This window comes from Aeromonas sp. ANP5 (assembly GCF_963870295.1).
Classification (GTDB): domain Bacteria; phylum Pseudomonadota; class Gammaproteobacteria; order Enterobacterales; family Aeromonadaceae; genus Aeromonas; species Aeromonas veronii.
In genome coordinates this window covers 1-47,747 of record NZ_CAWMRY010000039.1, presented here as the reverse complement: position 1 = coordinate 47,747, position 47,747 = coordinate 1, and the positions used below count along the sequence as shown (strand labels likewise).

The 47,747-nt window shown below is 52.4% G+C and carries 38 protein-coding genes and 3 pseudogenes; 19 read left to right on the top strand and 22 right to left on the bottom strand.

The genetic code is table 11. The annotated features are described in order from the left end of the window. Nucleotides 1-13: 13 nt before the first annotated feature. A pseudogene (locus tag AACT07_RS18630) lies at nt 14-283 on the top strand (DUF932 domain-containing protein); the annotation flags it as partial. A 172-nt stretch (nt 284-455) separates the two neighbouring features. On the opposite strand, the gene AACT07_RS18625 reads toward AACT07_RS18630, so the two are convergent. From AACT07_RS18625 to AACT07_RS18590, 8 genes are all read right to left on the bottom strand, one after another. Further along, nucleotides 456-1,328, bottom strand: coding sequence for an ROK family protein (locus AACT07_RS18625; RefSeq protein ID WP_069529433.1), 873 nt, complete (start codon nt 1,326-1,328; stop codon nt 456-458). 74 nt (nt 1,329-1,402) lie between these two features. Then, nucleotides 1,403-2,749 carry a 6-phospho-beta-glucosidase gene (locus tag AACT07_RS18620; protein WP_069529432.1) on the bottom strand — a complete coding sequence of 449 codons (1,347 nt, stop codon included), beginning with the start codon at nt 2,747-2,749 and terminating at the stop codon, nt 1,403-1,405. Nucleotides 2,750-3,028: 279 nt separating this feature from the next. Next, nucleotides 3,029-4,339: a carbohydrate porin gene (locus AACT07_RS18615; RefSeq protein ID WP_069529430.1), complete on the bottom strand. Its 1,311-nt coding sequence runs from the start codon at nt 4,337-4,339 to the stop codon at nt 3,029-3,031. 201 nt (nt 4,340-4,540) lie between these two features. Next, nucleotides 4,541-5,884 (bottom strand): PTS sugar transporter subunit IIC, encoded by a 1,344-nt coding sequence (locus AACT07_RS18610; protein ID WP_069529428.1) that lies wholly within the window; start codon nt 5,882-5,884, stop codon nt 4,541-4,543. Further along, complete coding sequence (locus AACT07_RS18605) at nt 5,884-7,293, bottom strand: glycoside hydrolase family 1 protein (protein WP_069529426.1); 1,410 nt, start codon at nt 7,291-7,293, stop codon at nt 5,884-5,886. Before AACT07_RS18605 ends, AACT07_RS18610 begins: the two co-directional genes overlap by 1 nt. Before the next feature lie 14 nt (nt 7,294-7,307). Next, nucleotides 7,308-7,676, bottom strand: coding sequence for a PTS N,N'-diacetylchitobiose transporter subunit IIA (gene chbA, locus AACT07_RS18600; protein WP_083250008.1), 369 nt, complete (start codon nt 7,674-7,676; stop codon nt 7,308-7,310). A 186-nt stretch (nt 7,677-7,862) separates the two neighbouring features. Further along, nucleotides 7,863-8,183, bottom strand: a complete 321-nt coding sequence (locus AACT07_RS18595; RefSeq protein WP_069529424.1) for a PTS sugar transporter subunit IIB — start codon at nt 8,181-8,183, stop codon at nt 7,863-7,865. A 325-nt stretch (nt 8,184-8,508) separates the two neighbouring features. After that, nucleotides 8,509-9,522, bottom strand: coding sequence for a LacI family DNA-binding transcriptional regulator (locus AACT07_RS18590; protein ID WP_069529422.1), 1,014 nt, complete (start codon nt 9,520-9,522; stop codon nt 8,509-8,511). Nucleotides 9,523-9,861: 339 nt separating this feature from the next. Here AACT07_RS18590 and AACT07_RS22395 point away from each other — a divergent pair, with 339 nt between their 5' ends. Next, nucleotides 9,862-9,942, top strand: coding sequence for an SEC-C metal-binding domain-containing protein (locus tag AACT07_RS22395; protein ID WP_083250009.1), 81 nt, complete (start codon nt 9,862-9,864; stop codon nt 9,940-9,942). Between the two features lie 104 nt (nt 9,943-10,046). On the opposite strand, the gene AACT07_RS18585 is transcribed toward AACT07_RS22395, so the two are convergent. Continuing rightward, complete coding sequence (locus AACT07_RS18585; RefSeq protein WP_139123882.1) at nt 10,047-10,340, bottom strand: hypothetical protein; 294 nt, start codon at nt 10,338-10,340, stop codon at nt 10,047-10,049. Nucleotides 10,341-10,588: 248 nt separating this feature from the next. Between AACT07_RS18585 and AACT07_RS18580 the strand changes: the two genes are divergently transcribed. The 3 genes from AACT07_RS18580 (at nt 10,589) to AACT07_RS18570 (ending at nt 13,594) form a co-directional block, all read left to right on the top strand. Beyond that, on the top strand, nt 10,589-11,539 hold the full coding sequence (locus AACT07_RS18580; RefSeq protein WP_069529421.1) for a DUF932 domain-containing protein: 951 nt from the start codon (nt 10,589-10,591) through the stop codon (nt 11,537-11,539). Nucleotides 11,540-11,633: 94 nt separating this feature from the next. Continuing rightward, a complete protein-coding gene (locus AACT07_RS18575) occupies nt 11,634-12,617 on the top strand; it encodes a YqaJ viral recombinase family nuclease (protein ID WP_069529419.1) in 984 nt (327 codons plus the stop codon). Then, complete coding sequence (locus tag AACT07_RS18570) at nt 12,614-13,594, top strand: recombination directionality factor (protein ID WP_069529417.1); 981 nt, start codon at nt 12,614-12,616, stop codon at nt 13,592-13,594. The genes AACT07_RS18575 and AACT07_RS18570 overlap by 4 nt, the downstream gene beginning before the upstream one ends. Before the next feature lie 11 nt (nt 13,595-13,605). Here the strand turns inward: AACT07_RS18570 and AACT07_RS18565 are convergent, their stop codons facing one another. Then, on the bottom strand, nt 13,606-13,956 hold the full coding sequence (locus AACT07_RS18565) for a helix-turn-helix domain-containing protein (RefSeq protein WP_069529416.1): 351 nt from the start codon (nt 13,954-13,956) through the stop codon (nt 13,606-13,608). Nucleotides 13,957-14,117: 161 nt separating this feature from the next. Between AACT07_RS18565 and AACT07_RS18560 the strand changes: the two genes are divergently transcribed. The 7 genes from AACT07_RS18560 to radC all read left to right on the top strand — a co-directional run bounded on the left by AACT07_RS18560 (nt 14,118) and on the right by radC (nt 17,844). Continuing rightward, nucleotides 14,118-14,951, top strand: a complete 834-nt coding sequence (locus AACT07_RS18560; protein ID WP_069529414.1) for a hypothetical protein — start codon at nt 14,118-14,120, stop codon at nt 14,949-14,951. A 3-nt stretch (nt 14,952-14,954) separates the two neighbouring features. Then, complete coding sequence (locus tag AACT07_RS18555) at nt 14,955-15,410, top strand: IrmA family protein (protein WP_069529413.1); 456 nt, start codon at nt 14,955-14,957, stop codon at nt 15,408-15,410. Between the two features lie 87 nt (nt 15,411-15,497). Next, a complete protein-coding gene (locus AACT07_RS18550) occupies nt 15,498-16,076 on the top strand; it encodes a lecithin retinol acyltransferase family protein (protein ID WP_069529411.1) in 579 nt (192 codons plus the stop codon). 61 nt (nt 16,077-16,137) lie between these two features. Beyond that, nucleotides 16,138-16,563, top strand: a complete 426-nt coding sequence (locus AACT07_RS18545) for a DUF2787 domain-containing protein (RefSeq protein ID WP_069529409.1) — start codon at nt 16,138-16,140, stop codon at nt 16,561-16,563. Between the two features lie 9 nt (nt 16,564-16,572). Next, on the top strand, nt 16,573-16,983 hold the full coding sequence (locus tag AACT07_RS18540) for a hypothetical protein (protein WP_069529408.1): 411 nt from the start codon (nt 16,573-16,575) through the stop codon (nt 16,981-16,983). Continuing rightward, nucleotides 16,976-17,233: a hypothetical protein gene (locus AACT07_RS18535; RefSeq protein WP_069529406.1), complete on the top strand. Its 258-nt coding sequence runs from the start codon at nt 16,976-16,978 to the stop codon at nt 17,231-17,233. Before AACT07_RS18540 ends, AACT07_RS18535 begins: the two co-directional genes overlap by 8 nt. Before the next feature lie 110 nt (nt 17,234-17,343). Next, nucleotides 17,344-17,844, top strand: coding sequence for a RadC family protein (gene radC, locus AACT07_RS18530; protein WP_069529404.1), 501 nt, complete (start codon nt 17,344-17,346; stop codon nt 17,842-17,844). A gap of 128 nt (nt 17,845-17,972) precedes the next feature. Here the strand turns inward: radC and mads8 are convergent, their stop codons facing one another. The 7 genes and pseudogenes from mads8 to AACT07_RS22390 all read right to left on the bottom strand — a co-directional run. Continuing rightward, on the bottom strand, nt 17,973-23,564 hold the full coding sequence (gene mads8 / locus AACT07_RS18525) for a methylation-associated defense system ATP-binding protein MAD8 (protein ID WP_069529402.1): 5,592 nt from the start codon (nt 23,562-23,564) through the stop codon (nt 17,973-17,975). Beyond that, the gene (mads7, locus tag AACT07_RS18520; protein ID WP_069529401.1) at nt 23,561-25,228 is read right to left on the bottom strand and encodes a methylation-associated defense system protein MAD7; all 1,668 of its coding nucleotides are present in this window, start codon (nt 25,226-25,228) and stop codon (nt 23,561-23,563) included. Before mads7 ends, mads8 begins: the two co-directional genes overlap by 4 nt. Then, nucleotides 25,228-29,391: a methylation-associated defense system protein kinase MAD6 gene (mads6, locus tag AACT07_RS18515; RefSeq protein WP_069529399.1), complete on the bottom strand. Its 4,164-nt coding sequence runs from the start codon at nt 29,389-29,391 to the stop codon at nt 25,228-25,230. The genes mads7 and mads6 overlap by 1 nt, the downstream gene beginning before the upstream one ends. Continuing rightward, nucleotides 29,391-30,794, bottom strand: coding sequence for a methylation-associated defense system restriction endonuclease subunit S MAD5 (gene mads5 / locus AACT07_RS18510; RefSeq protein ID WP_069529397.1), 1,404 nt, complete (start codon nt 30,792-30,794; stop codon nt 29,391-29,393). The genes mads6 and mads5 overlap by 1 nt, the downstream gene beginning before the upstream one ends. A 169-nt stretch (nt 30,795-30,963) precedes the next feature. Further along, on the bottom strand, nt 30,964-32,970 hold the full coding sequence (mads2, locus tag AACT07_RS18505; protein WP_069529395.1) for a methylation-associated defense system DNA methyltransferase MAD2: 2,007 nt from the start codon (nt 32,968-32,970) through the stop codon (nt 30,964-30,966). A gap of 386 nt (nt 32,971-33,356) precedes the next feature. Next, the gene (locus tag AACT07_RS18500) at nt 33,357-33,755 is read right to left on the bottom strand and encodes a winged helix-turn-helix domain-containing protein (protein ID WP_253182279.1); all 399 of its coding nucleotides are present in this window, start codon (nt 33,753-33,755) and stop codon (nt 33,357-33,359) included. A gap of 234 nt (nt 33,756-33,989) precedes the next feature. Beyond that, nucleotides 33,990-34,448, bottom strand: a pseudogene (locus AACT07_RS22390) (oxamate carbamoyltransferase subunit AllH family protein); the annotation flags it as partial. A 573-nt stretch (nt 34,449-35,021) separates the two neighbouring features. Between AACT07_RS22390 and AACT07_RS18490 the strand changes: the two are divergent. The 6 genes from AACT07_RS18490 (at nt 35,022) to AACT07_RS18465 (ending at nt 41,429) form a co-directional block, all read left to right on the top strand. Continuing rightward, the gene (locus AACT07_RS18490; protein WP_042011368.1) at nt 35,022-35,687 is read left to right on the top strand and encodes a cysteine hydrolase family protein; all 666 of its coding nucleotides are present in this window, start codon (nt 35,022-35,024) and stop codon (nt 35,685-35,687) included. A 95-nt stretch (nt 35,688-35,782) separates the two neighbouring features. Then, on the top strand, nt 35,783-37,330 hold the full coding sequence (gene fdrA / locus AACT07_RS18485) for an acyl-CoA synthetase FdrA (protein WP_069529391.1): 1,548 nt from the start codon (nt 35,783-35,785) through the stop codon (nt 37,328-37,330). Nucleotides 37,331-37,338: 8 nt separating this feature from the next. Then, nucleotides 37,339-38,751: a YlbE family protein gene (locus AACT07_RS18480; RefSeq protein ID WP_069529390.1), complete on the top strand. Its 1,413-nt coding sequence runs from the start codon at nt 37,339-37,341 to the stop codon at nt 38,749-38,751. Nucleotides 38,752-38,753: 2 nt separating this feature from the next. Continuing rightward, entirely contained in the window at nt 38,754-39,710 is a 957-nt protein-coding gene (locus AACT07_RS18475; protein WP_069529388.1) for a carbamate kinase, read from the top strand. Between the two features lie 63 nt (nt 39,711-39,773). Beyond that, on the top strand, nt 39,774-40,169 hold the full coding sequence (locus AACT07_RS18470; protein ID WP_042011372.1) for an allophanate hydrolase-related protein: 396 nt from the start codon (nt 39,774-39,776) through the stop codon (nt 40,167-40,169). A 15-nt stretch (nt 40,170-40,184) separates the two neighbouring features. After that, nucleotides 40,185-41,429 carry a cytosine permease gene (locus AACT07_RS18465; RefSeq protein WP_069529386.1) on the top strand — a complete coding sequence of 415 codons (1,245 nt, stop codon included), beginning with the start codon at nt 40,185-40,187 and terminating at the stop codon, nt 41,427-41,429. A gap of 55 nt (nt 41,430-41,484) precedes the next feature. Here the strand turns inward: AACT07_RS18465 and AACT07_RS18460 are convergent, their stop codons facing one another. The 3 genes from AACT07_RS18460 to AACT07_RS18450 form a co-directional block, all read right to left on the bottom strand. After that, nucleotides 41,485-42,396, bottom strand: a complete 912-nt coding sequence (locus tag AACT07_RS18460; protein WP_069529385.1) for a LysR substrate-binding domain-containing protein — start codon at nt 42,394-42,396, stop codon at nt 41,485-41,487. A gap of 389 nt (nt 42,397-42,785) precedes the next feature. Beyond that, nucleotides 42,786-43,454, bottom strand: coding sequence for a YagK/YfjJ domain-containing protein (locus tag AACT07_RS18455; RefSeq protein WP_069529383.1), 669 nt, complete (start codon nt 43,452-43,454; stop codon nt 42,786-42,788). A 374-nt stretch (nt 43,455-43,828) separates the two neighbouring features. After that, nucleotides 43,829-44,005 carry a helix-turn-helix transcriptional regulator gene (locus tag AACT07_RS18450; protein WP_068982116.1) on the bottom strand — a complete coding sequence of 59 codons (177 nt, stop codon included), beginning with the start codon at nt 44,003-44,005 and terminating at the stop codon, nt 43,829-43,831. Between the two features lie 799 nt (nt 44,006-44,804). On the opposite strand from AACT07_RS18450, the gene AACT07_RS18445 reads away from it, so the two are divergent. Next, nucleotides 44,805-45,779 carry a hypothetical protein gene (locus AACT07_RS18445; RefSeq protein WP_139123881.1) on the top strand — a complete coding sequence of 325 codons (975 nt, stop codon included), beginning with the start codon at nt 44,805-44,807 and terminating at the stop codon, nt 45,777-45,779. A gap of 9 nt (nt 45,780-45,788) precedes the next feature. Here AACT07_RS18445 and AACT07_RS18440 read toward each other — a convergent pair whose 3' ends face one another. Both AACT07_RS18440 and AACT07_RS18435 read right to left on the bottom strand, forming a co-directional pair. Then, nucleotides 45,789-47,123 (bottom strand): tyrosine-type recombinase/integrase, encoded by a 1,335-nt coding sequence (locus AACT07_RS18440; protein WP_069529382.1) that lies wholly within the window; start codon nt 47,121-47,123, stop codon nt 45,789-45,791. Between the two features lie 371 nt (nt 47,124-47,494). Further along, nucleotides 47,495-47,747 (bottom strand): annotated as a pseudogene (locus tag AACT07_RS18435) (SEL1-like repeat protein); the annotation flags it as partial.

Genomic DNA, 47,747 nt, shown 5'->3' with positions numbered 1-47,747 from the left:
ACAGAGATTTCTCATGGCTCACCTGATCGATACGATGGCCTACACTGGCCAAACCCCTTGGCATGGCCTTGGCAATGTCTTACCCCCGCAACAATCTCTCGATATCTGGCTGCAGGCAGCCGGGATGAATTGGACCATCGAGCAGAGCGACGTGATGTTTAACGTCGCCTCCGATGCACTACATATCCGCCGCTACAACGTGGTACAGCCTCACGAGGTGCTGCACTTCTATCTAGACTTGGCGGAAGCCGGTGGCTTTGAGCTGGAGAAAGCAGGTGAACTGAACTGCATAGCAGCTTGAGGAAAGGCTTCTCCTTTTCATATTTATTCAACAACGCCTTTCTTATCGTGAACATTTACCTTTGCATATGCCAAGCAACCTCAATCTAATTGAATTTTCAGCTACTAAACCATAGGGACTAAAAATAAACCCTACAAATTTCGGTTATAAAAAACTAATCTTTAAGTAGCATGTTATAAACTGCGCCAATTAAATTAGCATCATTTCGATGATGGCATGCAACAATCTCAAACTCCATGTTCCCACCACGACTCAATAATATTTTCAATTGATTATTAATGCCCTCAATAACTTTAGGTTGGCAGCTAATTCCACCACCGACCAAGATGAGATCCGGATCTATTGCGTGCTTGATGTTATAAATGCCCAATGCATTGATAAAGCAAAATTCATCAAGTAAAGAAATCATCAATGGATTCCCATTTGCTACCAAGGCAAAAAAAGCCTCGCCATCAATAGTATCAACTCCCAACGCCCATGCCGCTTTGCGCAATAAGATTCGTGTTGAGCCAAGATCACTCCAGTTGGTCCGACTAAATGGATCCATAATCCAGTAGCCAAACTCACCACCATGCTGAGTCGCGCCACTCACTAAATGATCATTGACCACCACGCCCCCCCCCACGCCGGTGCCAATCACAACACAGGCATATGATTTAACGTCCTTCGCTGCACCAATCCAACCTTCCGATAGCACGGCACAGTTAGCATCATTGGCCATTCCAACGGGCAAACCAAAGACCTCTGAGAACTTAGCCTTAATATTAAATCCATGGATATATCTCAGTGCTGTAATACCGCCAATAAAACCAGAAGCTTCATTAACTGCTCCAGGAATACTTAGCGCGATAGCAACCGGTGAATATTTATGCTGATAGGTCGACAAGACCATCTTCATTGCATCTAGTAACCCATGGAAATTATCAGGGGTCGAGAATGAACCCTTTTCATAAATAACTCCAGCATCATCTATTACACCATATTTAACGGCGGTGCCGCCGATATCAAAAGAGATATAATTAGACATGATCGTCCCCTATAAAATAACAACTGGTTGCCGTTCTCGCAGCAACCAGTTAATGCTAAGTGAGATTGGCAGTCTTATTCCAGTTCAGAAATAGTCTCTGCAAATTGTGGCAAATGTTTTTTGTGTGCCAATAGCAACTCGGTTGCCACCTTTCTTGCATCATCATCAGAATGTACCAGCGGATTGATATTCATGGCAACCAGCAAATCATTGAGGCTACCACTCACTGCTGCATTGGCTGCAGCAATTTCAAATGCTTTAATGCCATGGATTAAACCTAGTACTTTTTCGTCAAACTGACTAAAACGTGGATCAGGTTTAGCACCATCACGGCCGACCCGGCAGGTCATCTCGACTGTCCAGTCAGCTGGAATGTTTTTGATCTGACCATGATGGGGGACAATCACATAGTGTTCGCTGTGACTGTCATTATAAATGGCGCTGATCACTTCACAGGCTGCATCTGAATAATATGCGCCACCACGCATTTCAAGTTCTTTTGGCTTATAATTTAGATTAGGGTCTTGATACAGCTTGAACAAGTCTTTTTCTACCCGTTGCACTACCTGTGCCCTGGTTTCACCTTTGTAATACTCGCCCATCTCAATACTTAGCATTTCTTTTTCTTTAAAGTAATAACGATGATAAGGACAAGGTAATAACCGTAATCCGCGCAAAAAATCAGCCTCAAAGGGAATGCTAAATATGTTTTTTACTGAAGCGGATTCCTTTTGTGCGCCATCGATTACATATTCAAATAGCTCATTAAAACGGGACTCACCATTAACAAAAGCATCTTTTATAAAAACGAAGTGATTCAACCCGAACAGCTCAAGAGATAATTCATCAGCATCTGTTAACTGTAGCGATTTTTGCACAAACATTTTCATGCCAATGGGGACATTGCATACCCCAATGAATTTTTGGAAATTGGTATGACGGGCGACAGCTTCAGTGACCATCCCAGCCGGATTAGTGAAGTTAATAATCCATGCGTCTGGACAAATTTCTTCAACATCCTTGATTATATCAAAAATGATCGGAATGGTTCGTAGCCCCTTAAATAAACCACCCGCGCCGTTTGTTTCCTGACCAAGCAAACCGTGGCTTAATGGAATGCGCTCATCTTTTTCTCGAGCTTTGAGCAGACCGACTCGTAACTGAGTGGTGACAAAATCTGCACCAGTCAAGGCCTCACGGCGATTGAGAGTCTTATGAATGGTAATCGGCAAGCCTGACTTGGCAATCATTCGTTGGCACAGATCAAATATTATATTCTGTTTTTTTTCACCGTCAGGAATATCGACCAACCAGAGCTCACCAATAGGGAGTTCTGCATACCTTTTAATGAATCCCTCAACCAGCTCAGGAGTATAGCTACTGCCACCACCAATGGTGACTACTTTGAGTTTTTTATTCATAAAAGTACCGTTAATCCTTCACGCTGCTCTTGCAGCATATTTTAAATAAGGATGCCGCTTACATTTTTCCATCTAATTGAGAACAAATATGCTTTTGATAAGTTCATCATGAAATTTTTGATGGAACCTAAACATTATTTATTGTAACGGCAGTATGGCGTCAAAGGCATGTCACTATTTACGCCACCTCGACTACTATATGTGGGTACAAAGGGTAAGCACACCTGTAATGCGAAAAGCATGACGGCCTTATGGCCGTCATGAAACACGAGCATCACTTTACCACCATGCTTCAAACATGGCGCCGAAGGTCACTGTGTCATCATCAGATGTTGTCAACACTCCTTTGTCATCACGACCGGTATATTCATTATCTGCATTCCCGACGGTGGCGTAGAAGCGTAACATCGGGCGAGACCAGGTTTCCCCACCGATAGCGATATTTTGTGATAGAGTAGTTTTCCAAGAGGTGTTAGTCGCATCGATATCATCATAATCAACGATGCTATAACCACCCTCTAACCAGGTAGAATGTACATCGTTCCACTGGTAAGTCGGGCGCAGGATAAAGCTGTAGTTTTTGCGGCTCTCGTCACTCTTGTCTAAATCAAGTTTTTGATAAGAGGTCAAATATTGAATTTTTGCCCGCTCAGTCAAGGGGATGGCACCATCTAGGCTGAACAGCAAGGCATCTTGATTGTCAGCCAAATCGAACACACTGTTTAGCGCATTGTGTGAATAACGAATAACAAACTTTTGGCCCGCCCATACCGCTTCACTTGCTAACTGATAAGCAGAGTTTGCTAGATCTTTTTTGTCATCTTCAGTCAATTTTTCGGATGTAGTGCCGTAGTTTGCATAAAGGCTAAGATCCACGTCACCCAGCTTGATACCATGTAGTTTACTGGTCAGCGCGTAACGACCGTTGTCTTCTACCATGTCATCATTAACTTGTCCGACACCGGCAAAATCAAATTTGATCCCACCTAAGGTCAAATTTTTGAAACCGGCACCTTGGCTATCATGAGTCATCCAGAAATAGTCATTCAGATCGGTCTGAGGTCTCTGATGAAAATCTCGGCCAGCCCACAGATACAGGTCTGGTTGCGACTCAAAAACATTAGCAACACCGGCGTACATTTTCTTGACGTTGAGACCACCGTCGTCGGCCCAGGAACCTTCAGACCAATGATCCAGCATCAAGACTAAATCCCAGATGGCACCACTGTCGTTTTTAAAAACTTTGGCAAGCTGAAACTCTCCACCATTACCTTCATTGCCCAAGCGACCCGTAGCATTACCACTCAAGCTACCAAAGCTGCTCACCCGCTCTTTATCAGAGTTTTGATAATGCGCGCCATAACGGGCATAACCAGAAAATACAAGTCCATCCGGCACTTTTGTCTCACTGGTCAATGTTGCTGGCTGCTGGTCATCTTTATATTTAGTTTCTGTGTTGACCTTGGTTTCCAACTCCTGAAGGCGAAGTTTTAGCGCTTCAATATCATCGTTGCTATTCGCAAAAACAGACGCGGAGCTTATTACCGTAGCCACAGCTGCGGCGGTATATAGTAAGCTAAATTTTTTCATTATAACTCCATGTTAATTTACTTAGTATTTCTGAGAATGAAAAAACAACAGGTAAAGTATTGCCATTCAATCCATGAAATGAGCTGAATAGAACTCTATGAAAATATCAATATCTGTACTGGTTGGGATGTTTGTTAATTCAATATTTGTTTCTGCTTATAGCTGGGTGTTTTTCAACATCAACACCCTGCCATCATATCGTCACAGTTGCAGTGACAAAGCATCATCTTCTTCAAACGTCTCTTTTGACACATCTTCATTTTTGCAGGCGATATTGTCCTGCGCTTTCATAAATGGGTAGTACACAAAGATAGTCATCAAGAATACTGATACTTGCAGCAACGCGGCCTTCCAACCACCCACAATGAAGCCACTGATGATCATCGGAGTGGTCCAAGGAACGGTAATCGCAGTGAACGGCTCGACCAGGCCTGCAGAGATGGAAAAATAAACCATCAGTACAGAAATAATCGGTGCGCACAAGAACGGGATCAACATCAGTGGGTTAAATACGATGGGGAAAGCAAAGATCACCGGCTCGTTAATATTGAACAACCCTGGCATGATCGCTATTTTACCCAAATCTTTATATTGCGTGGACTTTGCAAACATCAACATACATACAACCAAACCAAGGGTCAGGCCTGCACCACCAAACGTTACATATTGATCGATGAACTGGTTAGTAACAATCTTGGCGTTTTCCCCGGCAATCAACTGCTCTCCTTTGATGAGCAATTCTTGGTTTTGCAGCGCGTTCGCCGTCACGATCGGCCCCATGATCCCCATTACAATGGCGGAGCCATGCACACCACACCACCACAATAAAGAAATCAGCAGGGCAACAACGATGACCCCCCCCAGAGAGTCAGACAAACCTTGCAATGGTATCTGCAGCAGATCGTACAACACCACGACCACTGTCTTGTCGAACGCGAACTTAAAGAAAATCCAGGTGAAGCAGGCTGTCAGGATGATCAAGGCCCCCGGGATCAGGGCGGTAAACGCATTAGCAACCCCCTGCGGCACGCCATCCGGCATCTTGATGGTCAGGTTCTTCTTCATGCACCAGCTATAAATCCAACCTACTGTGATGCCGACAAAGATGGCCACGATCATTCCCTTACCGCCCATATAGGCTTTAGGAATCACCCCACCCAAGGTGGCACCATCCGCAGCCAGAATGAAGTTATCGTTGAGGATCAGCATGGTTACGATTGCAAAAATGCCTGCACTAACCCCCTGATAGCCTTCATTTTGAACCCAGCTATAAGCGATACCGAACACACCGATGAGTGCCAGAATATCAAAGGTGGCACCTACTACTTGCCACAATGGCCCCTGCCAATTGTCACCAAAGATACTGGCCATCAATTCGCCATACCCAGGGACAGGAATAAATGCCAGCAGCAGGAAGACCGAACCAATAATGGTCAATGGCATGGTGTAAAGAAAGCCATCCTTGATTGCCTTGACCGGCTTGGAGTTAACAAACCCCATGACATAGGGCATCACGGCTTGTATTTTTTGGTTAAAATTACTCATTAGAGATCTTCCCCACGATTTTTAATCACCGAACTAAACCAGTGGAAAGACATTTTTTTCTTTCGCTGATAGTTATTTTTGTGATCGACATAAATAAAGCCATACTGTTTTTTATATCCATTGAGCCAGCTCAACAGGTCAATAACAGACCAAGCAAAGTATCCTTTGACGTTCACACCATCACTGATTGCTTGTTTCAGCGCAGTTAAATGCTCGCTGATATATTTGATGCGTGGGACATCACAAATTTCATCTTCCACAATCGGATCTTCATCACCAAGACCATTCTCAGTAATATAAATCTTGACTTGACCATAACGATCTTTGAGCATGTTTAAACCAGCAACAAAGCCCTCTGGCGAAATCTCCCAATCCCATTTGGTATAACGTTTATCATCCATCTTCACGGTGCGGAAGAAACCATCGAAACTTGGATTTCCCGGTGCACCAGTTGAGTTTTCACGGGTAGCTTCACGCTGCTCTAGAGAACCTTTGATCAATTCAACCCGACTCGGCTGATAATAATTGAGCCCCATAAAGTCATTCAAACTAGCAGCCAACTTGATAGTTTCTAACTCTTCTGCTGTCTGCTCTGGATGGAAGCCGCTGACTTTCAGTGCGTCCATGACATAAGCTGGATACTCACCCTTCAAAATCGGGTCGAAGTAGAGATGGGTCGCATACGCATTAGCATGATATGCCGCTTTTTGGCTATCTTCACTATCATCAACGCCAAAAGCTGGACTAAATACGTTACTGATACCAATTTCACCATATAGATTCATGGATTTATATAGCAGTACCACCTTGGCATGAGCATAAAAAACATTGTGAACAGCCTGGAAGTACTTCTTCGGATCATTCTTGATTCCTGGTGGGTGAGCGCCAGCCATATAACCTAGAGAACAAAATACAATCGTCTCATTGATGGTGATGAAGTGTTTTACACGATCACCAAAGGCTTCGAAGCACACTCTTGCATAGTTAACAAATGCATCGATGGTACGCTGGCTCAACCATCCCCCCTCTTTTTCTAGGGGCAGTGGCAGATCCCAGTGATAAAGTGTGATAAATGGCACAATGCCATATTTCAGACACTCGTCGATTAAGTTGTTGTAAAATTCAATCCCTTTTGGATTAATCTCGCCATCACCATTTGGGAAAATACGAGCCCATGAAATGGAGAAGCGATAGGACTCCAGACCCATCTCAGCCATCAAGGCAACATCTTCTTTATAGCGATGATAGTGGTCAACCGCGATATCACCATTGGTGCCTTCGAAGGTTTTCCCTGGGATCTTGGTAAATTCATCCCAGTTAGTCATGCCTTTGCCATCTTCATTCCAAGCACCTTCTACTTGGTAAGATGCGCTGGCTGCGCCCATAAGAAAGTCATGTGCAAACTTCATTGATAATGCTCCGCTTAATTGGAAATTTTCTTGTGAAGATCGATCAACTCTTTGATCAACTCACGGGCCAACATCGATGTCATCAGGTGATCTTGGGCATGGACCATGATGAGTGTCATCGGGGTCTTACCCTCTCCCATATCAGCTTCAATCAACTGTGTCTGCACCAAATGGGCGGCATTCGCTGCGTTACGAGCCTCTTCCATTTTCGCATCGGCCTGAGCAAAATCCCCTTGCTTTGCAAATGCCAAGGCTTTGTAAGAACAGCTACGAGCTTCACCAGAATTGATAATGATGCCCATTACCTGCTCTTCAAGATCCATTTGCTGAATCTCTGAACCGTCTTCTTTTATATCGTCTAGGTTTAGATCGTCGAAATTCATAGGTGCCTCTGATTATTTAAATATAAATAAAATTTGTTAAATAATTGCCAGGTTAGTTTATAAGAATTATCCTTGTCACCTTAATAAAAACGGTGGTGCGCACCAATGAACGCCGCCTAATTATATTTGGCAGGTTCATTGATAAAATAATTTGGTATGGCTTTGTTGAAGCCTAAGTACTATAGGTTAGGCTGGCTTGGCTGCTTTTTTTATTTCAGCTATAGCAACTTTCAATACGCTTAGACCATCTACACGGCCATACATACCAGTGTCAATCACCGCTACTGGCTTATGAGGGAAACGCGCTGAGATATCTTGACACATATATCCGACCTGAGGGCCCAGTAGAATAACGTCAGCTTCGATACCTTTTTCATTGGATTGAGATTCAGGAAAAGCTTCAATATCAACCGGCACAGAATGCTTGGCGGCCTGCTCACGCATTTTATTGACTAGTAAAGATGTAGACATGCCTGCGGCACAAAACAGATAGATTTTTTTATTCATTACATAGTCCTCAACATACTTAAGTTAGAATGTGGTGTTTAATCACCTTGATGATGACTATAAAGAAAAATGAAACCGGTTACAGAAACCGGTTCCATTTTTGTGCTGCAACTCACAAGAAATAACAGTTCACTGCATTCGCAGAACGTGTCAGAAGCTAGGCAAAAGTTCGCCTGAGGGCCGAGTATTATTGGCTCTAGCGCCGAAAGACTCCGGTCTACTGCGGCCATAGATAAGCGAGGGATTGGGTGGGCTCATACGAGGCTTTTAGGCATTGAAGGCACACATAAAGACCCAATGGGGTCTTTATGTGGTATGATTCGAATCACGATGAAGTGATGCAAGTCATCCCGGATGACCTGATCTTTAATTCCCCCCGAAACACTTTAGACTCGAAAGGTACTTCTTGCCCATCCATCAACTTGAGTGCTATCGCCATGGCATGATGAACCATCTCAGTGAGCGGGAACCGATAAGTGGTCAACGATGGCGATAGATAGGCCGAGATCTCTTCATCGTCGATACTGGCGATGGACATGTCGTTAGGTAGCAATAGCCCTGCCTCGCGAAATGCCTGCATCGCCCCGAATGCAATCGAGTCACTCGCGGCAAAGAGGGCACTACATCCACCCCCTTTTGTGAGATATTGCTTTGCCGCACGATAACCATCCGCGATGTTAAAGCTACTGCATTGGTACCAGTGTTCTTGATACTCAATACCCCATTCCAATAACATCTTCCGATATGTGTCCATACGAGCAATGCCTGTTGGCGTGATCGCTGGTGGACCAAAATAGGCAATCCTAGTGTGGCCTAGGGAGAGCAGGTGACTCACTGCTTGTTTGGTGGCGTGTTCATTATCAAAGTAAATCGAATAACCACAATGGGAAGGTAGTGAGCGTCCGATAAAGATGATTGGCAGCCCAATTTCTTGCTGAATGGACAACATATCAATTTCAGTCATATGCCGGGTATACACAATCAACACGCTGCAGCGACGATCTACCAGTGAATAAATAGCCTGCTTTTCTCGTTCTGGTTCATTATGGCCATCGGTCACAATCAACTGCTTATTTGTTTGGTCTGCAACCAAGGCTGCATTCTTTAATAAATGCCCAAAGTGAGCACCGTCAAAATCCGATACAACCAGACCAATACTATTGCCACTCTTATTTGCTAACGCCTGTGCTACCAAATTAGGACGAAAGTTGAGTTGTTGCATGGCAGCATGAATCACTTTTCGGGTTGACTCTTTAACCGGACCTGTTTCATTAATGGCGCGTGATACGGTTGCCTTGGAAAATCCAGTAATTCTGCAGATGTCATTAATAGTTGCCATCAGAGTGTACGTTCCTGTCAATTCGATTAGTATGAATTATCAATGGAGTCAGCATATCAATTTTTTGGCATATATAATATTTTGTTTAGCGTCCAGCCCAACACTGGATGATTTTTGAACGGAAACGCACTATGACCCGCAGCTCAACATGCCGAGCAGCTAGCGCCTTGCGATTTGGTGTGGGGGGCAGGGTCAACCAGAGTAGCACAATACGAGTAGTACAGCCTTACTGTCATTGGCGTTGCTCTGCCATGCCTATAATAGCAAGAGGCCCAAGCCCACTTTGAAGCCAGTATCCTATATGCTTATTTTATGGCGTAACTTTGCCAACAACCTGAAATTAGCACCGTCAACGCTGACCGTAACAATCCGTGCCCCTGTGGTAGCGGCAAGAAGTACAAACAGTGTTGTTTACACTGACCAGCAAAATTGATAGCAAGAGACAATGGAGCTACCGTTTATCAGCAATACCTCCCACCGCCCACTTTTACGTAGTCCGACAGCGCGAAGTCGTCCCGCGTTGCTTAACCTAGCAACAGCACGTTCCACCGTGTGGTGTATTTCCCAACTTGCTCCGCGACTTGTTTAAGCATAAGAGTTGGGTCTTCAGCCAACACAACCAACAAGATCTGCTCTGGCGTTTTCACCCGCATTTCTACCGGATTTTTAACCCGCGTTTTTCCTGCGATGCGGGTTGAGTGATGATCGCCTAGGTTAAGGCAACAGCAGATGGTGTTTGAGACGTAACTCAAAGCGGCCTGATTTTTGAGCGGGTGTTGCACTTCAGAGTTGAATTCGTCGTAGAGTTCCTGTCGCAATTTGATCTCCGCCTATAGTACATAATTGTTCAACTCCAGCCTGTATCACCATATAAAACAATGTGTTGGCATCTTCACTGAGCCAACACATTGTTCGTTTTTGGCCTGGGCTACCACAGCACACATCCCATAGCTAGAAATTAGAGGAGCAAATGAGACTCATTTCAATTAATTTCAGATATATATTATCTCCATGAACCTACCCAAGGGACTGCTCTGTGCAGTCCCTTTTTCATTGGAGATTTCTCATGGCTCACCTGATCGATACGATGGCCTACACCGGTCAAACGCCCTGGCATGGCCTTGGCAATGTTTTACCCCCGCAACAATCTCTCGATATCTGGCTGCAGGCAGCCGGGATGAATTGGACCATCGAGCAGAGCGACGTGATGTTTAACGTCGCCTCCGATGCACTGCATATCCGTCCCTACAGCGACAGCAAGGTGCTTTATCGCTCCGATACCCTCACCCCTCTGTCGGTGGTCTCAAGCCGCTACAACGTGGTACAGCCTCACGAGGTGCTGCATTTCTATCAAGACCTGGTGGAAGCCGGTGGCTTTGAGCTAGAAACAGCAGGCTCGCTCAAAGGTGGCCGCAAGCTGTGGGCACTGGCTAAGACCGGCCAGGATCTAAAACTCAAAGGCAATGACTTGGTAAAGTCCTATCTACTGCTGGCAACCAGCTGCGACGGCACGCTCTGCACCACGGCACAGTTCACCTCGCTGCGAGTGGTCTGCAACAACACCCTGCAGATGGCACTGCGTGGCGCTACCGGAGCCATCAAGGTGCCCCACTCCACTCAGTTCGATGCCGCTGCCGTCAAAGAGTCGCTTGGGCTCGGGCTGTCTCATTGGGATGAGTTCAAGACGCAGACCAAGGCGTTGGCACAACGGCCCGTAGCCCCTGAAGAGGCACTGCGCTTTTTCAGCGACCTGTTGGCGCAACCGCTGGATGAGGAGAGCATCATTCTCACCAAGCCGGTACAACGGCTGCATGAGCTCTATCAGGGCGCGGGTATGGGCTCAGAGCTTGCCAGCTCCCGTAATACCGCCTGGGGGCTGGTCAATGCGGTCACCGAATACGTGGATCACCACCGGCGTGCCCGCAGCCAAGATCACCGGCTTGATTCCGCCTGGTTTGGTCAGGGCGCCCAACTCAAATCCCAAGCCCTGAATCAGGCACTCACTCTGCTGCAGTAATTCCGCTTCCCCATTCAAACCGCATAACGACCTCACCCGGACTGGCGCAAGCCAATCCGGGCGTCGCCATTTATGCCGTCAACAAGGAGTCGTCATGAAAGCAAAATATGGCCAAGCCTTGCGGCTGGCCTCCACTACCCAATTAACCCGCGAGCAGTGGCTCGCTATCCGCAAACTTGGCATTGGCTCCTCCGATGCCGCCGTGGCAGTGGGACTATCCCCCTACAAATGCCCGCTCAGCCTGTGGCTGGAGAAGACCGGCCGCAAGGAGCCGGAGGATATCTCCCATAAGGAAGCTGTGCTGTGGGGCATTGAGCTGGAACCTGTGCTGGCGCAGGTCTACGCCAAACGCACCGGCTTTCGTGTACGCCGAGTCAATGCAGTACTGCAACATCCCGAGCAACCCTTCATGCTCGCCAACCTCGACCGGGAGGTAGTCGGCCATCCCGATGGGCCGGGCATTCTGGAGATCAAGACCGCCAGCTATCACAGCGCCCCCCAGTGGGAGGAAGGGGTGCCGGTGGCTTACCAGTGTCAGGTACTCCATCAACTGGCCGTCACCGGCCATGCCTGGGCCGAAGTGGCTGTGCTGATCGGTGGCCAGGATTTTCGGATTTACCGCATCGAGCGTGATGAGGAGAAGATCCAAGATCTCACCGAGCGGGAAGCGCAGTTCTGGCAGATGGTGCAACAAGATCAGCAGCCAGAGCCTGACGGCTCGAGTGATGCTGCCAATGCTCTGAGCTGGCTGTTTCCACGTGATGATGGCCAGACGCTGGATCTCTCCGATTCCCCCGAGTTCAACCAGCTGTTTGGCGAACTGCTGCGCTTGCGACAGCAAAAGGAAGCCGTCGAGCTGCAGGAGTCACAACTCAAACAGCGGCTGCAAACGACCTTGGGTGAAGCGACAGCCGGGCTGTTTGCCGATGGCAAGATCACCTGGAAGCGCAGCAAAGACCGGCTGGCGCCGGATCTGGATAAGCTCGGTCAGGATCATCCCGACCTGCTCACCCGTTACGTCAAACCGGTGCCCGGCGTGCGCCGTTTCACCATTCAACCCTTGAGGCAAACTCCATGATCAAAGGACTGGCGATCACCCCGCCCGTGATCGGGCGGATCTGCATCGGCAAGCTGGTGCAAAAACAGGATAAATGGGTACCGGAGAAGGATGATAGCTTCACCCTCACCACCCAGATACAGCAAAAGGGGGGATGGTTGCTCCATCCCCTGCATCAACACTACTCATCGCAAAAGAGTGGCCAAGGTCAGGAACAAACCAAGATCCGCGCCATTCCGGTGCGAGTGTTATTCAACGACAGCGACCTGAACCTGCGGGCGGAATACAGCGCGTTTGACCGGCAAACCGGCAGGCCGCTCTGTGTCGGGAATGGGGAGGTGGCAAGACGCGTGGGGGCACAAGGCATGGAGGAGGTCTGCTGCCCTGGACCCGAGCGCTGCGCCTTTGGCGGGCAACAGGGCTGCAAGCTGTACGGACGACTGAACCTGTTTGTAGAGGGGCAAGGGGATGAGCTGGGCAGCTTTATCTTCCGCACCACCGGCTACAACTCGGTGCGCACTCTGGCGGCTCGGCTTAAGTACCTGGAGGCAGTGAGCGGTGGCCATACTCGCTACCTGCCGCTCACCCTGCGGCTACGGGCCAAAAGCACGACCCAGTCCTACCGCACACCGGTCTACTACGTGGATCTGACCTTGCGGGAAGAGACCAACCTGACTGAGGCAGTCAGGTTAGCACGGGAGGCCGCCCAGCGAGACCAAGAGGCGGGGCTTGCCATCGACCAGATGGAACAGGCCGCTCGTGAGTTGCTGCGCAATGGCCAGTTTGAAGACATCGATGAAGAGGTGCCAATGCTGCTGGAAGAGTTCTATCCCGAAGCCAACAGCGACGAGACGACGAATGGTATCAATGGTTCCGAGGTGACAACCTCACCTCACGTCCCGCAAGTCAAAGCAACCAGAACGCCACAAAGACCACAACCAAGAAGGAGTCCGCTCACCAATAAATTGGGGAAAGGGAACCCATCCCCTCCCCAGTGAATGACGGATGATCAGCGAGGACGTGCCAACCGCTCCACCAACCGTTCCACCATTTCCAGCAACAGGATTCGGTCGGCATCATCGAGCCGTGCCAGTTGCTTACTCAACACAATGCTCTGCTCAGTCGGACGGTTACTGGTCTCGCGCAGGAAATCTGCCAGCTCACAGCCGAACAGTTGAGCGAGCTCCGCCAGCCGCACCACGGTCGGCACCACAATCCCTCGCTCCATTCGAGAGACGGCCTCCATCCCGATATTGAGGTGTTCAGCCACCTGCTCTTGGGTAAACCCTGCTTGGTTACGCTGACGCCCAATGGCCTTGCCCACGTTCTTGGCTAACTGCTCAAAGTTGATATCTGTCATAAGTCCTCCAACCAACCCCTATGGTTGGGTGTGGACTCGTTGACATGAAGAACCACAAAAGGCGAGGATCAACCCAAAAGGTTGTTATTGGGCATTTTTTGCCTATCTAACCGGACTAGGGTTATCCCCTTCTCTACGACTTACTACCAATAGGAGTTCTCATGAAACAGCTCATTCCATTGCTCACCCTGGCAGTCACTGCACCGAGCATCATGGCCAGCAACACCAATGACATCTGGTCCTATCAAGACAGTACCGGCACCACCTTGGCTCAAGCGTGTAATAACAAACGTACCTGTGATCTGATCTACAAAAACAGCCACTACCTTGCCTTGGTCAACAACCGCTCCCAAACGGGCTGCGCCATCGGTGACCTGCTGGTTGTCGAACACGCCAGTCGCAGCTTTAAGAAACTGGATACCGGCACCTGCAGCACCTCGGCCAGTATCGAGGTCAATACCTACAATCGACTGAACAACGTCGATGTCATGATCGGTGACCGACTCATCAAGCGTTATCCGCTAGATGCCTGGATGTATCACGAAGAACGTAAGGCGGGTAAAGGGGCGTCCTGGAGCAAGGCAGAAGAGAATGCCAAGAAGCCTCAGATGCTGGATGCACCGAAAGGTCCCCCTACACAGTGGGTGGCCGAAGAGGGGCGTTATGGCCCTCGCTATACCCTGACACAGGGCCAGGGTTACTCACGATACGTACTGGAAATCAAATGCGCCTATCAGATGCCGGGGGCAACCTGGCCACTGCACTCTGAGCTCAGATACACCAGAGCCTACGATGCTTCAAGCAGCGTTGAGGAGATCGAGGTCGATGGTCAACGTCTGTCCGGTAAAGCCAAAAGCCAGGCCGAATGGACTCAGCTCATCAACGCGATCCTCTCCGCCTCAACCCTGAACATCTATCGTGGGCAGGATCAAAAAGCCACATGGACGGTCAAGCCCACGAAGTTGACCTCCACTTGCGACTATTACAACGGGTGAGTCATGAACATCACTTCAACCAAATGCTCGATAGCTGCCCTGATGACTTGTGGACTGCTCTGGAGCCACCCAAGCCATACGGAAGAACAGCACTACCTCGCTATCCAGCACACCGACACCGTCTACGCCAACCAAGGCGTCTGCGCGTACCATTTCTCCCTTGATAGTGGGGGAGCCGATGAGGTTGGGCGGTTGTATATCACGCTGCAGTTTAATGACAAAAAGGGCAAATTGCTGGCCGAGTCAACGCTGGAGGTTGAGCCATTCGGCGGGAGCGACGCTACCCGCTATGGCGGTGGCTTTACAGAAGTGGATTGCGCCCAGGTAGAGCAGGCCAAGTCCATCGCCATTATTCAGGCAACCGAGGTGCTCGCTCACAACCGAGTCACTCGCCTACCTGTATCCACCTTCACCCCCCAGTTTCATCAACCACTGAAGATAACCTTGGGCGGCAATTAACCCGCTGAGGAAAAACAAAGCCAAAGGGCGTCACCATAACGGTGACGCCCTTTTTCATTTCCAACCTTTGATGAGGATCATCACCCCATGACACGACATTTCATTATTGGCGATCACTTGGTTGCACCACAACCTGAAGGCCGCCATCACGGGATCTTTGTTGGCCATGACCAGGTCATTCAGTGTCTACCACCCGCTCCAGGAAAGCATTCAGGCCAACTGGCGCTGACCTCGTTGGCTCAATTCAGTCAGCACTGCGTTATTGAGGTCAAACCCCATGCTCAACGCCTGTTCAGTCGAGAGGAAAGCCTGACACGGGCTTACGCCCGACTCAGTGAAGGAGAGCAGGGTCAGCCGTTTGCTAACAGTGAGCTGTTTGTCACTTGGTGTATTGAAGGGATTCAGCATCCCCCCAAGCTGCTGCAGACCGCTGTAGCAACGGTGGTGGCTGCCGAAGTCGCTCGTCACACGTTAAGCAAGGCGGCCACCAGTGCAACGGCAGGACTTGCTGCCAGCACCCTAGCCACAGCAGCTGGAGGTAGTGGCGCTGCTGCAACGGTAGTATCGGTGACCGGTATTGCCACAGCCCCGTTGTTAGCTCCTCTTGCCGTGGGCGCCATCGCAGCCTATGGCGTCAGCAAACTGTGGGATTGGTTAAACGACTGACCCATCACTTCAAAGCAAAACGCAGGGGTGCTCTCCTGCTGGAACTCAATGAGGAAACACCATGACCATTCCCTTTTTCCGGGACGGCTTTGCCCTGCCCGTTGACCAAGCATTGCTGGTTCTGCTCAACCAAGAAATCGCTAAAACCGAGCTCAATATCGAACGCTTAACCCAACTGACCTTCAACTTTCGCAACCCCGGCTACAGTGCTGAGCAAGGCGGCGTGCACCCGGTCGAGATCCGCCTGATCCGTGGGCTTGATGGCTGGCTGTTCGATTACGTCACCGACTTCAGCTACCAGGGGCAGGGCCAAGATGCTGAGCTCTGCAAGGAGCTCGATTTCAACTTCCTCGATGGGGAACACACCATGTTGGGCTGGGGACCGCTGCGGCTGGCCGAAGCGCGGGAGTTGTTCGATATCTGGCAGAGCAACTTCATGGCCTATTGCTGGTTGGAGTGTTTCAGCGTCACGGTCGCAGGAGATTAGGAGGACACGATGAGCCAAGAATTAGCGCTCTCCCACTACTCACGTCAGTGGTTGGGACAAGTTGCCGCCAACGCCAAGCTAACCCCCACTCGTAGTGGTCAGCGTTGGCTGCTTCACCTGACACCGGATAGCCCACCAGCCCGTACAGTCACCTTACAAGTGCGCTGGTCTGGTGTGCAGTGGCAACTGCTCTCCATCACCAATGCCGATGACTGGCGCACCATGAGCCAAATGGTGGATGAGATCTGCATTGACCCCAAACGTCGCTGTTTCTGGCGCAGTCAAGCAGGCCCCGTGCCACTCACCGAGCAACCCCGCGTGCTAGCAAGCTTTCTGGCTGACCTGCAGCGTACCTGCATTAATCGCTGCTATGCCGTGGAGAGTGACCACATCCCCGACAAGGAGATTGAAGATGATTAATGCTGTGCTCGCCATCGAGCTAGAGGCTTACCTTGAACGTAATGGCCTGGTTGAAGCAGTGCATGACCAAGGCCAGCCGGTGGACGGTTACGCCCTCTACCTACGCTATGAAAATGAACGGTGTGACGCACTGGCGCAATGGCTGTGCGACCACCCGGATCACCGCTGGCTAAGCCAGTTCGGCACCCTACTAGCCACCAGTTACCGCGTTCCGTTGCACGACTACACCCCGCACACCTTGGCGGCCTGAACACAGCCAACCAAGCCTGCGGTCCCCCCCATTCAGTAACCCATTAACCAACTACTTCGCCTACCCTGCCGCACCCCACGTGGTGGGGCGATGGCGTATGGAGCACCATCATGTTGCATCACAAACTGATCGCCGGGGAGATCCCCGGCACCTATCGGGTAACCGACCTTGTCACCGACGACGACCTGCTCACCATCGCCCAAGCAGTTGCCCGTCAGAAACTGGCCAAGGGAGAAGCTATTACCGATAAACACGTGGCCCATCAGGCCCTGCAAGGGCTGCTGCAAACACGGGATCGCGAAGTGTTTGCGGCACTTTTCCTCGATAACCAACACAGGGTCCTGGCCTACGAGGAGCTGTTCCTTGGCACCCTGTCCGCTGCGACCGTCTACCCCCGCGATGTCGTCAAGCAGGCACTACACTACAATGCTGCCGCCCTAATGCTGGTGCATAACCACCCATCGGGATACCCGGAACCCAGCCGGGCAGATATAAAAATAACCCAGCGTCTACAGGATGCCCTGGCACTGGTGGATATCCGCACTCTAGATCATCTGGTCATCGGTACTGAGGGAGTGGTATCGCTGGCTGAACGAGGGCATTTACAATGAATCCTCACCTTTAGGTTGTCATGCAATTAAGGCCCACCAACTATGGTGGGCCTTAATTGTGGTTTTATTTTTTGGCGTTGAACGCAACAAGCTGGTGCAGTATCACCAGATATATTTCAACCATGCATTTAGCTTAATGTTGTTAGCTCCTCAACTGCGACTCTTGTTGCACCACCATGTTGTGTAACTCGGGCCCGACACTTTATCTTGATTGCACCTCGTGAGAATGAATCATCCGAGGCCTTACTTGACCACACATAAGCTTCCCCTGCTTTAAGAAGAGACATACGTTCTGGAGTCAAGTTACCAAGAGCAGCATTGGCTTTTTGAATATGTTTCAGCCAAGCAGGAGAGTTAAACTTATGCATGATTATCTGGCTTGAAAGCTCAATAAGACTAACAGGAACAGATGGCGGGTCCTGGCTCGCCACCATGATACTAACCCCCTTGTGCCGCATTTCTCGTACAACCTCGATGAGCCCAGCAACCAGATCGGGACTTTCGATATATTTGTGAGCCTCATCGAACACCACCAGTTTGTTGAAGCTGCGCCCATCTATCCGGGCATCAGCGAACAACTGCAGGAGCACAACAAACAGTCCGAGTGCCTCGTCCTTCTCAATGAACTCGTCTCGTAGATCGACAATGATCAGTCGACCAGGTCTCACAACCTCGGTAAGAGATGTGCCGTCATTGATATACTCAGCGGCTAAATCGAGACGCATCCGAGCCAACTCCTTGAGGTGTTCTGGAACAGATGATGCGTCGATGCCCGTACGTAAGCCCTCAAGGGTGATGTCATCACGCATCGCTTTCATGATGCGCATGATCTGGCGGATATAGGTGGCTTGATTGCCTACGGCACCCATCAAAAACTTCCAGTGCGAAGCCTTCAGCTCGGATGCCGAGAACTGCAAAGGCCGTACTTCGATGTCTGGGTACTCAGCCTGACGCTCTTCGATCTTGTCTGTTGGAACAAGAAGCAAGACATCTGCGAGTGCTTTTGGCTCCGCACCATAGATCTCCTTCAGCGCACGAACCTGCTCTTCCACAGAATTCGCCCCCACCATCGACGTAAACTCAGGCTTGTAGTCCATCGTCGGGCTGTAGTGGAAAATCACCGTAGATAGTGGCTCGGGCAAACAGTTGATACCAGGGATCTGCAGCGAAGCCATCTCTGCCACGCAGCCCAAGGTGTAGCTCTTCCCGCCCCCCTGAACGCCAAACAAGCTGATGGTGTGGGTCTGATTGAGGTCAAGTGCAACCTTGCGTCCAGATACTTCACCAATCAGGCCGTACTGAGGTGTTGCTCCTGTGGTGCCGAGCATGATGTCGTAGGCCACTAGGCTATCGGTAGCCTCGCCGTCTTGAGACTGCGACCGTGTAGCGAATGCATTCTGGGGAGCCACCTCCTCCGTAACAAGAACTGGTGAGGGCACTTGTTCCGTGGTCGTATCTGAACCCGACGCGTCTATAGACGGTAGTGATGTATCAGGGCTTGCAGCCTGTACGGCGTCAATTGAAGAAGGCGTCGTTTGCACCAAGGTGGTTAGTTCAAGCTTCCGCACGGGCACGCTGGAAGCCACCTCATGTTGCGTTAATCTCCCCCTCGGGCGATCGTCCCAAGCGAGCGTTCGATCCCGTGGTGGGCTTAGGAAGGCTGCCGTTTCAAATGTAGGGACAGCCGGTGCCAACTCCCTGCGACGAAGCAGTTCCAGCGTGGCCTCTCTCACGGTGTCGGTAGAGCGTGAGTACTGGATACTGGCCACAGTCTCGGTGTCAGTAACGGCCGACTCAACCAACTGTCGGATCAAATCACTACCGATCCGATAGAACTCGATGCCATTTTCATGCTCGGCGGGTTCAGTACCTGGCTTGCTGAAGTCAAACACCACTGCACTTCGCGTGAATTGCAGGGTGTAAGGGTGTTCATCGAGACGTCGCAGGAAGTAGTGGGCTTCTTCAGCTGCCTCTGGCAAGACCACGCCGTAGCGTTCAGAGCGATCTAGGTAAAAGCCTAACAGCGCAGCAAGATCTCGATTCTTTATAGGGCGGTCAGGACGATCTACATCAGCCATCTTGGGGTCGAAGTGATAGGCCAATACGTGTTCGGACTGAGCGATCTGATCAGCGATTGACGCCTTCAACTGCGCGTATGCAGCTACATCGCCCACCTGACTGTAGCACTTCACTTCGACCAACCGGCACGTCACTACACGGCTTGATGGATCGAGATCGAACAGGGCAAGGTCAGTCCGCCGGAAGCTGACTTCATCGCCCATTTCCTCAGCGCTTTGTTTCAACGCCTTGTACAGCTCCAAGTGTGCGTCTAACGGCACGACGACTTGGTTCTGGAAAACGCCCTGGTGTTCGAGGAACAAGCGCGAAAGCGCCAAACCCATAGCCTCAGCCCGCTGGGAAGATGAGGACAGTAGCTTCAAAGCCAGCCGTCCAGACAACGAGCGAAGCTGATCCAGCATTACCAAGGCATGTCGACCCGTGTTGGGCAATCCGTATTCGCTCAAGATCGGGATCAGCAAAGACTCAAGCTCTGCAACAGATCTCGATGTAATAGCCAAACGATGGCTCATCGCGTTCGCCATGTCAGGCGAGTGGTCGATCAAGTAGTCTGGCCGAGTGGCATGTCTGCGATGGTCAAAGAACTCGATTCCCAAGTTCCGATCAATCGTGAGCACCCAGTCACTGACCTCATGTACCTGATGAAGCATGGCGCGCTCATCTGCGGACAAGCTCAACGCAACCACTGGACGTGCATGTGGTAGGTATTGACTGCGAGCAAGCGTCGCCACAGCGACCGAAACCGCACGGGACACGCCCCCCATGAGGTCGGATAACGCCTCTGCCCCCTCTAGCGGCTGTGCGACACCATGAAGCGGACGACGTAACCAAGTGATGGACTGCTCGTCCTCCAGATAATCCACTTCGAAGGGCTGAACCAGTCCATGGACAAACGACGAATCATCACTGCCTTGAACATCAACTGCTCGAATTTCCTCTGCAGGGAACAGATCGAACAAGAATGAGAGGTGCGCAGCATGCAAGTCCGGGTCCTCACGGAACTCCTTGATCGCACGAATAGCCAGTCGCAGCTTGGGGTGCAGATGGCTGTTGGTCGGTGTCGAAAAAGCATCAGCCTCCTTTGCACTGGTTCCCGAGTCCGGCGACAAGAGTTCCAGCAAAGCTTCCCCAGTCGAGGGCGCTCCCGGATCAAGCACGAAGAGCCGGATGTCGTAACGCAGATCGGCGAACTCAGGATGTCGCTGAAGTGCCAGCAACACCTCGGCCAACGCACCGGCGCGCCCCGCATTGAAAGCGTTGATCGTCAGCGTCTCAACATACGGGTGCTGGACCAGATAACGCTGCACGCGCGCGGCAAGATAAGCACTATCAATGCTCGAACCACCGATGGCTGGCTCTGGTAGGCCAAGAGCAGCGCACACCTCCCCAATCAGTCCACGAGGATCTTTCTCATCGGTCGCTGCGTACAAAGACCAGAACGGGTTGATGTTGTCCACAGCCAGAGCTGTCCGCCCCAACTCCTCACCAAAAGGGACGACTGGAGGAAAAGCAGCTGGCGCCAGCTGCTTAATCACCGCGTCACGTGTGGGGACAACGAACTCCTTGTTGCTAGACCGGCTCTGCTCCATCCAAGCCTGCCCGAGATGGCTCCACGTGACGTGCCAATTGGCACGCAACGGATGTGTTGGCCCCAGCAGTACAGCATCTCGGCGCCTGCCTTGATAGTCTTCCAACACGAGGGCCACTGAATCGATGGTGAGCGCATAGCGAAGCTCATCCATAGCTTGCCGCACAACGGCCGTCTCTGTGGAGCTGGCACGAGCAAGCACAGCGTCGATCCAAGCCAGATAGGCGGAGGCATAGTTCTGCGCCGGTTCCTTAAGAGACAGAAGATCGCTGGCCTGCATGATCAGCCGTTGATCACCCTTCAATACAGCGGAGAACAATGTCTCCCGCGCCTCTCGAAAGCGAGTAACCTCGTCTGAGACTGGCCACTGAAACGACGTCGTGGATCGTGTGGCAACACCCGAAGCACTGATCGAAAACCTTAAACGGTTGAGACCTTCGGGGTCTTCTAAAAATGCTCGCTCCAAGTTTGCCAATCGGCTGGACACCAAGACGTTCGCCTTCCCCTCCTTACCCAGGCGAATCTCCAAGGTCTCTCCACTGGCCGTGGCTTTGCTACTGCGTTCAACCCAACCGCAACCGGTAACAGTAACGGTATCAGGATCGCGATCCTGGGCTACGGCCGCAAAACGTGCACGCAGCAATGCATGCATCAAGCTCGCCTCACGCGGAACTGCACGCTGTGGTGGTTCAACCTCGACCTCATCGTCAGTGACCACATAGAAGAGATCACTCTCGTTAGAGCTGGCATACACCTCAGATGAATCACCATTGAATTGAATAGGATTGCCTTCTCCGTCCGCGAGAGGAATGCGTTCACCGTCTTCGGTCTCTGCATACACCCGCACGTAGTGCCAGCCTTCTTCCCAGTCGATCTTGCCAATCGAAGAAAAAGCAATCGTGCCGGAGTCGGTTCCTTTGGTCCAAGCTGCTTTACGCCTACGCAAACCTGTCGGCCCGTTGTCTCGCGACACAACCTCCGCTACAAACCGTGATAACCCTTCGACCTTGGAAGGCACTGGGTCAACACGGAAAGAGACACTGAACTTTTTGAGCCCGGTCTTTGAGATGGGCAGCACTTTATGCCCGATCAACTCGGTCAAGCGGGGATCTTCATTATCATCCTTCACCACAGGCAGGTCAGGCAGCGCGACATCGCCTATGTAGATCGCGTCCGGATTGACTCCTCCGTCCTCGAACAACCATTTATTGAAAGCAAGTCGCCAATTCACACGATCGCGAACGATAGCTTGCGTCCACGCCTTGGGATTGGATACGCCGATACGGAAAAAGAATTCACCCAGTTGCTTGCAGAACATGGGGTCCAGCAAGCCCAGCTCAAGTGCTCGAACACGTTCCGTCTTTGTCGACCATGTCACGCGCTCCACGCACTCCCGGTTGCGAGCCACCCGTATTGGCGCGCTCTCTGCATGCAGGAACAATTCAAAGTCTGGCACCAGAGCAAGCTCAAACAGCGCAGCCCCCATGGCGTCCGGATCAAACTCATTAACCTGACAGGTGAGCAGGTACCTCGCTACGGCAGCGTCATCGGCATACCGCCACCGGGATTCACACCGCCGTAACTCGCTCAAGCAAGCCTCTACGGCCATGCGCAAGTTGGCAGGAACTTGGGCAAGCAACTGCCCGCTAAGCTCTGCATAAGCGCCATTAATGGGAATCTCTTCAAACGTGGCAACACCAAATGAATCTTCCGCTGAGGCGCGTAGGTCATTCGGCACGAACACCAACAACGGAGGTCTAAGCTCATCGTTTGGAAGCGGATTCCGCAACTCAACCAGTTTGGTGCTGCTGACAGCCATGTCCGGCGCCATCACTCGCAAGCTCTCATCTGCCAACACTACGACGTTCGCTGACGGCACAGCAGCCCGCAAGCCACCAGCCAAACGGATCATCAGCTCCCGATCCAAGTCGGTGACCCGCATGCAATGACCAAGCTCGCGGGCAGCAAGCAGATGAGATAGCTTTGGAAGCAGAACAGATTCCAGTGCAGCGTTCAATTCTTGACTCGTGAGTTCACGTAGTCCCTGGCTCATGAGCACGCTCCTTCATTTCGTTCTGCAATCGTGTAGCGCGGCACCACAGTCTGGGTCACGTAGGCATCAGACAAATCTCGATAGAAGCCAATCTCGCGCAGGCGTCCGGTAAATGCCTGCACATTGCTGCGCAGGGCTTTCCGTTCGTCAATAGTCGGTGAGCCCTCACCGGGTGGTAGCTGATCGATGTACAGCCCATAGCGTTCGCGCAAGAATGACAGTAGGTCATCGATCCGCATCTCGCCGGTGAAGTAACCCAGGTCTCCACCTGGCCTCAACACTGCGATCTGCAGCAACACCTCCAGCAGGCGGCTCTCCAAAGTAAATCGCCGAGGCGCATTTCGCGCGCGGGTCTGAGCAAGCAACGCCCCCGACTTGTTCTTCAGCATCGTCGCGTCCAACGACTCGATGATGTACTTCCGGTGGAAGGCACCACGCAGAGCAACCAGAATCTCGATGTAGGTCTCAAAGTCCGATAATCCCATCTTTGTTATTGCCTCGACCTCTGTATCCAGGCCTGCATCACCTTCGGACAAAGATTCAAGCAACCCAGCCAAGCGCTCACCGAAGAACTTGTCGCGTTCTTCCTCAAACGGTTCTCCTTGAAGGCTATACAACTCTCTCACCGAGAACACGGAATTCAAGGGCCGGATCAGCTTGCCTCGCCGAACGAGGTGTTCAGAAAATTCGTCCAACTTCTTGGCAACGAAGTACGCTCGTACAAATCCAGGAATGCGCCGGTAATAACCATCTGCGCTGCGCTCAGCCAGTGCTGCGCTTGCGGACTCTGCGCTACCTGACAAATCAACAAACAGTCCCAGTTTGTAGGGGCAGTCCCCCTGAGGCTCGCGCTGCTCACGTGGCTTCATGGGGCACGCAGATTCGGCGCACAGCGAGTTGGCTCCCTCAAGCTTCTGCCAGGCAGGCAGTAGCTTCAGCAAGCGAAGGTGGTACAACGCCAAGTGGAACGACAAGAGCACCTTCAGATACTCCACCATCACCGAGCGGGGCATGAAAGGCTTGTAGAACAACAGTCGCTGAATGTCTTCGGCCATCAGATCGGCTAAGCCGATGCACACTGGCGCGAACCGATCTCCGCCAGCGCGCGTGTCTGCAGTGTCCTTTCTCTGCGACAAGAAGTGCAGTAGCGTCGCCGTTTCTATGTCTGTCAGCGCTTTGTCGTTTAGCTCTCGCGTGAGCTTGTCGAACCCATCGAAGAAAAAGCCCTTGAGATGCTCGATGGCCTTGTGGCCCGCGAGGTGTCGGGCGTGATGAAGCATCTGGTAGAGATGCTGTGCAGCCCCGTAGTCACGCGAGTGCTTCGGATTGCGAAAGCGATAGGTGTAGCCGTGCAGAGGGCGTGGCCCCGCCACAGCGGCGTTCTTCTTGCCGCGGTTCACGATGTCCATCAGGTGGGTTTCCACCCAACGCTCGACTATGTCTCGATGCTGCGTAAAGCCCAAGAACTTGTCGCGGGCATCGAGGATGTCATCGACGAACTTGTCCACAGTCAGTTCTCGTTTGTCGCGGAAAACGCTCGGGTAGCCGCCATGCTCCAAGCGCTCGAAAAGACCCGTGAGCACCCGATCCATTTCAATCGTCTTGAAGTCGAGATAGCTGATTTTCGGGAGCCGAAACTCCCTGTCCTTTTTCTGCAATGCCATCAGTTCCCCCTGGAGCCGCTCTCTGCTACTTCTTCTTGGCGCGCACCAGCCACCGGTCCGTGCAGTAATCGCATCTCCACCCGCCCATCGTCATGGCGGGCCAAGCGGTAAAAGTCGTGCCCCGTGGTGGTCAGCAAAATTTCGCGGTACGGTTGTGCGTTGAGGCTGTTCTTGAACACACCGAGACAGAGATAAAAACCCTGCATCTCTTCAACACTAGGCCGATAGCCTTGATTCAGGCGCACCAGCATCTCAAACACATCGAGGTTGATGATCAGTTCGCTGCTGATGGCACCTGCGCCCTGGCCTTGGTACTTCAGCAGTAGACCGGTCGGCAGGTGTTCAACGAAGCGAGCCTTGGCTGCAAAGTCTTGTACCTGAAGCCCAAAACCCTCCACAGGGAAGAGCCGGTAGCTGCGTACCGTACCGTGTTCGACCTGCCGCAACTGCAAGGCTAGGCTGGCTCCAAGTCGCTCCGGACGCAACAGCCCTTCCCCTCTGTTGATGGCATGCAGGATTTCACTCGTGAGCTCATCGATGGGCATTTCACCTCGAACAATCTCCACCATGCGCTTGGCGGAGCGATAGGGCAGCATTTTTTCCCAGCTGGCGTCACGCCGCTCAAAGAAGTGCTTGCGGCGTGCCATAGCCACATACTCACGATGTTTACGTGCCCGTTGGCGGACTGACAAGTCAGAAACGCCACGCGGCAGATCACTAAACAGGCGCCTCAACACCTCGAAGTCAAACTGCCCTCGGCGCTCGAAGCGGAACAGAGCACGATCATCTGGTTGAACAAAGTCCAGCCCTCGGTCGAAGCGGGGATCTTCCTGCTGGCCTATATCCAGATCGCTCAGCAGCGTCAAGAGCCGGTCTGATGTGGCTTGCCCACCCCCCATCCAGCTGTTGAAGTAGAAACTGCGCACCAAGTCATCGTGCTTGCCCGAGGTGTAAAGAGCATGAATTTCACTACAGTCACGGTTGCCAATCAGCATGAACGACAGAGCTGAACGTAGGTCGCGCATGGTGATGTGCAAACGCCCGCGCAAGTGCGCCATCGTGTAAAGCGTCTTGAGGCGTTCTAACAAGCGCGGCCCGGCGATCTCATCCTGGAAGCTGCGCGCGTTATGCAAGGCGTAGCAGTTGCCCTTCAAGTCACACTGCTCGCATGCGGACCAGTTCTCAGGACGAACGATGCTTCGCAGCGTGCGCTCCAGAATCGATCCGCCTTCCGCATCGGCCACAACACTGCGCAAGTTCAGGTTCACTACCGCCACGCCTAATTCAGCTTCCCCGGTAGAAGATGCACGTCGAACAAGGGCTGTGAGTGCCAAGAAGTCCCGCTCATGTGCGGCCAAGAAGTCCACCAAGCGGCCTTCGTTGATCGCTATCAGTCGCGTCTCTTGTGGCCTCCAGGACTCTGGGTCGTTGCCCTTGAACGGGGCTAGGAAATCCAGCAGCACCTGGTTGTTGTCTTTGTTGCCCTCGTCTTGGCTACCGTCGTAGTTGATCAGGTAACGATTCCCCTCCAGGCTCAGTTCGCTGCCGTTTGCCAAACCACGATTGGCAACCCCGCCTCGGGCTTCGACCTCTTTCTCCAGCCGTTGCAAGAAGGCGGTCTTGCCATCGCCTGCATTGCCCGAAATCAGCACAAGCCGGAACTCACCCTGCAGCACAGCAGGCAATAAGGCCCGGTCCAGAGCGGTGTCCACATAAGCAGAGAAACCAAGTGCGTCCATGCCCCGCGTTCCGGCATTGCTGCGGCGGCTTTGGCTGTAAAGTGTCAGCAGGTGTGAAACGAATGCGTTGGAGTTAGGTGCCGATTTAGCCAAGGCAGGCTGCCCGTTGCTCACACCCGTCACCATGGTTGCCAGGCTAACAGTCTGCACTCGACGAGCATGGCGCACATCTGCCAACGCATCGCGAAATTCAACAGCTGCGCGGAAACGCTCTGACCTGCGAGGCGCGATGGCCTTAAGTAGCACGTTAACCAGCTCCGGCGCTAGGTCGGCAAAGCCCGACAGTTCACGCGGGTCGGGCGCAGGCTTATTGATGGGGGGCTCTGTCGTATCCCACGGGTAGCGTGCCGTCAATGCCTCATACAAGGTCAGGCCCAGCGCATACAGGTCTCGGTCCGCGCGCTCACTGTTGTGCGGAATGACCTCCGGGTCAAAGTCCGGCGGTAGATAACGTCGCGAGCCCCCTCCACGTGACTCCTTGTCGTCAGCTCGTACCGACACATTGAAGTCGATGATCTTGGCGCCCTTTTGCGTCCACAAGATGTTGCGCGGCTTAATGTCACAGTGATGGAAGCCCTGCGCATGCAGGTGCACCAGGCCCTCAATCACCTGCTTGCCCAACTCCAACACATCCTCGGGGGACAACAGGCGGTCGTAGATCATGTCGCCGACATCGGCCCCTTCCACGAACTCAAACACCAGAAAGGGGATGTCACGCCCAGGAATAACGTCAGCATCCAGAACACGCACCACATGAGGGTGCTCGGGGATATGCACCAGGTGGCGGTATTCCTTCTTCAGGCGCTCCAAGGTAGAGTGCCGGTCACTGACGATAAGCTTCACCGTACGCGCCACGTCACCCAAGGTGTCGATCACCTTGTAGACTACTCCGAAGCTACCGCGCCCGAGCTTCTTCTCCACGATGAACTTGTGGGTTAGGCGATGGCCTGCCGTCAAGTTCAGGTAGTCGGTTTGGGCATCATCGACTTCAACGACCTCGGGCTTCGATGCCTCTGCAGCTTGGCTGACTGCTTGCGCCACGGGTTGCAGCAAACCATTCAAAGCAGCCAGCGCTGCCGATGCGGTCAGCCGCTGGCGCTCATCAAAAGCGCACAGGTTCTGCAGCCAAGCGTCAAAGGCCTCGTTCAATTCCGGCCGCAGTGCTGAGGGTTTGTGGAGGAACTCCCCGGCCCGATCCCACACTGTGGTGGGCTCACCGGCAAATGGTCGCTCTCCGGTGAAGAGTTCGTAAAGGATAACCCCTGCGGAGAAGATGTCCGATGCGGTCGATGCGGCACCCGGCTCCCGGAACGCCTCGGGCGCTACATAGGCCTTCTCCACCAAATCAACAATGTCCGTCGCAATCGTCCGGCTGCGGTCCACGCCAAGCTTGGCGAAATCAAAATCGGTGATGCGTGTCGTGCCATCTTGGCCAATCAAGATCGCCCCTGGAGTCAGGTTGCGATGCACCACTCCGTGATGGTGTGCATGAACCAAGGCCTCCAACAAGTCTTTGGCAACACGCCACTTCTGGTCCAGCGTGAGCGCTAACTGGGGCCGAGCCATGTGCACCGTCAAGGCCTGGCCCGGTGCATCGTCTAGGATCAGTATGAAGGACTTGTCGTCATCGGTCGGGAAGAAATCCCGCGCGGCCACGATGTTGGGATGCAAAGGCAACTTGGACAGCGCCCGGTAGGCATTGGCTATGCGGTTGACCTGCGCCTTGCGCACGTCTTCGGGCTGGTAGGGATCAGCCTGGTACACCCTCAGCCGAGCCGTGCCACCCGCGAACGCATTCTCAGCACGGAACTCGGTGTAAGCCTCCGCCGCCCCGAGCTTTTCTTTCACCTGCCAGTGCCCAAAACTCTGCATGCTCGATGCTGGCTTCACCACCTTCAAGGCATGTAGGATCAACCCCTGCTGTTGGAGGATATTCCTCGAGAAGCGTGAAGGGATGCGCGTGGTGTCTTTGAAGTAACGCTCGGCGTCCTTCAGATTCGCCACCCGATCTGCGTCAAGCTGCTCGCGGTCGCTCAGGTATGCATCGGGCGCGGTGAGCAGGATAGCGGCATCCACATAGATGCCGTCCAGTTCATTCCGACCGGGATTGGCCTGAGTCACCAACCCCTTCACCGTACGAGCATGGCCACGTAGTTTGCCTAGTGGCGATGGATAGGGTGCCCGCCCCTCGGGGTACCACTTGTTGCCGTACACATCGATGTTGCCACGCGTGCCCTTCACGTCGATCAAGTACAAGGCATGGGGCGTCAACAACGCGATGTCGATCTCGAAGCGCTCGCCTTGGCGTTCAATCTCAAAGTTGTGTAACAAGATAAAGTTGTCTGGCAAGCGATCCCGCAAGTAAGCGATGGCGCTGCGCTCTGCATCATTGACCGGCTGGCCTACTGGGATCACTTTTGCCATCAGCTTTCCTTCCTGATCTTTTCTTCTAGCAACACAACCGCTGCAGCCTCCAGTTCGTTGCCCTTGTTCTGCGCTGTCACAGCCTTCCTCGCGAGTGTTGAGATTTCATTGCGCTCCGCCTCGGGTAGCCACGGCACCACAAGCTCGCTGATCAACGAGGAGTCTAGGCTCGGAATTGACGATCCGAATGCTGTGCCGACCAAAGCCCAGTAGCCAGGCTCTGACGCCAAAACGGCCCACAGGTAAGCCGCATCCGATGAGGAATGACACCGAACGCGGACCAAGTGTTCACTGCCAGCCTGGCCAAGGTTCATCGGCAAAGGCAGCACTGCGCGGCCGATGATTCCCCCTAGCTGGCCACTACGAGGAATTAGTACGTCGCAGTCCGATAGAAGAAGCCCTTCCAAATTCGGCGTCAGTGATCGCGAAACCAGATACTCCGCGCGAGGGGTCAGCTCGAATACAGATGAAGACGACAGGAACGGCACCCCGAAGGCGGGATCCATGACCTTAAGTCGTGATCCCCGGTTCGGCTCAAATACTCGTTCCACTTGATCTCCCAGACGAACTCCGCTGTGGATGGCTAGCGAGGCTCGACCAGCTTCAACTCGCGGAGAGTAGTGAAATGCATCCATTCGCCCGAGCAGTGAGGACGCCATTGGGGCAACACTACCTAGGCTAAATCGGTCATTCCATTCAATCTTGGCCTGGAGCAACTCTAGTGCTGCGCGGCGGTAACTGGATGCAGCGACGCGCTGAGCTGCGGCAGCGTCAATTGCCTGAGCAACGTCTTGTTCAAAGGCAGGCCCGAACCTCGGCACAGGCAAGTCAGAGATATGAACCGGCTCAATGTGCTGGATGATCGCACCATAGGTTCCCGAGACCACGAGAGGCATGCCATAGCGGCTCGATAGGAACGCGTAGAGGTAGCCGGGAGGAATTAGCTCCGGATTCGGCACTACCTTTAGAACGTCCTGCGAAGACCACACTCCATCCATGTCTGGGCGAACGTAGGCCATACGTCCAATCGTGCCTGAACACGAGATCATCATCATCCCAGGGCGCAAACGCAGGTATGAAAGACGCCCAGATTCGGCATCCAAGCGCCGTAGCCGAGGTAGTGTGGTTAGGTCTGCCAGCAGCATCGAACCGCTGCTTACGAACGGTACGCCGTGCTCATCAGAGTCCACGTAGTTGCGTTTGAACATCGGCCCGTTGTAGATGCCGCCCGCATGCCCCTTGGTCAATGTGCTCAGCGCATCCTTGCGCATTTTCAGTTGCTTCAGGGTGTCGCGTGCTTCTAGCGCACCCGACATATAAGGGTTGCAGTCCAGCCGACGACCGCCTTCGTCTAGCCATCCTGAACGAACGATGCGTGCATTCTTGAAACTAGCGAAGGTCATACTGCGACCTCCAGAGGGAACCAAGTCAGAAACGCAGAGCGCATCTCGGCGAAAGCCGCATCTTTGCAACCATTGTTCAATATGTGCTCGGCCAGCTTCTGGTTGATCGCTAAAGAGCAAGATTGCCGAGTCGATTGCTCCACCCATTCACCAGATCCCAGTCGAGTGATCATTTGCAGGGCTCCGGGTGTTTGGCGCGAAATTCGGCATACGCCTTAGCGATTTCTGGAAGATCGTCGTCGAGGATGCGCTCCTTACGATGAAGCGTACGCACGTGCATGTCACCGCCGATGCGGACCTTCTCTTCGTGGCTGACATTCACCAGGATTTCCTCACCATCAGGGTGACGCTTGTAGAGTGTGTTACCACGACGGTCGAAGCCCACCTTTTCGGCGACCGCCATAAAGACGGGGTAATCCTTCTTCTGGCCCAGATCTTCTGCCTTGATCACCTCTTCAGGCTTGCGCTTCAGGAAGAGCAAGCTGGTCAAGATGTTGACGTTGGCCTCGACGATGAAGGATTCCACCGGCAGATCGACGCTGGCCAGCACCCAACAATGACGAAGAATCCAATAGCGGATGTACTCGTCACCAGGGTTACCCAAGATACCATCGGGTAAGACTATGCCCGCCCGGCCTCCCGGCTTTAGCCACTTAACGCAGCGCTCGATGAACAGCACCTCAGGTGATACAGCAGGCTTTAAGGCGTTGGTCATTACGAAACCATCGCCTTGACGTTCCCAGCGTCGAGCCAACTCGTACTGCTCCAAAATAGTCTTTTCAGTGATCGGAATATCAGAACCAAACGGTGGGTTGGTCATCAGAACATCGATTGACCCTAACGGCATGTTGACCTTAGCCGGCGCAACTCCCGGCAAGTCTCCACGCGGAAACTCTAGCGAGTTCATGTGATAGAGGTGGCCCAATGAATTACCCGCCATCATCACGTTCATCTGCGCAGCGCGAACTAGGAAGGGATCAAAATCCGCACCAAACAAGTTATTAGCTGCAAAATCGGCCAGCCGCTCTCGTATGGATACAAACTCCTCGGTGTTCTCGTCGCCAGTTTTGATGCGCTTCTCTTCGTGGAAGACTTTATTCAGGTAGTTCAGGGTTTCTACCAAGAAACCGCCCGTGCCGCAGGATGAATCCAGCACACGCTCGTGTTCCTTAGGGGCCAACATCTTGACAACTAGGCTAATAGCACCACGTGGCGTGAAATACTGGCCACGATCACCACGCAGGTTAGTACCCACGATTTCTTGGTAGGCTGCCCCCTTGGCATCCACATCGGTGCGGCCAAAGTCATAGCGAGCCAATTCAGAAACGATAAATGCGAGCGCCCTGTCAGACAGAGTGATTTCTTCATTCCCCTTAAAGAGAGCGCTGTACTCTTTCTTGACCTTTTCAAAGAGTGGCTTGATGCGTTGACGAATAGCCTTCTGGCCTACAGGTTCAAAGGGTTCGAAGGGGCCGACATAGAAGCCACGAGCTTCATTCGGCTGTTGCTCGTCATACATTTTGCAAAAAATGAGGAAGAGGAACTGCCAGAAGGCGGCGTCTTTCGGCATACCTTCATTGCCGTGTATGTAGTTGTGGCACCGCCGAAAAGCGATGCGCAACATTTCCGGGTCAGCTCGGCGCAAGCGGCCCATGGAGCGGCCTTCAACGCTGAAGGTGTCATCTCCCATGGGCCAGTCACCGATCGGATTAAGCCAAGTGTCGAATCGGGAGACCTCTTTCTGGAAGAAGAAGAATTCAAGGCCGTTGGTCCAGAGGCCATAGTGACAGCTTTCGGCTTCGGTCATTACAGCTTCTAACAGCTCAAATTCTTTACGAGCTTCCTCGGGATCACGCATTCGGTAAGCACCTTTGGTTCCTACCTTTGGCTCTTTATCAACCGTGACTGCACGGTAGAGGTTGTCAATTATGTGCGGCTGACCAGGCTTGAAGATGGCGATATCAAGCTTACGGTTTTTACCCAGCACCTTGACCTTGAAGTCAGGCTCCATGTCCTCAGCTGCGATACCATATTCATGGATGATGGCTCGTGCGACCCGCTGCCTAACCTTTTCTCTGTCAGTGTTCTTTACTTGAGCGCCGGTGATGTAATCGAAAATCTTTCCTTCTTCGAGCACATCAGCAGTGATTTTTGACTCTCGACTGAGGTCCGCCATGATAATTTTCCTACATAGAGCAAGGAGTACACAATCTGTACTCCTTGTCCTTTGGTTACCAAGATATTGAAATTGAGGATATTGTTCCACCAGCACTCTCAAACGGCAACACCTTAGGCGCGAAACCGTTCCGCTAGAGAATTCGTGGTTCAGTTGAAAGTGGGAGTGAGATGGAAAGCTATTCTGTTGTTAAGAAAGCTACCTACATATCCAGACACCATAATCCGGATCATTCTTATCCATTCTAAAGCAAAAAAATCTTCAAAAATGCGATAGCCTGCATGCATTGTACGGCAATCATGCCTGAGACAGTAGGCCCCAAGAGCCTCGGTTATACCAACCGTTTGTAAGGCAGTTCTGGGTCGGTTAGTTGCGGGGCTAGGTGGTTACACATCAGGATCCAATACCTCCCAACGTCCGCTCTTACGCGGCCCAACAAAACGTAATCGCCCGTCTTTGACCAGCATGGCAACAGCTCTCTCCACTGTACTGGTCGATTTGCCAATCCGCTCTGCAACTTGCTTGAGCGTTATGGTCGGCTCAGCAGCCAATTCCGCCAAGATGGCCTGCGGTGTTTTGATCCGTCTGTCTACCTGCGTTTCAACCTTCATTTCTACCCGCATTTTCTCCTGATGAGGTGATACTGCTGCTGGTTGAATCGCAATCGCTTGAGCCAGCGCATCGCGCTGCGCTTCCAGTAAAAAGAGGATGAACTCGGTACAATCACTGCGACTATCAGCCTGACTTAGCTGCCGATAATAGTGCTCCTTCCGTGCCTTGATCACCGTCTACCATAAGCCCCCTATCCGATGGAGGATCTGGATAGCGGGAGATAATCGAATAACGAGACCTGATTGTCCCAGTTACCAGGCTAGGAAAGCTCTATCTACGGGTACTGGCTATCCCAGCGCTTACCAAAGGCCGCTTGCTGAGTCTCACGTTCCGTCGCAGGCTGGCAAATCTGTTTCAGATCTGCCGCTACTGCTTTGTAGCCCTTCCAAGAATACAAACCTAATCCCGCATAACATGTCATGACCTGACGAGTGTCCATAATCCGCAATATTCTTAATTGCGCTGACAACATCTTGTTCTCGGGCTGTCACCAGTTGCAGTAAACGCTCGCCATAATGGCCTGCTCCCCCCATTTTAAGCATCACGGCACTGATCTCCGTTGTACGTGTTAGCAGAGGTAACAAAGCAGCAACAAACTCATCCCTACCTTGAAATGCCGTCCACTCCAAAGCAAACAGAATCCCAAGCAGAAAGTCATCACCGGAGGGCGTCAGGCCATGCCCATAACCAAGCAAAGGGGTGAGAACAGGACCCAGCTCCACCTTGGCGCCACCCAACCAATTTTGCAGGGCAGTTAATGGTGGAAGCAGATAGTCATGATCTTCCCCATGCCATTGGGACCAGAAACCACCAACAGGAGGGGCAAATGACAAGAAGTGATCCAGCGAAGGTAACAGACATGGCATGAGCCCCTGACCCGCGGTGAGGCGGGTCGACTGCCACTGACAATCGACAAGCCGGATCTTACTGTGAGGCCCCACCAGTGTATTCTCGTGCCAAAGCCAGCGACTCCCCGGTTGCATGTCATCAGGTAAAAATTCTGTCGCCAGTTCCATCCCAGCAGGGGGCAAAGCCACGCCGTTTATCACAAAAGTCAGCCATTCACCTTGGTCCGATATAAAATTGCAGCTGCGCTGAAAACGAGAGTGAACGATCAACACATCCTGCTTTGGCATCGCCAGGACACGCTCGCAACCACGAATGACCGAGAGAGAACGCTGTGACAAAAGGGGCTCCTTGAACATGGATTGGCGAGAGGGATCACAGTTCTATGATTTGCTTCACTGCCTGCTGAACCGACGGTCATGTGATACCGATATGGTGCAATCCCAGCAATAACCGGACTCTTAGCCATTGTGCCATCAGCATGAATTACCATCCCTCAAATCTTTTGTCGGTTGTGCTCAATTTCTTTCTGCGCACCCCCTCAACGCCCTCCATAGACTGGCCATGAATCATCCACCTCGTAGGAGAACACAATGAACAAGCGTATCAGTGCACAGCCCTTCGATTTCACCTTCGACCCGGCAACCACCGCCCTCATCGTGATCGACATGCAGCGTGATTTCGTCGAACCGAATGGATTTGGTCATGCCCTCGGTAACGATGTTTCCCTCGTGCGCCGGGCCATCGAACCCTGCCGCAAGGTGCTGGATGCGGCTCGAGCCAAAGGCATGTTGGTCATTCATACACGTGAAGGTCATCGTCCGGATCTGACCGACTGTCTGCCGGCCAAGCTGGTCCGCGGCGGCAAGCGTTTCATCGGGGAGCAAGGCGCCATGGGCCGGATCCTGGTGCAAGGTGAAGCGGGCCACGACATCATCCCCGAGCTCTATCCCATCGCTGGCGAACCGGTGATCGACAAGCCTGGCAAGGGGGCTTTTTACTCCACCGACCTGCACCTGATCTTGCAAGCCCGCGGCATTCGCTCCCTCATCATCTGCGGCGTTACCACCGAGGTCTGCGTGCAGACCACCGCTCGTGAAGCCAACGACCGTGGCTATGAGTTGGTGATCCCGGCAGATTGTTGCGCGTCCTACTTCCCCGAATTCCACCGGGTCACCCTCGAGATGATCCAGGCCCAGGGCGCTATTGTCGGCTGGGTTAGCGACGCCGAACAACTGGTCGCAGCCCTAAAAGACTGATTCTTGGGGCCTATCGCCCCAACCTTCAACTGACTGACAGAAGGCCCGTGATCGGGTCAGGGTCTTCTGCACCCGTTTACTACGGAAACGCTGACATGTTGCACTACAAAATCTATTCAAATCTCTACAAGGACTCTGTCTCGCTGATGCAAGTATCCTCCCGCCTGAGCGGGCTGGAGGGTGTGCGTCAAGCCTCCGTCGCCATGGCGACCGATGCCAATCTTGATCGGATGCGCGATGCGGGAATGGCGATTTCCGTGGCGGCCAAACCCAGCGATCTGCTGATCGCCTTGCTGGCCGATGAAGATGTTGGCGAAAAGGCGCTGGCACTGGCCGACGAGCTGCTGCGCCCGGCAGCGGTTGACGACACCCCTGGCGCGGTCGGCCAGCAACCTGCCACCTCTCTGGCCATGGGTAAGGAGCGTGACAACGATGCCAACCTCGCCCTCATCTCGGTACCCGGTCGTTACGCTGCCGCCGAAGCCCTCAAGGCACTACACCTTGGCATGAACGTCATGCTGTTTTCCGACAACGTACCCGAGGCCCAAGAGCTTGCCATCAAGGAGTTTGCCTCCCGGCAAGACCTGCTGGTGATGGGGCCCGATTGTGGCACCGCTATCGTCAATGGCATGCCGCTGGGGTTTGCCAATGTGGTACGCCGCGGCACCATCGGCCTGGTAGCCGCGTCCGGTACAGGCCTGCAAGAAGTGAGCTGCCGCATTCATCATCTGGGCGAAGGTGTCTCCCAGGCGCTCGGCACCGGCGGGCGCGACCTGCATGAAGAGATCGGCGGCCTGAGCATGCAACAAGCGCTCCGGATGCTGGCAGCCGATCCAGGCACCCGCCTTATCGTCCTGATCTCCAAGCCGCCCTCAGAAGCCGTGAGCCAACAGATACTGACCCTGGCCCGTGAGTGCGGCAAGCCGGTTGTGGTGCATTTCCTTGGCGCCGACTGCGCCGCTCTGGCAGCACAAGGCGTCCTCCCCGCCACCAGCCTGCAACATGCAGCAGATATGGCTGTGGCGACCCTGCGTGGTGAGGAACTGCCCCCATCGGCCTGCCTTGATGATGTGGCCCTTGAGAAAGCGCAAAGAGCCCTTGGTGCCATGGCGCAAGGTCAGCGAGATATTCGCGGCATCTTTGCCGGCGGCACCTTCTGCTACGAAGCACAGCTTGCCCTCATCGCTGCCGGTCTCGAGTGCGAATCCAACACGCCGGTTAAAGGCGCAAGCGCACTGCAAGACCCCGCCCGTGGTTATGGCCACAGCTTGGTGGACATGGGTGATGACGAATTCACTCAAGGCCGCCCTCACCCCATGATCGACCCAACCCTGCGCAACGCACGTCTGTTGCAGGAGGCCGCCGATCCCGCTACAGCCATCTTGCTCTTTGATGTGGTACTGGGCTATGGCGCGAGCCTCGATCCCACTGGCGAGCTACTCACCACGCTGGCGCATGCGCGCCACAAGGCCGGGCAGGCTGGACGCCAATTTATCGCTATCGCCCACGTCTGCGGCACTGAGCTCGATCCCCAGCCGCGCCAACCGCAGATCGATCGTCTGCGCGATGCGGGTGTGCTGATCGCCCAAAGCAACATGCAAGCCGCCCAGCTTGCCGCCCGACTGGCCCTGCAACTGAAGTGAGAACCAAGATGAGCATTCAATCCGCCAACTCCCTGTTTCAACAACCGCTCCGGGTTCTGGGTCTGGGCCTGCAGAGCTTTTCCGACAACCTGACCGACGCCGGCGGTCAAGTGTTGCATCTGGCCTGGCAACCTGTCGCCGAAGGAGATGATGCCGCCAACTGGACGCTAGCCACCCTGCTGGAAGATCCGCGCATTAAGGCTGCCAACGAGCAGGCAATACAACGCTACCTCGAAGCCCAACCCACACTGGTCGGTGTGAGCGTCGCCAGCCGCGAAATATCAGCCCTGAATGGCAAGCGCCGCATTCTGCACGCAGGCCCTCCCATCGACTGGAGCAGCATGTGCGGCCCAATGCAGGGCGCCATCGCAGGTGCCATTGTGTTCGAAGGCTGGGCCAGGGATGTCGATAGCGCCATGGACATGGCAGCTCGGGGTGATATAGCACTCGAGCCCTGCCACCACTATCAGGCAGTCGGCCCCATGTCCGGCATCATCAGTCCTTCTATGCCCCTCTGGGTGGTAGAAAATCGTGCTCACGGCAACCGTGCGTTTTGCAACTTCAACGAAGGGCTCGGCAAGGTCCTGCGTTTTGGGGCAAACAGTGATGAGGTGCTGAACCGCCTGCGTTGGATGGGAGACGTACTGGCCCCGACCCTGGCCGCTGCACTCGAGCAATGCGGCGAAATTGAACTCAAGCCTCTAATCGCCCAAGCCTTGCATATGGGGGACGAGTGCCATAACCGTAATGCGGCAGCCAGCGGCCTGCTGTTCAAGCGCCTTGCACCGCCCCTCGCCAGACTTGATCGTGGACCGGAGGTGCTGGAGTTCATCGCTGCTAACGATCACTTCTTCCTCAACCTCTCGATGGCCGCCTGCAAGGTGATGCTTGATGCGGCGCATGGCGTGCCTCACAGCACCATGGTGACCGTGATGGCCCGTAACGGCGTCAACTTCGGCATCCGCCTCTCCGGCACTGGCGATCGCTGGTTCCAGGCTCCAGCCAACCCGGTAAACGGCCTATTCTTCCCCGGCTACGGCGTCGATGACGCGGCCGCCGACCTCGGCGATTCCGCCATTACCGAAACGGCAGGGATCGGCGGGTTCGCCATGGCCGCTTCACCTGCCATCGTCAAGTTTGTCGGCGGTACCCCGGCTGATGCCATCGGTCACAGCATGGCGATGCAGCAAATCACGCTGACCCAGCATCCAGCCTTTACCCTGCCTGCACTCAACTTTGCCGGTTCAGCAACCTGTATCGATGCCCGCAAGGTCGTAGATCGCAACATCCTGCCTGTCATCAACACCGGCATCGCTCACAAGCAGGCTGGCGTTGGCCAGATTGGTGCGGGGATCACTACTGCCCCGCTCGCCTGCTTTGTCAGCGCTCTCTCGGCCATCGCCGGCAATCTGGAGGAATAAGCATGCAGAAGAAGAAACTTGCGGTCGTTGCTGTTGGCGGCAATGCCCTGATCCGAAGCAATGACGAAGTGTCACTCGACCAGCAATACGATGCGGTAGTCGAAACAGCACGCCATGTGGCGGACCTGATTGCTGCGGGCTGGCAGGTGGTGTTGACCCACGGCAATGGGCCACAGGTGGGCTTTATCCTGCGCCGAAGCGAGCTGGCCAGTGCGCAAGTGCCGACCGTGCCGCTCGAGTTCGCCGTTGGCGATACCCAGGGCGCTATTGGTTTTATGTTCCAAAACGCACTCGGTAACGAGCTGCAGCGCCGCGGACTGGCACACACCAAGGTCATAGCGCTAGTCACCCAAACCCTGATCGATCGTTGTGACCCGGCCTTTGCTCATCCCGACAAACCCATCGGGGCGCACATGAGCCAACCGATCGCCGAACAGCTAGCCGCAGAACAGGGCTGGCAGATTGCCGAAGATGCCGGGCGCGGCTGGCGACGAGTGGTCGCCTCCCCGGCACCACTTGGCATCGTCGAGACTTCCACCATACGAGCCCTACTCGAGCAAGATGCGCTTGTCATTGCCTGTGGCGGTGGCGGCATTCCTGTCGTTAGGGAAAAAGACGGTTCCCTGCAGGCTGCACAAGCGGTCATCGACAAAGACCGCGCCTCTGCCCTGCTCGCTATCGAGCTGCAAGCCGACATGCTGTTAATCCCGACCGGTGTCGAACAGGTTGCCATCCATTTCGGAACACCAGAACAACGTTGGCTCGAGACCCTGAACCTTGCAGAGGCAACTCAACTGCTGGCCGACGGCCACTTCGGTGCCGGCAGCATGGGGCCCAAGGTAGAAGCCATGTTGAGCTACCTCAAGGGATGTCCTGATGGGGTGGGTCTTATCACTAATCCGCCTTCCATGGGCAAGGCTGTGCTTGGCCAAGCCGGAACCCGTTTTCTGGGTCACTGATGACAAGCGGAGCTGGGTGCCCCGCTGCAAGAAACACATCACCACGTTATTTAAGGAGTACTCATGTCTGACAACAAGGTTCTGCTCGCAGTCAACGGCACGCTGATGCGCGGCCTTGAACTGAATCCCAACATGCTGGCCGTCGACGCCGAGTTTGTCGCCGAGTCAACCACTACCGCGGATTACCGCTGCTGGAGCATCGGCGATCGCCACCCCGGCATGATCCGCTTCCCTGGTGAAGGAGCCGAGATTGCACTGGAGCTTTGGGCCGTACCGCCCGCAGGGCTTGGCAGCATCCTGCAAAAAGAGCCAGCGGGCCTCTCGATTGGCAAAGTCACCCTCAAGGACGGTCAGGAAGTGCTGGGTGTGCTGGCTGAGCCTTGGCTAGTTGAAGGCGAACGGGAGATCACCGAAACCGGCGGCTGGCGCAATTACACAGGTCACCACCACATCAACTAAGCAAGGAAGAGCATCATGCGCAAAACCGAAACGAGCCCGGGAACGGCATCCGGCCTGCATATCACCATGATCCTGCTGGGTATCGCCATGACCCCAGTGCTACTCTCGTCATCCAGCTTGGGTAACCAGTTGCTGGAGGGGCAGCTGATCAGCGTCGTTGCATTGGGGGGAGCTATCCTGGCCATCCTCTCTGCCATCACCATCAGCGTGGGAGAAAAGGCCCGACTACCAACCTATGGCATAGTCAAATTCTCTTTTGGCAATAAGGGCGCCATTGCCATCAACATTCTGATGGCAATCAGTCTGTTTGGCTGGATCTCGGTCACAGCCAACATGTTTGGGCACACGGTACAGGATCTGTTCGCACAGCAAGGCGTATCCGTCCCGGCGCCCCTACTGGTGGCAATTGGCTGCGTGATTTTCACCATATCGACAGCTTTCGGTTTTGCCGTGCTTGGCAAGGTGGCTCAGTTGGCCGTGCCAGTGATTGGTCTGATGCTCTGTTATATCCTGAGCGTGGTACTCGATACCCAGCCCGCTCCTGTCACCGAAGCCTTGAACGGAATGGAGACTGGCGTCGCGGTGTCCAGTGTGGTCGGTACCATCATCGTCCTAGTAGCAACCTTGCCCGATTTTGGCAGCTTCGTGCATAACCGAAAGCATGCTCTTATCGCCGCAGTGCTGACTTTTATGGTTGCCTACCCTCTCCTGTTCTGGGCCGGCGCAACCCCAAGCAACATCACGGGGCAAGGCTCCCTGTTGGGGGCGATGGTACCGCTCGGTGCAGCACTACCCGCGGCCCTGTTGCTAGTCTTTGCCTGCGTCACCGGTAATGCCGGCAACATGTTTCAAGGCACGCTGGTGGTTTCGACCTTGCTCGAGCGCATACCGAAATGGCAGATCACCATCGCGCTTGGCGTGTTGGCGACCGTGGTGGGCAGCATGGACATCATGAGCTGGTTTATCCCCTTCCTGCTCTTCTTGGGTATCGCAACGCCGCCGGTGGCCGGCATCTACATCGCTGACTTCCTGCGCTATCGCAGCCAAGGGTATGACGAGCAACTACTGGCTCAGGAACCAGCAATTAAGTGGAGCACATTTGTGGTCTGGGTCCTCGGTTCACTGGTTGGCTTCTTGACCGCCAACGGCGTCATCACCCTGACCATGATCCCGTCGCTGGACTCCATTCTGGTCGCTAGCCTCGGTTATCTAGCCCTAAGCCGCCGTCCGGCTCTTATCGCCAATGAGCGGGCCAACTGATTATCCGTATAACCAAAAGGCCGCAGATGCGGCCTTTTTTACGGACAAACCGGCGCTAGCCGAGTGCCCCCAGCAACCCTTGTTGTAAGGCTGGATCACGCAGTTGCTGCAACCACCAGCTAAAACAGGGACGCGTATGCTGGCGCTGCCAGGCCAGAAACAGTGGGGTCGACTGTTTCGGCGACTCTATTGTCATCACCTGAAGACGACCGTCGTCAATCAGTGGCTGGCCAAAGTGACGCGGCACAAAACCGATACCGACCCCTTCAGCCTGAAGCGAGAGCTTGCTGTGAAAATCGGGTACTTGTAGCGCCTTCTGACCACGCAACAACCAAGCTTCCTTGGGCTTGAGCTGTACAGAGGTATCTCGAATGCAAATCGCCGGATAACGTCGCAGGGCGCGTTCAGTAAGGGGCTGGGGTAACTTGGCTACCGGATGGTTCGGGCTTACGGCAAAGACCCAGTCCACCATTCCCATCGGTTCTGCACCTATTTCACTGTTGGCAATCACCTGGTTGGGCGCACCTACAGCAATATCGGCACGTTTGCCCAACAGGGCATCCCACACCCCATCGTGAACATCAATGGCGAGCTGAATTTCAGTTTGGGGGAAAAGCCGCTCGCATTCATGTAGCAAAGGGGTGAGAGGCGCCAGCGAAAGGATGTTGTTAAAAGAGAGGCGGATCGAGGGCTCCACTCCCATGGCAATCAGGCGAGTCGAGTCCTCCAGACTGTTAAGCTCTCCCAAGATCAGCTCACCGCGCTTGATAAAGTGGTAGCCAGCCTCGGTAAGCACCAGCTGCTTTCCCTGACGCTCGAACAGACTGACACCGAGAGAGTCTTCAAGTTTGTGAAGAGTGTAACTGAGCGCACTCGGTACCTTGTGCAACTCTTGGGAGGCGGCAGCAAAACTGCCACAGCGGGCAATGACAATAACAACTTTGATAGCGTCAGCGGTGATAACCATGCAAAGCAACTCCTTTCCCTACCATCACCATAGCATCACTACTCACTGTATTAATTGACCACTATCATCAAGTGCTTCAATGCCCATCACAAAACGGTAGATCGCATTAATGTAGCCAACTGTGATGGATAGGTCAGTCCATCATATCACTACACCCAGCGCAGCATTGGAACCAGAGAGCTCTGAACGGACCGTCACTCATCGATTACCGCCACCCGGCTTTGCATAGAGTAGGTCGGGGTGAAAGGCGGAAATGGGCGACCATGGGTTACTCCAATTGACGCGGCAACAAATGAGGGTTGGCTTAACAGATCCAGGAGCGGAAACTCCTGGATCAGATGCCGCCTATACAGTCGCAGTAAAAGTAATTTATCAACTCCAATAAACCTTCAACGGTTACTCCCCCCGAAACACTGATACCCCTCTCCACGGCGCTTCGATTCCCTTTTGGCAAGATAGGCTGCATGGAGCAGCACTTTTTTTATAGCCACAGGATCGTCTGAGAAAACTTCGTGCTGTCCCTCCTCTGAAAGTTGAACCAACCCTCGCCTCCTACAAAAATCAATTGATACATCCGCTTCAAAGACGGCTCGATGCCAAGCTACTCTAAGCTTGTTTGCCAGATTCATATTCTCAGACTTAAAGTTCCCCAGAGAGTAATAGGCATCCCCATTTAAGAAAAACATCAAGTGATAGTGAGGAACGACAGCCTCTGCTGTTTGCTCCCTAGCCCAAACATATCTGATTGCTGTTTTGCGAACTCTTTTCCCATTTGTAGCTTGGCGTATCTGATCCATAACAAATAGTTTTTCAATCTCCGTAAAGAATGCTTTCAGCACAGCGCCATGATAACGTGAACTATCTTCTGATAGCATCCTAGTAAACAAATTATCAGGAAAGCGAAGGTCAACTCTAAAAGCAAATACCCTAGAGTATTGAGCAAAAGCATGATTCATCACAGCAACAATTTTACTGAGGTTATCCTTATCGAAAGTATATCCATTTTTCTGATAGTGGCGTTCAGCCGCCACTCGATATTCATTAAGAGTGTCGAACATATTAAACTCCATAAATAAAAGCATGGCCACATGCAGCGAATGTATGCCTGCATTAAAATTAAGGTAGCAGTTTGCAAGTGTGCACTAGCACACTTTCATTGAAGGTTTGAAACGGTGCTATCAACTTAGCGATATAATGGGTTATGGATTTCGGTATGTTGATGGTTACGACATCCACATGTTTGTACTGTCGATCTGCATACTGTGTATGCAGTTTTATTCGGTATTTATTTTTACTCCTTATTTATATATTACTATTGCCGACACCAAAGCATTGAATATCAAACCAACCAAATAACTCTGGTCCCTGATAGGACAAGACTTCTAGCCTGAGCAACGAGCTAATTTATTTAAATTACTCGCCAGAAATTACCCTAACGAAGATTTCTTTTCTCTTCAATCCATGACTCTATTTCAGAGCTAACCCAAGCAACAGATCTTGGACCGATCTTCACTGATGCTGGAAATTTCCCGTCATTCATCTGACGGTAAACTGATGCCTTAGAGAGTGATGTCATTGCGATGACATCTTTCAACTTAAGTAGTTTCATGATGAGCTCCTTTGTCGTCCATAGGACGTGGTGCTCGTGTAAAAATATAGCGGAACAGAAAACGTAAACCCCATATCTCTTGATCAAATTCCGTTACCAAAGAGAGAATTTAAAAAGCACAGGTCTACGTCTCATTAGCAAATCTGAGGCACCAACTTGAGGAGCTAAGCTAAATAACTGCTCCTAATAGTGCTACACCTCACTGTTTCATAGCTATACCCAAGGAAAGGATACATGGTATCCATGAAGTGTTTCACTCTAGCCAACAGGTTGCCATTGCTCTGCATTGGTGATTGCGTGTGATGGCTTCATGTAACTTATGCCATGTATTCAACGTTAGCGATCCAGATATCATTACCCAACATTCACCAGCTGAAGGCATCTCTTTGTGATCTTCCCACAGAGGATCAAGTGACCCAATTATTGGCATAGACATTCGAGTGCCTATCGGTTGTATTTTGGCAAGCCCAGTGCGCCTATCATTCATTAGCATCCGATTCAAATCATGCCGCCCCCTCTACCAAGCCACAGTGATGACCAAAGAGCGCCTCTCAACTTATCCGTTGAGAGAGATTACATGCAACTCCCACACACAGTGGGCCTTCACGACCTTCAACGAAACCCAAAGAAGTAGGCTGGTGATGTGCAAAAACACGGCAATTGATCACTAAACCATGAAACAAAAAGATTCATAAAAACATTGCAAATCACTATAAAACAGGTTAGAAATCAACCACAAAAAAGCATAAATACATAATTAAATTACTTAGTAATCATCATTTTCGGAGCTGGTAGTATTATGAAAAGAGCCTATGATGAGAATGGCCAGGAAATACCGCCCCCTATGTCTTTATCTAAAAGAGAAAGGGAGCTGGCCCTTAGATTATTAAAAGCTGACATATCTTTATCTGTAAGTGATGAGGATATAGTTAGTCACTTATCGAATAACAGCAGCGTCCTTATAAAAAGAGCTAACTGTGGACTAGACTCCCCCCTTAACAGTTTGATGGGTCAACCAGCCTCTCATGAACTAGTAATAAAAAGCATTAAATCTGAGTGTATAAACGAAACAAATTTCAGTTGGATAGATACAAAAAACGATCGTTTGTGTAGTTACGTATGGGCATACATACGCTCTTTAACTAAATATCCTGATGCGTCACCTTTAACTATGGACGTTGGGATCCGAATAGACGGCGCATTTGAAGCATCCCAGACATTTCATGTATATAACAACTGGAGTCTAGACCTTTCACCAACTAACAATATCAGCAAAAAAAACTGCATCATTTCTTTTTTTGATATAATCAACGTGACAAATGAACAAAAAATAAAGGATGTAGAGTTTTTAAAATTGAGATGGCAAAGTGCTGGCCAAAAAATGGATGTGAAGACATGGATAGAAAATTGTGATAGCAAATGGGCATGGAGTTATTTATTTGAAAATCCAAAAACAGGAAATAATAATCCTCCAATATGGTTTATCAACAGAGATAATTCTTCGGCAACCAAAGACTGCATTGTTACACTCTTTGACCTGCTAAATGAAGTTCCACCTGCCAGAGAACTGATGCTTAGAAAAATGAAGTCAGCCTGGTCACAAAAATCATTTCGTGACAAGAACAATGGGAAAAAATCAGTTAGTGTTGTCTTGCCAGAAAAAATAATTAGCATGCTAGATGAAATTTGCATTAAAACTGACAGAAGAAAGAATGAAGTAATAACTAGATTAATACAAGCAGAATATGAAAAAATAAAAAAAGGCGGACACTAGTCCGCCTTTTTATTTTGATTTTCTTACAAACTCGACAACATTTCCATGAAGATTAGTTTTTTGCGGCTCATTTGCCACCTCAAGTTCAATCAATTCTCCCCAGCGTTGCCATAGCATTTTTTTCTTATCATCATGTCGTGAACGATGATAGGTTCTAACCAACTTATTGAGTGGGAGATGATTCAAACACACTTCGATCACTCTCTCTTCTGCATCTAATCTCTCAGCCCAATTGGTTGCAGCACTACGTCGTAAGTCATGTACAGTAAATGGCTCCATATCAGATAGTGAACGAGAAATGAAACGCCTTAAAGCTCTAGTTATCGAGTCAACTAAAATTGGCTCAATAACATCACTTTTAGGTCTGTCTGATTCAAAAACAAAGTCACCGTTTACATATAGTGCCTGTTCATCAATCAACGCTTTCGCCTGTCGAGATAAGAATACCGAATGTGGCCTCCCATTCTTGGTATCAGGGATCGTCCACATATCGTCTCTAATATGTGAAAAACGCATATTGGCGACTTCACCTCTACGACATCCGGTCAGTATTAATAGCTTGATCGCATTCGCTGCTGGTAGAGAAATAGTGGCATGGCGAGAAACGCCACGCCCTCCAGCCGCCAAGCTACCACCACTTCCCAGATCCTCATCAATCGCCTTCCATAGCCTGCGCAATTCGGGGACTGTCAGCCATCTCTCTCTTGGCGAACCAGCACTGGCACCAAAATCCTTGGGTCGCAACAGTCTCGCAGGGTTGGCCTCGATCAGGCAGTGAACCACCGCATAATCCAGCATCTGGTTCAGCGTTCCCAGCCCCTTACGGGTTTCGTCTTTTGTTGCACGCCGGGTTATCTCTAACGCTTGCGCCAGGTGTGCACGAGTCAGATCGATTAAACGAATATTGCCGAGGGTCTTCTTGAGATGACGATTCCAACGATCCTGATGACATTGGAGGGTCTTGGGTTTGACGACCTGAGCAATACGTTGTGCATCGAGCCATCGCCCAAGTAACTCATCCATCGTCAGGGCGGTTTCATTTTTAGCCTTTTCACTAGCTACATGCTTGCGTGGATCTATCCCTTTCTTTACCAAGGCAGCCAGCTCTGCATGCTCAAGCCTGGCTCGCGCCAACGACAACGCCGGGTAATTACCCAGAACAACTGTCGCCTGAGTACCAGCAATCCGATAACGATAGACAAACCGCTTGCTCTTCCCAGCCCTAACTTCAATGGCTAATCCACCGCCATGAGGAGATTTCACCGCATAGCGGGTAATCGAAGCCTCACCTTGCAAAATCAATGAGGGGATCTCTCGATCCTGAGTTACCGGTTTTCTTGCCATTGCATTCTCCCCCCTGTTTGGGGTACCACTTGGGGTACCACAGCAAACATGATATAGGGTGAGACTTCATGAAACTAGCTGAAACCCACAACAAGAAAAATAAACATTAAAAACAATATCTTACCATAAGCAATTCAACTTTATAAAACCTTCTGAAACACTACCGACCTTGGCTCCTAAGGGACAGGCCACTGGTTCGACTCCAGTCGGGAGCGCCATATAAAACAAGGGGTTAGCATCACCATGATGCTAACCCCTTGGTCGTTTTTGGCCCTGGCGTGCTTGTAAGCGTATTACCCCATCATGCGCTCAAAACCCAGGGGCTATAGGATAACACAGTGGCCCTGAAGGGCCACTTGCCTGTCAAGCTATCAGCCTTTTTGCCAGATAGTGGCGATCTTGCCAAACCAGTGCTCAGAGAGTTTCTGCGCCTGTTTGACTTCCGGCTTGGTCATCGCTGCTTCCAGCTCATCACGAGCCTGCACGGCTTCTGGCATCCCTTCTGTTGCCGCCATAGATAACCAGGCATAGGCATGTACCCGGTTGCGCGGAGCCCCCAATCCCTCTTCACGCATGGTCCCCATACGGTATTGAGCCATCCGGTCACCCTGCTGGGCAGCCAGA

Coding starts and splice junctions, on each gene's coding strand:
- mads6 (WP_069529399.1), bottom strand. CDS start 29,391: ATGGCAAAAGTGATCCCAGTAGGCCAGCCGGTCAATGATGCAGAGCGC.
- mads2 (WP_069529395.1), bottom strand. CDS start 32,970: ATGGCGGACCTCAGTCGAGAGTCAAAAATCACTGCTGATGTGCTCGAA.
- AACT07_RS18565 (WP_069529416.1), bottom strand. CDS start 13,956: ATGACAGATATCAACTTTGAGCAGTTAGCCAAGAACGTGGGCAAGGCC.
- AACT07_RS18540 (WP_069529408.1), top strand. CDS start 16,573: ATGAGCCAAGAATTAGCGCTCTCCCACTACTCACGTCAGTGGTTGGGA.
- AACT07_RS18535 (WP_069529406.1), top strand. CDS start 16,976: ATGATTAATGCTGTGCTCGCCATCGAGCTAGAGGCTTACCTTGAACGT.
- AACT07_RS18460 (WP_069529385.1), bottom strand. CDS start 42,396: ATGGTTATCACCGCTGACGCTATCAAAGTTGTTATTGTCATTGCCCGC.
- AACT07_RS18610 (WP_069529428.1), bottom strand. CDS start 5,884: ATGAGTAATTTTAACCAAAAAATACAAGCCGTGATGCCCTATGTCATG.
- AACT07_RS18560 (WP_069529414.1), top strand. CDS start 14,118: ATGAAACAGCTCATTCCATTGCTCACCCTGGCAGTCACTGCACCGAGC.
- AACT07_RS18455 (WP_069529383.1), bottom strand. CDS start 43,454: ATGTTCGACACTCTTAATGAATATCGAGTGGCGGCTGAACGCCACTAT.
- AACT07_RS18595 (WP_069529424.1), bottom strand. CDS start 8,183: ATGAATAAAAAAATCTATCTGTTTTGTGCCGCAGGCATGTCTACATCT.
- radC (WP_069529404.1), top strand. CDS start 17,344: ATGTTGCATCACAAACTGATCGCCGGGGAGATCCCCGGCACCTATCGG.
- AACT07_RS18440 (WP_069529382.1), bottom strand. CDS start 47,123: ATGGCAAGAAAACCGGTAACTCAGGATCGAGAGATCCCCTCATTGATT.
- AACT07_RS18570 (WP_069529417.1), top strand. CDS start 12,614: ATGATCAAAGGACTGGCGATCACCCCGCCCGTGATCGGGCGGATCTGC.
- AACT07_RS18605 (WP_069529426.1), bottom strand. CDS start 7,293: ATGAAGTTTGCACATGACTTTCTTATGGGCGCAGCCAGCGCATCTTAC.
- AACT07_RS18450 (WP_068982116.1), bottom strand. CDS start 44,005: ATGAAACTACTTAAGTTGAAAGATGTCATCGCAATGACATCACTCTCT.
- AACT07_RS18475 (WP_069529388.1), top strand. CDS start 38,754: ATGCAGAAGAAGAAACTTGCGGTCGTTGCTGTTGGCGGCAATGCCCTG.
- AACT07_RS18550 (WP_069529411.1), top strand. CDS start 15,498: ATGACACGACATTTCATTATTGGCGATCACTTGGTTGCACCACAACCT.
- AACT07_RS18590 (WP_069529422.1), bottom strand. CDS start 9,522: ATGGCAACTATTAATGACATCTGCAGAATTACTGGATTTTCCAAGGCA.
- AACT07_RS18465 (WP_069529386.1), top strand. CDS start 40,185: ATGCGCAAAACCGAAACGAGCCCGGGAACGGCATCCGGCCTGCATATC.
- chbA (WP_083250008.1), bottom strand. CDS start 7,676: ATGAATTTCGACGATCTAAACCTAGACGATATAAAAGAAGACGGTTCA.
- AACT07_RS18555 (WP_069529413.1), top strand. CDS start 14,955: ATGAACATCACTTCAACCAAATGCTCGATAGCTGCCCTGATGACTTGT.
- AACT07_RS18445 (WP_139123881.1), top strand. CDS start 44,805: ATGAAAAGAGCCTATGATGAGAATGGCCAGGAAATACCGCCCCCTATG.
- mads5 (WP_069529397.1), bottom strand. CDS start 30,794: ATGACCTTCGCTAGTTTCAAGAATGCACGCATCGTTCGTTCAGGATGG.
- mads7 (WP_069529401.1), bottom strand. CDS start 25,228: ATGGCATTGCAGAAAAAGGACAGGGAGTTTCGGCTCCCGAAAATCAGC.
- AACT07_RS18580 (WP_069529421.1), top strand. CDS start 10,589: ATGGCTCACCTGATCGATACGATGGCCTACACCGGTCAAACGCCCTGG.
- AACT07_RS18470 (WP_042011372.1), top strand. CDS start 39,774: ATGTCTGACAACAAGGTTCTGCTCGCAGTCAACGGCACGCTGATGCGC.
- AACT07_RS18480 (WP_069529390.1), top strand. CDS start 37,339: ATGAGCATTCAATCCGCCAACTCCCTGTTTCAACAACCGCTCCGGGTT.
- AACT07_RS18575 (WP_069529419.1), top strand. CDS start 11,634: ATGAAAGCAAAATATGGCCAAGCCTTGCGGCTGGCCTCCACTACCCAA.
- AACT07_RS18615 (WP_069529430.1), bottom strand. CDS start 4,339: ATGAAAAAATTTAGCTTACTATATACCGCCGCAGCTGTGGCTACGGTA.
- AACT07_RS18490 (WP_042011368.1), top strand. CDS start 35,022: ATGAACAAGCGTATCAGTGCACAGCCCTTCGATTTCACCTTCGACCCG.
- AACT07_RS18620 (WP_069529432.1), bottom strand. CDS start 2,749: ATGAATAAAAAACTCAAAGTAGTCACCATTGGTGGTGGCAGTAGCTAT.
- AACT07_RS18625 (WP_069529433.1), bottom strand. CDS start 1,328: ATGTCTAATTATATCTCTTTTGATATCGGCGGCACCGCCGTTAAATAT.
- mads8 (WP_069529402.1), bottom strand. CDS start 23,564: ATGAGCCAGGGACTACGTGAACTCACGAGTCAAGAATTGAACGCTGCA.
- fdrA (WP_069529391.1), top strand. CDS start 35,783: ATGTTGCACTACAAAATCTATTCAAATCTCTACAAGGACTCTGTCTCG.
- AACT07_RS18545 (WP_069529409.1), top strand. CDS start 16,138: ATGACCATTCCCTTTTTCCGGGACGGCTTTGCCCTGCCCGTTGACCAA.